Genomic DNA, 54,754 nt, shown 5'->3' with positions numbered 1-54,754 from the left:
GATCGACGAGGGCCGCTTCGAACGGGAGATCGTGCCGTTCGAGGGCGTCACCACCGACGAGGGGCCGCGCCGCGACACCAGCCCCGAGAAGATGGCGGGCCTGCGGACCCTCGTGGAGGGCGGCCGCCTCACCGCGGCGGTGGCCTCGCAGATCTCCGACGGCGCGGCGGCGCTGCTCATCGCCTCCGAGCGGGCCGTCCGCGACCACGGCCTGACGCCGCGCGCCCGCGTCCACCACCTGTCGGCGCGCGGCGAGGACCCGATCCGGATGCTGTCGGCCCCGATCCCGGCGACCGCGCACGCGCTGAAGAAGACCGGCATGCGCATCGACGACATGGACGCGATCGAGATCAACGAGGCGTTCGCGCCGGTCGTGCTGGCCTGGCTGAAGGAGACCGGCGCCGACCCGGCCCGCACCAACCCGAACGGCGGCGCGATCGCCCTCGGCCACCCGCTCGGCGCGACCGGCGCGCGGCTGATGACGACGCTGCTGCACGAGCTGGAGCGCGCCGGCGGCCGGTACGGATTGCAGACGATGTGCGAGGGCGGCGGCCAGGCCAACGTGACCGTCATCGAACGCCTCTGACCACGTTGCCGCAGGTCCGCGGCGCACGCCCGGAGCGGCCGTCCCCGTCCCCCGCCCACCCCCTCCCGGCCGGTACCCGCCGCCCTCTGACCGCGGCGCGGTGAACGTCCGGCATACTCGGGCGAAATCGCCGACAACGGGATGGTCGATGCTCGAAGGACTGCGGATCGTCGAGATCTCCAGTTTCGTCGCCGCGCCGCTGGGCGGCATGACCCTCGCCCAGCTGGGCGCGGAGGTGGTCCGCGTCGATCCGGTCGGCGGGGCCGCCGACCTCGGCCGGTGGCCCCTGGCGCCGTCCGGCGCGAGCCTGCTGTGGACCGGCATGAACAAGGGCAAGAAGTCGGTCACCGTCGACTTCCGGTCGCCGGAGGGCCGCGAGGTGGTGACGCGCCTGGCCGCCGACGCCGGGATCGTCCTCACCAACGCCGTCGGCCGCGACTGGCTCACCCACGAGGCGCTCTCGGCGGTCCGCCCCGACCTGATCCACCTCCAGATCGAGGGCCGCCACGACGGGACGCCCGCCGTCGACTACACCGTCAACGCCGAGCTCGGCTTCCCCCTGGTCACCGGCCCCGCCGACCACGCCGCCCCCGTCAACCACGTCCTGCCCGCCTGGGACGTGGCCTGCGGCCTGTACGCGGCGGTGGGCCTGCTGGCCGCCGAACGCCGCCGGTCCCGCACCGGCGAGGGCGCCCGCATCCGCCTGCCGCTCCACGACGTCGCCCTGGCCACCGCCGGCAACCTCGGCTTCCTCGCCGAGGCCCAGCTCGGCGGGCGGCGCCCCCGCATCGGCAACCACCTGTACGGCGGCTTCGCCCGCGACTTCACGCTCGCCGACGACACGCGGATCATGGTCGTCGCCCTCACCGGACGCCACTTCGCCGACCTGTGCCGGGTCACCGGCCACACCGGGACCGTGGCCGAGCTGGCCCGCCTCCTCAACGCCGACTTCGCCGCCGACGGCGACCGCTACCGCCACCGCGAGGCGCTCGCCGCGCTGTTCGCGCCGTGGTTCGCCGGCCGCGCGCTGCCCGACGTGGAGCGGGAGTTCACCGGAACCTCGGTCCTGTGGGCCCCCTACCGGCGCTTCCACGAGATCGACCTGACCGGCAACCCGATGCTGGGGGAGATCGACCAGCCCGGCGTCGGCCGGCTGCGCGCCCCCGCCAGCCCCCTGGACACCGGGGACCGCGCGGCACGGCGAGCGCCCGTGCCCGCGCCCCGGCTCGGCGAGCACACCGACGCCGTTCTGACCCGACTCGGCCTTGACGCCGGGTCCCTGCGCGCGAAGGGAGTCGTGGCGTGATCGATATCGAGGGGTGGAGCCCCGCGCCGCACGAGACCACCGAGACCATCGACGCGGCCCCCGCCGCGGCCCTGGCCGGGCTGCTCGACACCGACCCGCCCGGGCCCGAACTGCCGCCGCTGTGGCAGTGGCTCCACTTCCTGGACCGCCCGCCGCAGCGCGACCTCGGCCCCGACGGGCACCCGCTGGCCGGGCGCCACCTGCCGCCGATCCCCGACCGCCGCCGCATGTTCGCCGGGGGCCGCCTCATCGTCCGCGAGCCGCTGCGGATCGGCGACACCGTCACCCGCCGCGCCGAACTGGTCTCCACCGCCGTCAAGGAGGGCCGCACCGGTGAGCTGCTGTTCGTCACCGTCCGGCACACGTTCCTGCGCGACGGCACGAAGATCGCGGTGGAGGAGCAGGATCTGGTCTACCGCTGCGGCGACCAGGTCGGCCGCCCGGCGCGGCCGTCGTTCAAGACCCCCGAGACGGACGCGCCCTGGACGCTGCGCATGACCGCCGACCCGGTGCTGCTGTTCCGCTTCAGCGCCCTGACCTACAACGCCCACCGCATCCACTACGACGAGACCTACGCGACGCAGGTGGAGGGGCACCCGGGCCTGGTCGTCCACGGCCCGCTGCTGGCGATCCTGTGCCTGGAGCTGCCGCGCCGCGAGGGCCACAAGGTGACGGAGCTGTCGTTCCGCTCCCGCCGCCCGGTCTACGCCGACCAGCCGTTCGCGGTGACGGGCTCGCCGGACGGGGAGCTGGCGGTGGTGGCCCCGGGCGGGGTGACGGCGATGACGGCCACGTTCTCCTGAGACCCCTAGCCTGTACGGCGATGATCGACTACATCGATGTTCCCGACGCGTTCGCCGCCTCCTACGGCACGCAGGGCGCCGGCGCGCGCGCCTGGCTCGCCGGACTGCCCCGCCTGGCCGGTGACATGCTGGACCGGTGGGGGCTGCGGCCCGACGGCCCGGCCACCCACGGCATGGCCTCGCTGGTCCTGCCGGTGCTCCGGGAGGACGGGACCCCGGCCGTCCTCCGGCTCCAGGAGGTCCGCGAGGAGTCCGCCGGCGTCGTCCCCGGCCTGCGGGCGTGGCGGGGCGAGGGTGTCGTGCGGCTGCTGGACCACGACGAGGAGGGCGGCGCGCAGCTCCTGGAGCGGCTGGACGCGGCCCGGCCCCTGTCCACGGTCGCCGACGACGACACGGCCATGGGGATCCTGGCCGGGATCATGGCCCGCCTGACCTCGGTGCCCGCCCCCGGGGGAGTGCGGAGACTGGCCGACATCGCCGCCGCCATGCTCGACCAGGTCCCGGCGGCGCTCCCGGCCCTGCGCGACCCCGACGAGCAGCGGCTGGTGCGCACCTGCGCGTCGGCCGTGGCCGAGCTGGCCGGCGAGCCCGGCGACCGCCTGCTGCACTGGGACCTGCACTACGGCAACGTCCTGGCCGGGGAGCGGGAACCCTGGCTGGCCATCGATCCCGAGCCGCTGGCGGGCGACCCCGCGTTCGAGCTGTGGCCCGCGCTGGACAGCGGGTGGGACCGGGTGGAGGCCACCGGCGACGTGGCCCGCGCGGTGCTGCGCCGCTTCGACCTGCTGACCGAGGCCCTCGGCCTCGACCGCGGGCGGGCGGTCGGCTGGACCCTCGGCCGCGTGCTCCAGAACGCGCTGTGGGACGTCGAGGACGGCGGGGCGGCGCTGGAGCCCGCCCAGGTCGCCCTCGCCACGGTCCTGCTGCGCCACCGGGGATAGCGGGCCGTAGGGTGGCCGCAGGGTTGTAAGCGGGCACTTGCCCCGTGCGCGGAGGTGGTCGATGAGCAGGCTGCAGCAGACCTACGGGCTCAGCGAGGAACAGCGGGAGATCGTCGCGACGGTGCGGGCGTTCGTGGACAGGGAGATCCTCCCCGTCGCCACCGAGCTGGAGCACGCCGACGAGTACCCGCAGGCCATCGTGGACGGGATGCGGGACCTCGGGCTGTTCGGGCTGATGATCGGCACCGAGTACGGCGGGCTGGGGGAGTCGCTGCTGACCTACGCGCTGGCGGTGGAGGAGCTGTCGCGCGGCTGGATGAGCGTGTCGGGGATCGTCAACACGCACTTCATCGTCGCCTGGATGCTCACCCACCACGGGACCGAGGAGCAGCGGGCCCGCTACCTGCCGAGGATGGCCGCCGGGGAGATCCGGGGCGCGTTCTCCATGTCGGAGCCGGGGTGCGGGTCGGACGTGGCGGCGATCCGGACGCGGGCCGTGCGCGACGGCGACGACTATGTGATCGACGGCCAGAAGATGTGGCTGACCAACGGCGGCACCGCGCACCTGGTCGCCACGCTGGTGAAGACCGACCCGGGCGCCGGGCACCGGGGGATGACGACGTTCCTGGTGGACAAGACGCCCGGGTTCGGGGAGGTCGCGCCGGGCCTGACCGTCCCCGGGAAGATCGACAAGATGGGGTACAAGGGCGTCGACACCACCGAGCTGGTCTTCGACGGGTACCGGATCCCCGCCGCCCAGATCCTCGGCGGCGCGCCGGGCCGGGGCTTCTACCAGATGATGGACGGCATCGAGGTCGGGCGCGTCAACGTCGCCGCGCGCGGCTGCGGGGTCGCGCGCCGCGCCTACGAGCTGGCGGTGGGGTACGCGAGGCGGCGGGAGACGTTCGGCAGGCCGATCGCCGAGCACCAGGCCGTGCTGTTCCGGCTGGCGGAGATGGCCACCAAGGTCGAGGCCGCGCACCAGATGATGGTGATGGCCGCGCGCCGCAAGGACGGCGGCGACCGCAACGACCTGGAGGCGGGGATGGCCAAGTACCTGGCCAGCGAGTACTGCAAGGAGGTCGTGGAGGACTCCTTCCGCATCCACGGCGGCTACGGCTACTCGAAGGAGTACGAGATCGAGCGGCTGTACCGGGAGGCCCCGATGCTGCTGATCGGCGAGGGCACCGCCGACATCCAGAAGATGGTCATCGGGCGGCGGCTGCTGGAGGGGTGAGCCGCCGCCCGACGCTCACAGCGACGCGACCGCGATGTGCGGGCGCCCGGTGAGGGGGTGCTCGCCGACGTGGGCGCGCACCCCGAACACCTCGGCGATGAACGCCGGGGTCAGCACCTCCAGCGGCGGCCCGGCGGCGCGGACCCGGCCGCGTTCCAGCACCACCACCTCGTCGCAGTAGGCCGCCGCGTGGTCCAGGTCGTGCAGCGCGGCCAGCAGCGTCAGGCCGAGCGAACGCACCAGGTCCAGCAGGTCGAGCTGGGCGCGCACGTCCAGGTGGTTGGTGGGCTCGTCCAGGACCAGCAGCGGGGCCCGCTGCGCCAGGGCGCGGGCGACCAGCGCCCGCTGGCGCTCCCCGCCCGACAGCGTGCCGAACAGCCGGTCGGCCGCCCACGCCAGGTCCACGCGCTCCAGCGCCTCGGCGACGGCGGCCCGGTCGGCGGCGCTCTCCCGGTCCAGCGGCCCCTGGTGCGGGGCGCGGCCCATCGCGACGACCTCCCGGACGGAGAACTCGCCGCCGACGTCGCCGTGCTGGGTCACCACCGCCCGGCGCCGCGCCGCCCGCCGGGGCGGCATCCGCCACAGGTCCTCGCCGTCCAGCGACACCACGCCCGCCGAGGGCCGCAGCGAACGGTAGACGGTGCGCAGCAGCGTCGACTTGCCGCTGCCGTTGGGCCCGATCAGCCCGACGAACCGGCCCGGGGCCGCGGCCAGGTCCACCCCGTGCAGGATCGGCGTCCCGTCGATGGCGGCGCGGACCCCCGCCAGGTCCAGCCGCATCAGCGCGCACCTCCCCGCCGCCGCAGCAGCCACAGGAAGAACGGCACCCCGAGCGCGGTGGTGAACACCCCGACCGGCAGCTCGTTGGGCCGGTCCACCGTGCGGGTCGCCACATCCACCACGACCAGGAACACCGCGCCCATCAGCAGCGCCACCGGCAGCACCCGGCGGTGGTCGGAGCCGACCAGGAACCGCGCCGCGTGCGGCACCATCAGCCCCACGAACCCGATGCCGCCGACCACGCTGACCGCCGTCGCCGTCAGCAGCGACCCGGCCAGCAGCAGCCAGATCCGCAGCGCCGCGACCGAGGTGCCGAGGCCCGCCGCCGCGTCCTCCCCGGCCAGCAGCGCGTTCATGTCCCGGCCCCGCAGCAGCAGGAACGCCGTGCACACCGCGATCACCGCGGCGGGCAGCCCCAGGTCGTCCCAGGTCGCGCCCGCGATGCTGCCCATCAGCCAGAACATCAGCCCGTGCAGCTGGGAGGCGTCGATCTGCAACTGCACGTAGCTGGTCGCCGCCGACGCCAGGTAGCCGACCGCGACGCCCGACAGCACCAGCCGCGAGTCCAGCAGCCGCCCGCCGCGCTGCGCCAGCGCGTACACCGCCAGCACCGTCGCGGTCGCGGTCGCGAACGCCGCGCCCGCCACCCCGAGCCCGCCGAACGCCGTCGCGCCGACCGCCACGACCAGGACCGCGCCCAGCGACGCCCCGGCCGACACGCCCAGCACGTAGGGGTCGGCGAGCGGGTTGCGCACCAGCGCCTGGAACGCCACCCCCGCCACGCTCAGCCCGGCCCCGACCAGCGCCGCCACCAGCACGCGCGGGGTGCGGATCTCCCACACCACCTGGTCGCGCAGCGGATCGGGGCTGTCGGCGCCGGTCAGGTGCGCGGCGACGACCCGCCAGACGGTGCCGACCGGCAGGGTCACCGACCCGATCGAGATCGCCAGCACCGACGCCCCGACCAGCGCCACCGCCAGTCCCGCCAGCAGCACCGCGGTCATCGGGCCCGACACCAGGTGCGGGCCCCTGTTCCGGTCACGCATCGGGGTGCACCGCCCTGGCGATCCTCTCGACGGCCCAGGCGTTCACCGGCCCGACGAACGCCCCGTCGGCGACCGTCACGTACGTGCGCGTCCGCGACGCCTCCCACTGCGGGAACTTCGCGAACAGGTCGCGCGCCATCGCCTCGGCGTTCTCGTCCGGCCGGAACAGCCCGACCGCGACGACGTCCACCCGCGCGGTGGCGAGCTGCTCGCGGTTGAGGGTGGCGGTCACGTCGCGGGAGCGCCCGGCGAACGCGTTCACCCCGCCCGCCGCGCGGACCACCTCGTCGGTGATGCGCCCGGTCATCACCGCGGGCAGGCCGTTGGCGTTCATCATCGCCATGCCCGGATACACGACCAGGACCCGCTTGGCGGGGCGGCCCGCCACCCGGGCGCGGACGGCGTCCACCCGCCGCCGCAGCTCCCGGCCGACCTCGGCGGCCCGGTGCTGGGCGTCGAAGATCCGGCCGAGCAGCGTCAGGAACTCGTGCGAGGACTCGATCGACAGCTTCTCGTGGGCGCGCCTCTCGGCGTCGGTGGCGGCGGGCTTGCCGAACGCGCAGTTGACGGGGTTGACCAGGGTGTTGATCCCGGCGGCGGCGAGCTGCTCGCGGGTGGCCAGGCCCCGCTTGGCGTCGAACCCGCCCGACCAGTGCGAGACGACCAGGTCGGGCCTGGCGGCCAGCACCTGTTCCGCGGGCACCTCGAAGTTCTTGTTGGTGGTCAGCCCGCCGGTCGGCAGCGACCGGATGCCGTCGACCATCGACGGGTGGTCGGAGACGCCGTAGCTCTGGGCGTTGGCGAGGATGTGGCGTTGCAGGCCGAGCAGCACGAAGCTCTCGACCTCGGCGACGGAGGTGCCGTTCAGGATCAGCACCCGGCGCGGCGGCTGCCTGAACGTCACCTTCTGCCCGCAGTTGTCCAGGGTCAGCGGGTAGGAGGTGCGGGCGGGCGGGGCGGCCGGGTCGTGCCCGGCGACGGGCGCCGGGGAGGAGGCGCAGCCGGTCAGGACGGCGGCGAGGCACGCGGACGGCGCGGCTCGCCGCACGAGGCGGTCGAACATGGAGGGTTTCCCTTGTGCGTTCCGGTTCCGGGCGGGCGAGGGCACGCCGCACCGGCCCACCGGTCACCGGGGCGGGCTCAGCGGGCGTGCGTCGGAACCACGGGAGGACCGCGCCGCCGCACCGCGCGGGCGAGCAGCACGCCGCGCCGGGGCGTGCGGTCGGCGGACAGCACCACCGTCCACGGCGCCGGAGGGGACGCGGCCGGGCGGGGCGTCAGCCAGGGGAGCACGACCGCGAGCACCACGCCGCACAGCCACCACAGCGCGGCGTCGGCCCGTGCCAGCACCGCCGCCGCGACGAGGGCCGCCACCGCGTGCCCGGCGATCATGTCCGGACCGAATCCCGCCGGGGCGGCGCCGACCGGCGGCGCGTGGTGGGCGGGACCGGCGGCGGCCACGGAGAACGCGAGGTGGAAGGCGAGCTGGGACCAGCCCACGACGGTCAGCGTCCGGCCGAACGTCAGCGCCCGCCGCGCCAGCGCCGTGCTCAGCGTCCCCACCACGCCCCCGGTGAGCAGCACGGCGGGCAGCGGCGGCACGCAGCAGCCGCCCTCACCGCCCAGCACGTGCCCGACGAGCGCGATCAACGTGCACACGGCGGCGAGGAACGCGCCCCGCGCGCACCGCGGCACCGCCGCCCCCGGATCGCTCACGCCCGACAGCCTAGGGGACGCCCCGCGGGGACCCCCATCGGCCTCTTCGTCCCGGGGCCACCCGGAAACGATCGATATCGTGGGGGGCATGGCCAGCGTGAGTTCTCCCCGTCCCGACCGCCGCCGCGAAGAGCTGCGCGAGTTCCTGCGCACCCGCCGGGCCCGGCTCGCCCCCGCCGACGTGGGGATGCCCGACGTCGGGCGGCGGCGCACCCCGGGGCTGCGCCGCGAGGAGGTCGCCGTGCTGGCCGGGGTCGGGGTGTCCTGGTACACCTGGCTGGAGCAGGGACGCGACATCAAGGTCTCCGGCGACGTGCTCGACGCGATCAGCCGGGCGCTGCGGCTCGGCGAGGCCGAACGCGCCCACCTGTACCTGCTGGCCGGGCTGAACCCGCCGGTCGCCGAGGCCGCCCCCGCCATCCCCGTCACCCCCGGGCTCCAGCGGATCCTGGAGGCCTGGTCGCCCCGGCCCGGCTACGTCCGCGACCGCTACTGGAACTTCCTCGCCATCAACGACTCCGCCCGCGAGGTCTTCGGCTACGGCGACACCGACCACAACTGCCTGGTCAGCTTCTTCACCAACGTCCGCTACCGGGCGCTGCACGCCGAGTGGGCCGCGGCGGCGCCCGGCGTGGTCGGCCGGTTCCGCGCCGACGCCGCCCGCTACCCCGACGACCCCGGGTTCGACCGGCTGATCGGGGACCTGCTGGCGGCCAGCCCCGAGTTCGCCGAGCTGTGGGCGCGGCACGAGGTCGGCGGCGAGAGCCAGGTCCGCAAGGCGATCCGCCACCCCGAGGCCGGGGACCTGGTCTTCGAGTCGACGCTGCTGCCGCTGCCCGACCGGCCCGGCCACAACCTGATCCTGCACAACCCGCTGCCGGGCACCCTGGAACGCCTCGAACGGCACATGGCCAGCATCAGCCTGTCCCGGGCGAGCTGACCCCCGGGGCCGCCGAGGGTGGTGGTGGCACACCCAGGATGAACCGACACTGTCGGCGGGCCCGCCCGGTCGGCAGGATCATGGTCATGAACCGATTCGCCGACAGAGTCGCCCTGGTGACCGGCGGGGGCAGCGGGATGGGCCTGGCCACCGCGCGCCGCCTGCTGGCCGAGGGCGCACACGTGATCATCACGGGGCGGGACGCGGCCCGCCTGGACGCCGCCGCCAAGGACCTCGACGGCGGCGACCGCGTCCTGGCCGTCCCCGGCGACGTGTCCTCCCCGGCCGACCTCGACGCGCTGATGGCCGCGGTCGGCGACCGGCACGGCAGGCTGGACGTGGTGTTCGCCAACGCGGGCGTCGGGACGTTCAAGCCCACCGCCGACCTCACCGAGGCCGACGTCGACCACACCGTCGGCGTCAACTTCAAGGGCGTGTTCTTCACGGTCCAGAAGGCCGTCCCGCTGATGCCGCGCGGCGGCGCGATCGTGATCAACGCCTCGTGGACCATGAACCGCGGCCTGGCGCTCGCCTCGGTCTACGCGGCGACCAAGGCCGCCGCGCACAACCTGGCGCGCACCTTCGCCGCCGACCTCGCGCCCCGGGGCATCCGCGTCAACTCCGTCAGCCCCGGCTACATCGACACCCCCATGTACCCGGAGGCGGCGCTCCCGGCGGAGGAGGCCGCGCGGCTGCGCGCGCAGGTCGCCGCCGGGCGCTTCGGGCGCCCCGAGGAGGTCGCCGCCGCGGTCGCCTTCCTGGCCTCGGGCGACGCCTCCTACGTCAACGCCCAGGACCTCGTCATCGACGGCGGCCTCGTCGGCGCCGTCCCCGCCTGACCGATCCGCCCGACCGAAAGGACCCTCTCCAATGCGCACTCGTGACTTCCACGGCACCCCCGTCGGCGCGGTCGGCCTCGGCTGCATGGGCATGAGCTGGGCCTACAGCCCCGCCGAACGCGACGACGACGCGTCGATCGCGCTGATCCGCGAGGCTCTCGACCTCGGCGTGACGTTCCTGGACACCGCCCAGGTGTACGGCGACGGCCACAACGAGACCCTCGTCGGCCGCGCCCTGAAGGACCGCCGCGGCCAGGCGGTCGTGGCCACCAAGACCGGGCTGGTCGTCGACGACGCCGCCACCCACGCCATGCACCGCGACGCCTCGCCCGAGCACGTCCGCCGGTCCGCCGAGGAGAGCCTGCGCCGCCTCGACACCGACGTCATCGACCTGTTCTACCTGCACCGGATCGACCCGCAGGTGCCGCTCGCCGAGTCCTGGGGCGCGATGGCCGAGCTGGTCGAGCAGGGCAAGGTCCGCCGCCTCGCGCTGTCGGAGGTGACCGTCGCGCAGGCCGAGGAGGCCCACCGCATCCACCCGGTCGCGGCGATCCAGTCGGAGCTGTCGCTGTGGACGCGCGACGCGCTGGGCGTGCCCGGCGGCATGGCGGGCGGCGGCAGCGACTCCGGCGCCACCGCCGCCAGCGAGGGCGTCGGCGACGTGGTCGGCTGGTGCCGCGACAACGGCGCGGCGTTCGTGCCGTTCTCCCCGCTGGGCCGCGGCTTCCTCACCGGAACGGTCACCAGCACCGACTTCGGCGACGGCGACTACCGCTCCGGCAACCCGCGCTTCCAGGAGGAGGCGCTGAAGGCCAACCTGCGGATCGTGGACGTCGTCAAGGCGGTCGCCGAACGGCACGGCGCGACGCCCGCGCAGGTCGCCATCGCCTGGACGCTCGCCCAGGGCGACCACGTCATCCCGATCCCCGGCACCAAGAAGTCCCGCTACCTGCGCGACAACGCGGGCGCGGCCGGCCTGGACCTGACGGCGGAGGACCTCGCCGAACTCGACGCGATCCCCGCCCCCGAGGGAAGCCGGTACTGATGCGCGCCGTCACCGTCCCCGCGTTCGGCGACGCCGGCGTCCTGGCCGTCGCCGACGTGAAGGCCCCCGAGCCCGGCCCCGGCCAGGTGTCGGTCGACGTGGCCTACGCGGGCGCGAACTTCGCCGAGGTCCTCTACCGGCGGGGGCCGGCGGAGGTGCCGCTGCCGTTCGTCCCCGGCATCGAGGTGTCCGGGCGGATCCGCGCCGTCGGCCCCGACGTGGAGGGCCTGCGGCCCGGACAGCCGGTCGCGGCGCTGACGATCGTGGACGGTGGCGGCTACGCCGAGGTGGCGGTCACCTCCGCCGACCTGGTCGCGCCGCTGGACGGCCTTCCGCTGGACGTCGCGGCGGGCGTGCCGTCCAACGGCACCACCGCGTTCCTGGTCCTGGACCGGGTCGCGCGGATCGAGCCGGGCGAGAGCGTCCTGGTGCACGCCGCCGCCGGGGGAGCGGGCAGCCAGCTCGGCCAGGCCGCCCGCCTGCTCGGCGCGGGCCGCGTCGTCGGCACGGTCGGAAGCCCGGCGAAGGTGGAGGTGGCGCGGGCGTTCGGCTACGACGAGGTGGTGCTGCGCGACCGGGGCCCGGACGGGCGGTTCGACATCGTCGTGGACCCGGTCGGCGGCCCGTCCCGCCGCGCGAGCCTGGACCTGCTGGCCCCGATGGGCCGCCTGGTCGTGATGGGCAACGCCTCGGCCGCCGCCGACGTGGGCCTGCCCGCCAACGAGCTGTGGCTCACGAACAGGACGGTGTCGGGCTTCAACCTGGCGGCGTTCTCGGCGGCGTTCCCCGGGGACGCGGGCCGCGCCCTGCGCCGCGCGGTCGCGGCGGCCGGGTCCGGTGACCTGCGCCTCCAGGTGGAGACGCTGCCGCTGGCGGAGGCCGCCGAGGCCCACCGCCGCATCGAGTCCGGCGCGACGACCGGCAAGCTCGTCCTCGCCGTCGATCCGTGACCCGGTCCCGCCGGGCGCCTTCCTCAGGGAACGCGCCCGGCGGTGCCCCGTCCGAGCGCGTCGCGTCCGGCACGGGCGGCCAGGGACAGCAGCTCGTCGACCGTCCACTGGTCACCGGCGTGCTCGCCGTACCTGGCGGCGACGACCCGGCCGTCGGGGGCGATGAGGAAGTCGCCGGGCAGCCCCAGGCGCCCGCCGTGCGGGCTGCGGGCGGGCGGCCGTTCGCGGCGGAGCAGGATGCGCCAGGTGCCGACCAGCACGGCGCGCGCGACCACCGGCCAGGCGCGCGGGTCGCGCAGGGCGCGCGGCGAGGACTCCACGCCGAACTCCCGGTACAGCCGCCGGCCGGGGTCGGCGACGGCGGGGAACGGCAGGCCGGCGGCGTGCTCGCGCAGCTCCCCGGCGGGGGAGTGGAACACCACCACCTCGGCGACCCCGGCCGCCTCGATCTCGGCGTGCCGGGCCGCCACCGACCGCAGGTGCAGGTTGCACACCGGGCACCCGGCGAAGCGGCGGAACTGCAGGTGGACGAGGCGGCCGGGGTCGGGGAGCGGAACGGGCGGACCGTTGACCGGCTCCAGCTCGCGGGCGGGAACGGGATCGCCGGGACGCAGGCGCATGGGGACCTCCTGTAGGTGTACGTCGTACGCCAACCAGCGTAGGCGTATGCCGTACGCTGTCAAGGCCATGCCACGACCCCGTTCGCTCACCACCGGGCAGATCGCCGCCGCCGCCCTCGCCGTCGCCGACCGCGACGGCCTGGCGGGCATGACCATGCGCGCCGTCGCCAGGGAGCTCGGCATGAGCACCATGGCGCTCTACCGGTACGTCGCCGACCGCGAGGAGCTGGAGGGCCACGTCCTGGAACTGGTGCTCGGCGCGGTCGACACCGCCCCGCCGCCCGGCGCCCACTGGCGGGAGCGCCTGGTCGTCCTGGCCGAGCGCATGCGCGCCGCCGTCGCCGGGCATCCGCGCGTCCTGCCGCTGACGGTGACCCACCGCCACCACGCGCCCGGCGTGCTGCGCTGGGGCGAGGCCGTGCTCGCCGTGCTGACCGAGGCGGGCGTCACCGGCACCGCGCGCGCCGTCGCGCTGCGCGCCCTGACCGCCTACGTGATCGGCGCGACCCAGCAGGAGCACCTGGGACCGCTGTCGGGCGCGGGCACCGAGGCCATCGCCGCCCTGACGGCCGCCGACTTCCCGCTCATGGCCGCGACCGCCCGCGACGCGCGCGGGCTCGCCGTCGAGCGGGAGTTCCGGCGCGGCCTGGAACTCCTGCTCGACGGGATCGGCGGTTCGCTGGGAGAACGGCCCTCCACCGGGGCAGAATGATCTTCGGTTCCCCCGCCGCGGCCCGTCATCCGAAGGAGCGGACGTTGATCCCCGACGAGAAGGCGCCCCCCGGCGTCGACCCGACCGTCCCGAGCGTCGCCCGCATGTACGACTACTACCTGGGCGGCAAGGACAACTTCGCCGCCGACCGGGAGGCCGCCGAGAAGGTCATCGCCATCAGCGTCGAGGTCGGCAACGACATCCGGGTGGCCGCCCGCCGCAACCGGGAGTTCCTCGGCCGCGCGGTGCGGATGCTCGCCGAGTCGGGGATCCGCCAGTTCGTCGACGTGGGCGCGGGGCTGCCCACGCAGGAGAACGTCCACGAGGTCGTGCTGCGGACCGCCCCCGACGCGCGCGTGGTCTACGTCGACAACGACCCGATCGTGCTCGTCCACGCGCGGGCCCTGCTGGCGGACAGCCCGCGGACCAGCGTGGTCGAGGGCGACCTGCGCGACCCCGAGGGGGTGCTGTCCCACCCCGAGATCGTCAAGCGGATCGACTTCGGGCGGCCGGTGGCGCTGATCCTGTGCGCGATCCTGCAGTTCGTGCCCGACGACGCCACGGCGGTGGACCTGGTCGGGCGGTTCCTGCGGCGGCTGCCCTCCGGCAGCCATGTGGTGATCTCGCACCCGTTCCCGGGCGAGCGCCCCGACGACGTGCTGGACGAGGTGGACGGCATCTACAGCAGGACGCGGTCGGGCTCGTTCACCATGCGGAGCCGCGAGCAGATCGCGGCGCTGCTGGCGGGCGCCGAGCCCGTCCCGCCCGGCGTGGCCCCGGTGGAGGAGTGGCGGCCCGGCCCCGGCCTGGAACCGGACTTCACCACCCCCTCCTACCTGGGCGTCGTCGGCCGCGTGCCGTGACGGTCAGGCCAGCAGGCCCTGCTGGGCGGCGATGCGCTCGGCGGCCTGCCGCACGATCCCCCCGATCAGCTCCGCGCAGCTCGGCAGGTCGTCGATCACCGCCACGGCCTGCCCGGACGCCATCACGCCGAGGTCGGGGCGGCCGTCCACCATCGCGGCCTTCAGCAGCATGGGCGTGTTGGCGGCCATGAGGACCTGCGACCAGGACAGCTCCCTGCCGTGCCGCAGGGCCCGCCCGTCGGCGATCATCGCCCGCCATGACAGGCCGGAGATCCTCCGGAACGCGGCGGCGTTGCGCAGCGCCCGCGCCAGGCCGGTGACGCGGCCGGAGCGTTCGAGCGCGTCCACCAGCCCGCTGCGCAGCACCCGGTGCGGCATCCCGTCGACCTGCCGCGTCACCACCGTCTCGGCCGTGCGCAGGTAGACCTTCTTCACCTCGTCGGGCACCGGGCTGTCGGAGGTGAGCAGGAACCGGGTGCCCATCGCCACGCCCGCCGCGCCGTAGGCCAGCGCGGCGGCCAGGCCCCGCCCGTCGAAGAAGCCGCCCGCCGCGATCACCGGGATGTCCACGGCGTCCACGACCTGGGGCAGCAGCAGCGTCGTGGCGACCGGCCCGGTGTGGCCGCCGCCCTCGCCGCCCTGCACCAGCACCGCGTCCGCGCCCCACGCCGCGACCTTCTCGGCGTGGCGGCGCGCGCCCACCGACGGGATCACGACGACCCCGGCGTCCTTCAGCCGGGCGATCAGCTCCGGCTTCGGGACCAGCGCGAACGAGGCGACCCGCACCCCCTCCCGGACGAGCAGGTCGATGCGGTCGCCCGCGTCGGAGGCGTCGGCGCGCAGGTTCACGCCGAACGGCGCGTCGGTGCGGTCCCTCACCTCGCGGATCGCGTGGGCGAGCCGGTCGAGGGTCATCGTCGCCGACGCCAGGATCCCGAGGCCGCCCGCCTCGGCGACCGCCGTGACCAGCCGCGGCCCGGCGACCCACCCCATGCCGGTCTGCACGACCGGATGCCGGACGCCGACCAGCCGCGTCAGCGGCGTGTCCAGGATCTGCGCGGTCACGAGGGCACCTCGCGTTCCCGCAGGCCCCTGGGGTCGAGGACCTCGCGCATGATCCGCAGCTCCTCGCCGGTCGGCGTCCGGGTGAGGGGGACCTCGCCGGGGATCGCCAGGTCGAAGCCGGTGGCCGCGACGACCTCGTCGAGGGTGACGCCGGGGTGCAGCGACCGCAGCCGCATCCGCCGGTCGGGCGTGGCGAAGTCCAGCACCGCCAGGTTCGTCACGACCGCGCGCAGCTCGTGCGCGCCCCGGTCGGTGCCGACGCCGCTGACGAAGTCGACCTGCTCGGTGAACACGCGGGGCGAGTGCCGGGGCACCCAGAAGCTCGTGGTGTTGAGCCGGGTGTTGCCGGGGGCGCCGCGCACGCCGAGCAGCTGCCGCGACGGGCGCTCCCAGTCGCCGATGCAGGAGATGTTCATGTTCCCGAACCGGTCGACCTGGCTCGGCCCCATGACCACGTGCCGCCGCCCGTTCAGCACCAGCCACAGGTGGTCGCGGAACGGCAGCCACCCCTCCACCCCGCCCTCGCCGGAGCCCGCCCGCGCGCCGAGCGGCACCGGCTCGGCGGTCAGCGCCGGGCCGCCGTCGGTGGTCAGCAGGCCGGGCTCGAACGTCGCCCGCGCCAGCCGCGCCCCCAGCATCGGCACGAACCCGGCGACCGCCGCCGCCACGATCTCCCCGTCGCCCCGGAACAGCTCGGCGCACGCCACCGCGCACACCTCGGCCCGCGTCGCGGCGCTCATCGCCCCGCCTCCTCTCGCCACGCCCGGACGGCGTCCTGGTAGGCGGCCTCGTCGCCGGACAGGAAGCGCTCCCGGAACGCCTCCCACTCCCGCGGGTCGGCCGCCGCCGCGGCGTACAGCCGCTGGAACGCCTCGTCCCGCTCGTGGTCGGGCTCGCAGGCGGTGAAGTGCGCGCCGTTCGGGGTCTCCACCACGCCGGTCACGTGCGCCCGGCTGATCAGCAGCGACTGCGGCGGGCCCTCCTTCAGCAGGTCGGCGGTGTCGACCAGGCGCTCGCACGACACGTAGGCCCGGTCGGCGGCCTTGGCGAACAGATCGTCCATGTACGGGTCCGGGCCGAGGTACTGGGCGTTGCCGCGCGCGTCGGCGCGGTTGAGGTGGACCAGCGCCACGTCCATGCGCAGCGCCGGGACCGCGACCAGCTCCTCGCCGTCGCCGTAGGGGGAGCGCACCGTCCGCAGCCCGGGGTCGACCCTCAGCACGTCCGAGCCGAGCCCGGCGGGCGTGGGCAGGAACGGCAGCCGGTGCGCCGCCGCGTACAGCCCGAACATGAACATGCCCTCGTCGTACTCGGTCAGCTCGATCCCGGCCTCCTGCCGGGCCCGCCGGAAGTGCGGCTCCAGCGGGATCGAGTCGAGCGTGACGAACGCGGTCACCAGCCGCCGCACCTTGCCCGCCGCGCACAGCAGCCCCACGTCCGGGCCGCCGTAGGAGACGATCGTGAGGTCGGTCAGGCCGGAGGCGCAGATCGCGCGGACCAGCGCCATCGGCTTGCGCCGCGACCCCCAGCCGCCGATCCCGACCGTCATGCCGCTGTCCAGCGACGCGACGACCTGCTCGATGGTCATGGTCTTGCCGCTCATCCGGCCGTCCCCCTGCGCACGAACGCCTCGCGGTGCGCGTCGCCCGCGCCGACCAGGTTCAGCTCGAACGTGAAGCCCTGCTCGTACCGGTAGCTGCGGCGCACGTCGACCGGGTCGATGCCGTTCAGCGACTCCTTGGCCCGCCGGATCACGTACCGGTCCTTGGCCGCGATCGACCCGGCGACCTCCAGCGCCGCGTCCCGCAGCGCCTCGGCGGGCACGACCTCCAGCACCGAGCCGTGCTGGTGGAGCTCGGCGGCGGTGACGTTGCGGCACGTGTAGACCATGGCGCGCATCAGGTGCTGCGGGACCAGCCGCGCCAGGTGCGTGGCCGCGCCGAGCGCGCCCCGGTCCACCTCCGGCAGCCCGAAGTAGGCGTCCGGCGAGGCCACGACGACGTCGGCGTTGCCGACCAGCCCGACGCCGCCGCCCAGGCAGAACCCGTGCACCGCCGCCACCACCGGCACCTCGCACTCGTAGACGGCGGCGAACGCGGCGAAGCAGCCCCGGTTGGCCCCCACCAGCGCGGCGTGCCCCTCGGTCTCCTGCATCTCCTTGATGTCGACGCCCGCGTTGAACCCGCGCCCCTCGGCGCGCAGCACGACGGCGCCCACCGCGGGGTCGCGCCCGGCCGCCAGCACGGCGTCGGCCAGCTCGAACCAGCCCGCCACGGTCAGCGCGTTGACCGGGGGCGCGTTCACGACGATCTCGGCGACCCCGCCGGGGTGGGTCGTGGTGGAGATTCCCATGCGCTACCTTTCCACCAAACATTTGTTAGAACGGACGGTAGCAGCAGCGACCGGGAAGGAGAACCGTGCTGGCACTGGATCTGAGCGGCAAGACGGCCGTCGTCACCGGAGGCGTGCGCGGCGTCGGGCTCGGCATCAGCCGGGCGTTCCTGGAGGCCGGGGCCGAGGTGGTCGCGGTCGCGCGCCGCGCGCCCGACCGGCTCCCCGAGGCGGGCGGCCGCACCGCGCGGTTCGTCCCGCTGGACGTGCGCGACGCGGCCGCCGCCGAGGCGTTCTTCGCCTCGCTGGGCCGGGTGGACGTGCTGGTCAACAACGCGGGCGGCACCCCGTTCCTGCCGGTCGCCGAGGGCGAGGCCCGCACCCACGCCCGGATCATCGAGCTGAACCTGACGTCCGCGCTGGTCATGTCCCGCGCCGCGCACGCCGTGATGACCGGTGCCGGCGGCGCGGGCGGCTCGATCATCAACATCGGCAGCGTCAGCGGCGCCCGGCCCTCGCCCGGCACCGCCGCCTACGGCGCGGCCAAGGCGGGCCTGGACAGCCTCACCGCGTCCCTGGCCGTCGAGTGGGCCCCCGCGATCAGGGTCAACGCGGTCACCCTCGGCATGGTCCGCACCGAGCGGTCCCACCTGCACTACGGCGACGAGGACGGCGTCGCCGCCGTCGCCCGCACCGTCCCCCTCGGCCGCCTGGCCGACCCCGCCGACGCCGGCGCGGCCTGCGTGTTCCTGGCCTCCGACCTGGCCGCCTACGTCAGCGGCTCCAGCCTGCTGCTGCACGGCGGGGGAGAGCGGCCCGCCTTCCTCGACGCCGCCACCGCCAACCGGGAGACCGGCCGGGAGACCGGCCACAAGGCGCCGACCGAAAGGACCGAACGACCATGATCTGCAAGGACCGCGTGGTCATCGTCACCGGGGCCGGCCGCGGCCTCGGCCGCGCCCACGCCCTGGAGTTCGCCCGGCAGGGCGCGAAAGTCGTCGTCAACGACCTCGGCGTGGAGCGCGACGGCGGTGGCGCGGCCTCCTCGGCCCCCGCCCGGCGGGTGGTGGAGGAGATCCGCGCGCTCGGCGGCCAGGCCGTGGCCAGCCCGCACGACGTCGCCGACGGCGCCGGCGCGATGGCGCTGGTCGCCACCGCCATCGAGCACTTCGGCCGGCTGGACGCGCTGGTCAACAACGCGGGCTTCCTGCGCGACCGGATGCTGGTCAACCTCGCCGAGGACGAGTGGGACGCGGTGATGCGCGTCCACCTCAGGGGCCACTTCCTGCCGCTGAAGCACGCCGGGGCCTACTGGCGCGCCGAGGCCAAGGCGGGCCGCCCGGTGGACGCCCGCGTGATCAACACCTCCTCCGGCGCGGGCCTGCTCGGCAGCGTCGGCCAGGGCAACTACTCGGCCGCCAAGGCCGGGATCGTCGGCCTCACCCTGGTCGCCGCCGCCGAACTGGGCCGCTACGGCGTGACCGTCAACGCGATCGCGCCCGCCGCCCGCACCCGCATGACCGAGCAGGTCTTCGCCGGGACGATGGCCAGGCCCGCCGAGGGCGGGTTCGACGCCATGGCCCCCGAGAACGTCTCACCCCTGGTCGTCTGGCTCGGCTCGGCCGAGTCCGCCGGGATCACCGGCCGGATCTTCGAGGCCGAGGGCGGGCGGATCTGCGTGATGGACGCGTTCCGCCACGGCCCCGCCGCCGACAAGGGCGCCCGCTGGGACCCCGCCGAGCTGGGCCCGGTCGTCAAGGACCTGCTCGACCGGGCCCCCGCCCCCGAGCCCGTCTACGGCGCGGGCTGAGCGCAGCACCTCGCTCGGCGCGACGCCCCGCACCCGCTTGAAGGCGTTGCTGAAGGCGAACCCGTCGGAGTAGCCGACCTTCCGCGCCACCGCCGCGACGCTCGCGCCCGGCGCGCGCAGCAGGTCGGCCGCCAGGACCATCCGCCACTCGGTCAGGTACGCCAGCGGCGGCCGGCCCACCAGCGCGGTGAACCGCCGGGCGAACGCCGCGCGCGACAGGCCCGCCTCGGCCGCCAGCGACGCCACCGTCCACGGCCGGGCGGGCCGCTCGTGCAGCGCCCGCAGCGCCCGCCCGATCCGGGGGTCGTCCAGCGCCCGGTACCCGGCGGGCGGCTCGGCCTCGGCCCGGGCGAACCACGACCGCAGCGCCCGCACCAGCAGCAGGTCCAGCATCCGGTCCAGCACCACCTGCCGTCCCGGCTCCGAGCCGGCGGTCTCGGCCGCCATCAGCGCCAGCAGCGGCTCGAACTCCGGCTCGCGCGGCACCACCGCCAGCTCCGGCAGAGCCTCCAGCAGGCATTCGCACACGTCCCCGCGCATCGCGTACTCGGCGCTGACGAACGTGCCCGCCCCGGCCCCCGGAAGATCACCGGCGATGATCGGCCCCTCGCCCCGGAACAGCGCGATGTCGCCCGGCCCCACCTCCACCGGCGGGCCGCCGCCGCGCGTCACCCAGCCGCGGCCCTCCAGCATGGCGCCCAGCACCAGCGGCGCGCCGGTGTGGCAGGCCATCGTCCACGGCGGCTCGGTCTCGGACCGGCAGAACGCCGCGCCCCGCGCCCGCACCCGGTCCAGCATGTCGTCCAGCAGATCCACGCTGAGACGATCTCACATGTGATCGCGTTCTGGAGCCATGAGGCGTCTCGCTCCTCAAGGCGACCGTTTCCGGACGTGCGGATGCCCCTCCTTTGCCCGGGGGAGGTCGCGGGACCGGGAGGCGCCGTGCGAACGTAGATGTCACCGAACCGACCAGGACGTCAACGCGTCGTAATGGCCGAGGTTTCGCCGTAGCCGATTCCGAAAGGCCGGTGCAGATGGTTCCCGACCGTCGGCCCGAACACCTGGAACGCCGGGCAGGGCCGGAACACGAGCTGACGACGGGGTTCGGGGTGGGCGTCGGAGGCGTTCCCATCCCCGCCCCGGGGGTGGTCCCCGGGCAGGCGCCCCGCTCCCCGCGGTCGCGGCGGCCGGGCACCTGGACCCTGCTGTACGGCGCGGCCATGGTGGCGGCGGGCATGGCGCTCGGGATCGCCATCTCGTTCGGCTGGGTCGGTCCGGCGGCGCGCTGGGCCGGCTGGTTCCTCGACTTCTACGCGGGCGTGTTCGCGCTGGTCGCGCTGTCGCTCGCCGTCATGATCGGGCTGCTGGCCACCGACCGGACGCTCCTGCGGCCCCGGCACCGCGTCCACGCCCAGGCCGTGCACCGGGCATTCGCGTTCGTCGCGGTGGCGATGCTGCTGGTGCACGTGGCGGCCAAGCTGCTGCGCGACCGGGTGGGGCCGCTGGAGACGCTCGTGCCGTTCGCCGGAGACCACCTGACCACCTACGGCGCGGGCACCGCCGCGTGCTACCTGATGATCGTCGCGGTGGGCGCCGGGATCGCGCGCGGCCGGTTCGCGCTCACCGCGCACCCCCGGATGTGGCGGATCCTGCACCTGAGCGCCTACGCCGCCTGGCCGCTCGGCGTCGCGCACGGCCTGACCTCCGGCCGCACCCCCGCCGCCTGGGTGACCACCGGCTATCTGACCTGCCTGATCGGCGTGGCGCTGGCCCTGGCCGCCCGGCCGTTCCTGACCCGCCGGGCGAGGCGGGAACCGTGATCTCGATCGACGTCCGCCCGGTCGGCCCGCCCCGGCTCACCGCGGGCCTGGAACGCGGCGACCGGCTCGACTGGGGCGCGCACCGCCGCCTGCACCCCGACCCCCGCCCCCTCACCGCCGAGCAGCTCATCGCGCTGGCCACCGAGGGGCGGCTGCACGGCCGGGGCGGCGCGGCGTTCCCGTTCGCCCGCAAGGCCCGCGCCGTCGTCGACAGCGCCGTCAAGCGCCGCAAACGCACCGTCGTGGTCGTCAACGGCACCGAGGGCGAGCCCGGCAGCCTCAAGGACAAGGTGCTGCTGTGCCACGCCCCGCACCTGATCCTGGACGGCGCGGTGCTGGCCGCGACCGCGCTGGGCGCCCGCGAGATCGTCGTCGCCGTCACCGACGCCACCGCCGCCGCCTCGGTGCGCCTGGCGATCACCGAACGCGACCTGGACTCCCGCGCCCGCGTCGTCGTGCTGGCCGAGCGGTTCATCACCGGCGAGGGCGGCGCGCTGGTGCGCGGCATCAACGGCCGCCGCCCCATCCCGCCCGGCCGCAAGGTCCGCGCCGCCACCCGGGGCGTCGACGGCCTGCCGACGCTGCTGTCCAACGCCGAGACGTTCGCGCAGCTGGCGGTGCTGGCGGGGCGGGGCCCGCGCGACTACGGCCGGATCGGCACCCCCGACGAGCCCGGCACGGTCCTGCTGACCATCACCGGGTCGGCCCGCTTCCCCGCCGTCGTCGAGACCCCCGCCGGGGCCCCGCTGGCGCACCTGCTGGACCTGTGCGGCGCCCGCGCGGGCGAGGGCGTGCTGGTCGGCGGCTACCACGGGGCCTGGCTGAGCGGCGAGACCGCCACCCGCACCCGGATGTCGCGGGCCGGGCTGGCCGAGAGCGGCGGCACCCTCGGCGCGGGCATCGTCATGCCGCTCGGCCGGGGCACCTGCCCGCTGGGGGAGTGCGCCCGCGTCGCCCGCTACCTGGCCGCCGAGTCGGCCGGGCAGTGCGGGCCCTGCCGCCTCGGCCTGCCCGACGTGGCCGGGGCGTTCGCCGCGCTGGCCGCCGGACGCGACGGCGCCGCCGCCCAGGACGCGATCCGCCGCGCGGTGCGGATGGCCGTGGGCCGGGGCGCGTGCGGGCACCCCGACGGCACCGCCCGGTTCGTGCTGTCGGCGCTGGAGGTGTTCGCCGACGACGTCGCCGCGCACGTCGCGCGCGGCGGCTGCGGCCGCCCCGTGCTGGGCGTGCTGCCCGCCGAGACCGAGGCGCAGCTGCGGCTGGAGGTCGACTGGAGCCGCTGCGACGGGCACGGACTGTGCGCCGGCATCCTGCGCGGCACCGTCCGCATGGACGAGTACAACTACCCGGTCATCCCCGACGAGCCGATCCCGGCCCGGCTGGAGGCCGACGCCCGCCGCGCCGTCGCCATGTGCCCGGAGCTGGCGCTGCGGCTGGTCCCGCGCACCCCGCACGAGGCGAGACGCCGTCAGTCGGGCCGATAGTCGGCGATATAACGCCGCACCTTCCCGGTGTACGGCCGGACCCGTTCGGGCACGCCCCGGGCCTTGACGACCGCCTCGGCGGAGGAGCGGTAGGTGGCCGCCAGGTTCAGCGCCGGGTCGCCGGGCACGCCCGCCACCTCCCTGCCCCAGTGGCACAGGAAACGGCCCATGGCCGGGATCGACAGGTCCGGGGTGATGTCGGCGGGGTGCGGCTCGGGGTTGTCCAGCCCGCCCGGCTGCCAGTGCGCCAGCACGCCGGGCTTCCAGCGGGCGATGCCGTACTCGCCCCTGGCGGGGTCCGACAGGTTCGGGTCGAAGCCGCTCTCGGCCTTCAGCATCGCCGCGACCAGCGCCGGGCTGAGGCCCCGCAGCTCGCACCACGTGCCCGCCCGCACGATCAGCCGGCGGTACTGCACTGGGATGTCGCGGTCGGTGCGCAGCCACCGGCCGTGCGGGTCGCCGGGGCCCGAGTCGTCGCCGCGGTGCTCGCCGGGCCCGCGCGGGGGCCGGACCTCGTTCCCGGACGAGGTGTCGAGCCGGTCGTCCTGGGCGGTCAGCACCGCCACCCCCGTCCCGAACGCCACCGCGGCGGCCGCCCCGATGATCAGCACGGTCCGGCGGCGGGGCCGCCGGACCCGGCCGCGCCGGTCCCGGTGGCCTCGGCCGTCGGGCAGCGGGTCGGTGTCGATCCTGCTCAGGGTGCGCGACAGCGCCTGCTCGAACGCCTCCGCCGACGGCCAGCGCCGCTCCCGGTCGGACTCCAGGGCGCGCAGCACCACCTGGTCGACCGCGGGCGGCACGCCGGGGCGCAGCGTCGACGGCGGCGGCGGGTGCTCGCGGGGCGGCTCCCCGGTGAGCAGGTGGTAGGTCAGCGCGCCCAGCCCGTAGACGTCGGCGCGGTGGTCGGGCGCGCCGTCCACCAGCGCCTGCTCGGGGGCCATGTAGCCGGGCGACCCGGCGGGCAGGGTGAGGCTGGACAGCCGGTCGCCGGTGCGCGCGATCCCCAGGTCGGAGATCATGACGCGCTCCTCCTCGCCCTCGGCGCCCGAGCGGATCAGCACGTTGGACGGCTTGAGGTCGCGGTGCACGATCCCCCGGGCGTGCAGGTCCCGCAGGCCGTGGGCGATCTCGCGGGCCAGCCACAGCGCCCGGTTCAGCGGCGGCGGCCCGGCGGCCAGCAGGTCCTCCAGGCTGCCGCCGTCGGCGAAGGTCATCACGAAGTAGGGGCGCCCGTCGGGCAGCTCGCCGACGTCGAACACCTGGACGAGCCAGTGCGAGTCGACCCGGCGCAGCATGCGGGCCTCCTGCGTGAACCGCTCGCGCACGTCCTCGCGGGGCACCCAGTGCTCGGCCAGGATCTTGATCGCGACGGGAGAGGCCAGTTCCTCGTCATGGCCGAGCCAGACGGCGGCGAAGGCACCAGTGCCCAGGAGCCGGTCGATCCGGTAGCGCCCGGCGGCGATCGGGATCTCCATCCCCTCCATCATGGTCGATCCGGCGCCCGCGCGGGAGGGTCTTGGCAGTGATTGGCCGCTGTCCCGACCGGCGGAATGCCGGACCGCTGCACACCGTTGAACGATCAAGGCCCCCTGGTCGGCCCGCCGGAAAACGGTTCGCGCCGCCCCGGCCGGGCGGCTACCGTGCCGTGGGGTCGCGGGACCGGCCGTCCGGCCGGGGACGGCCCGGCGCGCCGCCGCGGCCGGGAAACTATCCTGTTCGATGGTTATGAGGACGCCTGTGACTTCGCCGCTCGCCGATCTGCGCGCGCGCCTTCCCGAGCTGACGACGCTGGACCGGCACCGGCTGCGCCGCCGTATCGACGGCGTGGCCAAGATGCGCGACGCGTCCCGCCGCGACCGGGTCGCCGCCCAGATCGCCGCCGACGTGGAGGCCGCCGAGCGCCGCGTCGCCCGCCGCCGCGCGGCGGTGCCCGCGATCACCTACCCCGCCGAGCTGCCGGTCAGCCAGAAGCGGGACGACATCCTCGCGGCCGTCCGCGACCACCAGGTCGTGATCGTCGCGGGGGAGACCGGGTCCGGCAAGACCACCCAGCTTCCCAAGGTATGCCTGGAGCTGGGCCGGGGCGTGCTCGGCACCATCGGGCACACCCAGCCGCGCCGCCTGGCGGCCCGCACCGTCGCCGACCGCATCGCCGAGGAGCTCGGCACCGACCTCGGCGACGTCGTCGGCTACAAGGTCCGCTTCACCGACAAGTCGGGCGACGACACGCTGGTGAAGCTGATGACCGACGGCATCCTGCTGGCGGAGATCCAGAACGACCGGCTGCTGCGCCGCTACGACACGCTGATCATCGACGAGGCGCACGAGCGCAGCCTCAACATCGACTTCCTGCTGGGGTACCTGCGGGAGATCCTGCCGCGCCGCCCCGACCTCAAGGTGATCATCACCTCGGCGACCATCGACCCCGAGCGGTTCTCCCGGCACTTCGACGACGCCCCGATCGTGGAGGTGTCCGGCCGCACCTACCCGGTCGAGGTGCGCTACCGCCCGATCGCCGACGAGTCCGACGGCGACGCCGACCGCGACCAGGTCCAGGCGATCATCGACGCGGTCGACGAGCTGGCCCTGGAGGCCCCCGGCGACGTCCTGGTGTTCCTCAGCGGCGAACGCGAGATCCGCGACACCGCCGACGCCCTGGACAAGCACCTGCGGGGCGGCCGCGGGCCCCAGACCGAGGTGCTGCCGCTGTACGCGCGGCTGTCGGCCGCCGAGCAGCACCGGGTGTTCCAACCGCACCGGGGCCGCCGGATCGTGCTGGCCACCAACGTCGCCGAGACCTCGCTGACCGTCCCCGGCATCAAGTACGTGATCGACCCGGGCACCGCCCGCGTCTCCCGCTACAGCCACCGGCTGAAGGTGCAGCGCCTGCCGATCGAGCCGATCTCGCAGGCGTCGGCCAACCAGCGCAAGGGCCGCTGCGGCCGCGTGTCGGAGGGCATCTGCGTCCGGCTGTACTCGGAGGAGGACTTCGAGTCCCGCCCCGAGTTCACCGACCCCGAGATCCTGCGCACCAACCTCGCCTCGGTCATCCTGCAGATGACCGCCCTCGGGCTGGGCGACATCGCGGCGTTCCCGTTCGTGGAGCCGCCGGACCGCCGCAACGTCAAGGCGGGCGTGGACCTGCTGCACGAGCTCGGCGCGATCGACCCCCAGGAGAAGGACCCCCGCAAGCGCCTGACCGAACTGGGCCGCCGCCTGGCGCAGCTGCCGATCGACCCCCGGCTGGCCCGCATGGTGCTGGAGGCCGACGGGAACAGCTGCGTCCGCGAGGTGCTGGTCATCGCGTCGGCGCTGTCCATCCAGGACCCCCGCGAACGCCCCGCCGAGCACCAGCAGGCCGCCGACGAGCGCCACCGCCGCTTCGCCGACCCGACCTCGGACTTCCTGTCCTACCTCAACCTGTGGAACTACCTGCGCGAACAGCAGAAGGAGCTGTCGGGAGGCCAGTTCCGCCGGATGTGCAAGAACGAGTTCCTGCACTACCTGCGCGTCCGCGAGTGGCAGGATCTGCACGGCCAGCTCAAGCAGGTCGCCAAGACCCTGGGCGTCACCCTCAACACCACCGACGCCGAGCCCGACCGGATCCACCAGTCGCTGCTGGCGGGCCTGCTGTCGCACGTCGGCCTGATGGACGCCGAGAAGAAGGACCGCAAGGACGAGGCCAACCCGCGCCGCCGGGGCACCGAGTACCTGGGCGCGCGCGGGGCGAAGTTCGCGGTGTTCCCCGGATCGGCGCTGTTCAAGAAGCCACCGCGCTGGATCATGTCGGCCGAGCTGGTCGAGACGTCCCGGCTGTGGGCGCGCACCAACGCCAGGATCGAGCCGGAGTGGATCGAGCCGCTCGCCGAGCACCTGGTCAAACGCGCCTACAGCGAGCCGCACTGGTCCAAGAAGCAGGCCGCGGTCATGGCCTACGAGAAGGTCACCCTCTACGGGGTCCCGATCGTGGCGCAGCGCCGCGTCAACTACGGCCGCATCGACCCCGAGCTGTCGCGCGAGCTGTTCGTCCGGCACGCCCTGGTCGAGGGTGACTGGGAGACCCACCACCGGTTCTTCCACGAGAACCGCGCCCTGCTGGAGGAGGTCGAGGAGCTGGAGCACCGCGCCCGGCGCCGCGACATCCTTGTCGACGACCAGACCCTGTTCGACTTCTACGACGAGCGCGTCCCCGAGGACGTGGTGTCGGGCCGCCACTTCGACGCCTGGTGGAAGAAGGCGCGGCGCGACGAGCCCGACCTGCTCAACTTCGAGAAGTCGATGCTCATCAACCAGGGCGCCGACGACGTCCGCGAGGACGACTACCCCGACGTGTGGCAGCAGGGGCCGCTGCGGCTGAGGCTCACCTACCAGTTCGAGCCGGGCGCCGACGCCGACGGCGTGACCGTGCACGTCCCCGTCCAGATCCTCAACCAGGTGAAGGGCGCCGGGTTCGAGTGGCAGGTGCCGGGGCTGCGCGCGGAGCTGGTCACCGAGCTGATCCGCTCGCTGCCCAAGCAGCTGCGCGTCAACTTCGTGCCCGCCCCCGACTACGCCCGCCGCGTGCTGGAACGCGTCTCGCCGCGCACCGAGCCGCTGCTGGACGCCGTCGAGCGCGAGCTGACCCAGCTGACCGGCGTGCCCGTCGCCCGCGAGGCGTGGGACCTGTCGCGGCTGCCCTCGCACCTGCGGATCACCTTCCGGGTGGTGGACGAGCGGAAGCGGACCATCGCCGAGGACACCGACCTCGACGCCCTCAAGCGCAAGCTGGCGGGCGAGATGCGCGGCACCCTGTCGCGGGCCGCCTCCGCCGAGGGCGTCGAGCGCGAGGGCCTGCGCGAGTGGGACTTCGGGGAGCTGCCGCGCACCTACGAGCGCCGCCAGGCCGGATACGAGGTCAGGGCGTTCCCGGCGCTCACCGACGAGGGCGAGAGCGTCGCGGTCCGCATGTACGAGACCGAGGCCGAGCAGCGGCGCGCCATGTGGCGGGGCACCCGCCGCCTGATCCTGCTCAACGCCCCCTCCCCGGTGAAGCTCATCCAGAAGAACCTCACCAACCAGGGCAAGCTGGCGCTCAGCCACAACCCGCACGGCTCGGTGCCGGCGCTGTTCGAGGACTGCGTCACCGCCGCCGCCGACCGGCTGATCGCCGAGGCCGGGGGACCGGCCTGGGACCAGGCGGGCTTCCAGCGGCTGTACGACCGGGTCCGCGCCGACCTGTACGACGCCACCGCGCAGATCGTCGCGCACGTGGAACGCGTCCTGGCCACCGCCCACGAGGTGGACCGGCGGGTGCGCGGGACCGCCAGCCTCACGCTGGTCCCCGCCCTCACCGACATCCGGAACCACCTGGGAACCCTGGTCCACCAGGGGTTCGTCACCGAGACCGGCTGGCAGCGCCTGCCGGACCTGCTGCGCTACCTCAAGGCCCTGCTGGTCCGCCTGGACAAGCTGCCGGAGAACCCGAACCGCGACCGGCTGCTGGCCGGCCAGGTCCAGGTCCTCCAGAACGAGTACGAGCAGGTCCTGCGCCGGCTGCCCCCGGTGCGCCGCGACGACGAGCCCGCCCGGCAGGTCCGCTGGATGCTGGAGGAGCTGCGGGTCAGCCTGTTCGCCCAGCAGCTCGGCACCCGTTTCCCCGTGTCGGACAAGCGCGTCCGCAAGGCGATGAACCAGCTCACTTCTTGATCGTTCTCGGGTATCAAGGGGGGATGGAACAGCACACGCTCTATCCCCCCGCCGAGCCCTACGACCACGGCCTGCTGGACGTCGGCGACGGCTCGGAGATCTACTGGGAGACCTGCGGGAACCCCGACGGCCGGCCGGCGCTGTTCGTGCACGGGGGACCCGGCGGCGGAGTGCTGCCGGACTTCCGCCGCTTCTTCGATCCCGAGGCGTACCGGATCGTGCTGTTCGACCAGCGCAACTGCGGGCGGAGCCGCCCCGGCGCCGCCGACCCCGGCGTCTCGCTGAAGACCAACACCACCTGGCACCTGGTCGCCGACATGGAACGGCTCCGCGAGCACCTGGACGTCGACCGCTGGCTGGTGTTCGGCGGATCCTGGGGCAGCACCCTCAGCCTCGCCTACGCCGAGACCCACCCGGAACGGGTGAGCGCGCTGGTGCTGCGCGGGATCTGGCTGATCCGGCCCGCCGACCTCACCTGGACGTTCACCGGGGGCGGCGCGGCGCGGCTCTTCCCGGAGGAGTGGGCGGCGTTCCGCGACTTCCTTCCCGAGCCCGAACGCGACGACCCGTTCGCCGCCTACGGCCGCCGCCTGTTCGACCCCGACCCGGCGGTGCACGTCCCGGCGGCACGGGCCTGGGCCGGGTGGGAGCTGTCGGCCAACACGCTGCTGCCCGTTCCCCCGCCCGCGGTGGACGACCGCTTCCTGCTGACCTACGGCCGCCTGCTGCACCACTACATCAGCCACGGGGGTTTCCTGGAGGCGGACCAGCTGCTGCGCGACGTGGACCGCGTCCGCCACATCCCCGCCGTGATCGTGAACGGCCGCTACGACATGAAGACGCCCCCGGACGCCGCCTGGGACCTGCACCGGGCGTGGCCGGAGGCCGCGTTCCACATCGTGGAGGGCGCCGGGCACGGTGGCTCCGAGCCCGGCACCCTCTCCCTGCTGGTCGGGGCGACCGACCGGTTCAGGTCATGAGGTGGTGATGTCGCGGCGGCGGAACCCCGCCAGCCCGGCGGCGACCAGCACCGCCACGACCGCCGTCATCACCACCAGCGGGGTGGCGGTCAGCTCCGCGCCGGGCAGCTTGGGCGTGTGCGTGAACGGCGACACGTCCAGGACCGCCTGGTGCAGGTTCAGCGCCGGACCGAGGAGGCCCAGCAGCAGGAACGCCCCGACCACGCCCCACGCAGCGTAGGACAGGCGCGGCAGCAGACCGAACAGCGCCACCGCCACGGCCGTGGTCACCCACGCGGCGGGCGCCTGCACCAGCACCGCGCCGAGCGCGTCGCCGAGCCTGCCGGGCACGTCACCGGCGGTCAGCCCGTGGACGACCCCGATCGCCAGCCCGGTCGTCAGCAGGATCACCGCGACCCCGGCCAGCGCGATCAGCAGGTGCCCGGCCGCCCAGCGGACCCGGCCGAGCGACAGCGCCAGCAGCGGTTCCAGCCGCTGCGCGCCCTCCTCGCCGCGCAGCCGCAGCGCGGCCTGCACCCCGTAGACGGCGGCGAACGCGCCCAGCATCCCCGCGGCGGTCGACAGGAACGCGTCGGTCAGGCCCTGCTGCCCGCCCATCCGCTGGATGATCTCCCTGGTCTCCGGGCTGTCGCCGACCAGGTCGTCCACTCCTTCGAGGACCCCGCCCATGATGACCCCGTAGAGGGTCAGCCCGACGGCCCACGCCAGCAGCATGCCGCGCTGGAGCCGCCAGGCCAGGCCGAGCGCGCCGCGCAGCCCGCGTCCGGCCGACGCCGGGCCGAGCCGGGGGGCCAGCATGCCCGCGCCCAGGTCGCGCCGCCCGGTCAGCGCGTAGCCCACGCCGACCAGCGGCACCACCAGCGCCGCCGACAGCGCCAGCACCCACAGCCGGTCCTCGTCGAAGGGCCGCAACTGCTGGTTCCAGCCGATCGGCGACAGCCAGGACAGCCAGCGGGCGCTCTCGGAGGCGTCGGCGACCGTCCGGACCAGGAACGCCGCGCCCAGCACGGCGAACCCGAGCAGGCGCGCGGTGCGGGCGCTCTCGCTGAGCTGGACGCAGACCGCGGCGACGGCGGCGAACACCGCGCCCAGGGCGAACCAGCCCAGCGCGAACGCCAGCGCCCCCGCCACGCCCTGCCCGGCCAGCGCGACGAACCCCAGCAGCGCCACCAGCGCGTCGGCGACCAGCGCCGCCAGCAGCGCGGCGGTGAGCGGCGCGCGGCGGCCCACGACCCCGGCCCCGACCAGTTCGAGGCGTCCGTCCTCCTCCTCGGCGCGGCTGTGCCGGACCACCAGCAGCACCGTCATCACCGCGACCATGGCCGCCAGCGCGGTCCCGAGCCGCCAGGCCGACAGCGCGCCGACCGAGGCGCCGTGCACCGGGCCGTAGAAGGCCAGGGTGCTGGTGTTGGCGTTGATGCCCCTGATGAACGACAGGCGCTCGGCCTCGGTGTCGTACAGGCCCGCGTAGCTGGAGACGGTCGACAGCGCCAGCGACCACAGCACCAGCGCCCAGACCGGGATCATGATCCGGTCGCGGCGCAGCGCCAGCCGCAGCAGCGCGCCGGTTCCGGTGAAGGCGTTCACCGCGCCACCTGCTCCCGGCCGTTGCCGTTGGCGGCCAGGTCGTCCTGGTAGTGCCGCAGGAACAGCTCCTCCAGCGTGGGCGGCTGGCTGGTGAGCGAGCGCACGCCGACCTCGGTGAGCCGCCGCAGCACCGCGTCCAGCCGGGGCGTGTCCACCTCGAACCTGACGCGGACGCCGTCGGCCTCCAGGTCGTGCACGCCCGGCAGGCCGGCGATGCCGTCGGCGGGGGCGGCCAGCTCGGCGTGGATGGAGGTGCGGGTCAGGTGCCGCAGCTCGTCCAGGGTCCCCGACTCGACGGTGCGGCCCTTACGGATGATCGTCACCCGGTCGCACAGGGCCTCGACCTCGCTGAGGATGTGGCTGGACAGCAGGATGGTGCGCCCGCCGCGCTTCTCCTCCAGCACGCACTCCTGGAAGACCTCCTCCATCAGCGGGTCCAGCCCGGAGGTCGGCTCGTCCAGGATGAGCAGCTCGGCGTCGGAGGCGAGCGCCGCGACGAGCGCGACCTTCTGCCGGTTGCCCTTGGAGTAGGCGCGTCCCTTCTTGCGCGGGTCCAGCTCGAAACGTTCCAACAGCTCCCGGCGGCGGCGCGGGTTCAGCCCGCCGCGCAGCCGGCCGAGCAGGTCGATGACCTCGCCGCCGGACAGGTTGGGCCACAGCGTCACGTCGCCGGGGACGTAGGCCAGCCGCCGGTGCAGCCCGGTGGCGTCGCGCCAGGGGTCGCCTCCCAGCAGCTCGGCGGTGCCGCCGTCGGCGCGCAGCAGTCCGAGCAGGACGCGGATGGTGGTGGACTTGCCCGCCCCGTTGGGGCCGAGGAAGCCGTGGACCTCGCCGGTCTGGACGACCAGGTCGAGTCCGTCGAGGGCGCGGGTCCGGCCGAAGGTCTTCACCAGACCGGACACGGAGAGAGCCGTTGTCATAGTTCAGAACATACTCTGTTTTCATGAATCTGTGAACTCTCTGAATCAAATGAAGTTCATATACACTGTCGGAACCGACCGGACCTGGGGAGATGATGCGCGTGACGGACCTGACCGCTCCCGAGCGGGACCAGGAGGAAGTGCTGAGGTTCATCGAGCGGTTCGCGGTGCAGATGACGGACGCGGGCTGGCAGCGGATGCCGGCGCGGGTGTTCGCCGCTCTGCTGGCGTCCGACGACGGTGCCCTCACGGCCGCCGAACTGGCCGAGCAGTTGCAGGTCAGCCCGGCGGCGATCTCGGGCGCGGTACGGCACCTCACCGGCATCCACATGGCCGTCCGGGAACGCGACCCCGGCTCGCGCCGCGACGTCTACCGCGTGCGCGACGACGTGTGGCAGGACGCGCTCCTCGGGCGCAACCGCGTGCTCGACATGTGGGAGGAGAGCCTGATGGACGGGGCGCGGGCGGCCGGGCCCAACAGTCCCGCGGGGCGGCGGCTCGTCGAGTGCGCCGAGTTCTTCACCTTCATGCAGAACGAGCTGGAGGACCTGATGGCGCGCTGGCGCGAGCATCGCGACAAGCTGCGGGCGTCCTACGACGCAAAGTGACGGCGGCGGGTGGGGTGCGCCTCACCGCCCCGCAAGTCACTGCGGCCCCACGCGTGAGGCCGTAAGGTGCATTGCATGCCTAACAGCGAAGAGCGCGACAATACCGGCCTCGGGGAGGAGGCCGTCTCCTCCGCGGCCGACCCGTCCGACGGTCCGGCGACTCCCGCCGAGCGTCCCCCCTCCATGGGGGTGACGCGCGTCCCCGGCGGGGGCGGCGGCGGGGAGGTGGCGCGCGTGGGCGACCCGGTGACGGTCTGGCCGTGCGCCAACTGCGGCCGTCCCGTTCCGCAGCCGGTGGGGGCGGTCCGTGCGATCCGCTACTGCCAGGACAACGACGGCGCGTGCGCCCGCGAGGCGCGCGACCGCCGCGACCGCGGCCGCGAGGCCCCCGGCCTGACCGGGCAGGTGGCCTCCACCTGGGAGATGGTGGAACGGCTGGAGAAGGCCGCCGACCTGCTGGCCGACTCGCTGACGGCCGAGCTGAGCGTGGCCGGGGTGGAGCGGCGCGTCGCCGAGGTCCGCGCCGAGGCCGCCCGGGAGCTGGCCGTCGCCCAGTCCGAACGCGAGGCGTCGCTGCGGCAGGCCGAGGAGGCGCGCCAGGAGGCCGGCGCCGCCCGCCAGCGCGCCGACGCGGCCGAGAACGACGCCACCCGCGCCCGCGAGGAGGCCAAGGCCGCCCTCGCCAAGCGGGACGCCGCCCAGCAGGCCTGGGAGGAGGCCCACCAGATCGCCCAGCAGGCGGTGTCGGCCAAGCTCGCCGCCGAGAGCGAGCGGGACCGGATCGCCGCCCGGGAGACCGAGCTGCTGGCCGCGCTGGAGGCCGCCCGCGCCGAGGTCGTCACCCTGCACGCCAAGGTCGCCGAGACCGAGAGCGCCGCCGAGACGCAGCGCGTGGAGGCCGCCGTCGCCAAGCAGGGCGCCGAGGACCTGCGCAACGCCATGCGCGACGCCGAGGCGTCCCGGCAGCGGGCCATGCAGTCGGCCAGCAAGGCCGAGGCCGAGCGCGCCGCCGCCGTGCGGGCCCGCTCCGAGGCCGAGGCGGAGGTGGTGCGCGCCAACGCCCGCGCCGACGAGGCCGTCAAGGAGCGCGACGCCGCGCTGGGTCAGGCCCGGTCCGCCGCCATCGAGCGCGACGAGGTCGCCACCAAGATCGGTGAGCTGGAGACGCAGGTGCGGGGCCTGTCGCAGACCGTCGCCGAGCAGCAGGCGGCGCTGGCGGCGCTGGCCGAGGAGCGCGACGCCGCGCGCGCCGAGGCCGACCGCGCCCGCCGCCAGGTCGACCAGTTCACGCAGAACACGCTGTCGTCCAACATGCCGCCGGTCGGGCGGCCCCCGGCCGCGGGCGGCGTGCTGCCGATGTCCCCGCTGCCCGGCGGGCCCCTGTCCACCGGACCGCTGCCGAGCGGCCCCCTGTCGACCGGACCGCTCCCCGGCGACCCGTCCCCGGCCCCCGGCGGCGGCATCATGGGCGCGCCCGAGCCGACCGGCGGGCACCCGCTGCCGGGCGGCCCGATGGGGGCGCCGGGCGGCCCCATGCTCGGCGGCAACCCGGTGAACCCCCCGGTCGGCACCCCCTCGGGTGGCCCGGTCGGTGGCCCCGTCAACGGCCCGACGGGCACCGGTCCGGTGAACGGCCCGGTGAACGGCCGGGTCAACGGTTCCGGTGACGGGCCCGACCGGGACGACCCCCTGTTCAGGGGGCCGTGACCCGGCGTCCGGGACACCGCGCGCGGATCGTCACCGGTTTCTGGCGATCATGAAGATGACGAACAGCGAACCGGTGACGATCAGGACCGCGTGGAACCGTTCCCGCATGGCCGTCTGCCGCAGGTTCTGCACCCGCTTGCGGCTGACCCGGACATCGAAGATGGCCCGGCGGGCACGCTCCCAGGACATGCCCATGTAGGCGGCGAGTGCCGCGATGGCGATGATGAGGAGTCCGCTGCCGTTCATCTGGCCCGACCTCCGGTTGGTGCGGAGACTCAGATTGAACGCGACCATACCCATACATTCCGTGTCCGGTGACACATTCAGCGTTACCGGCTGGTGGCGCCGGGGGAAGGGCGGGCGAACCCCGTGGCGGGCCTGGTCAGCCGCCGAACAGCCGGGGGTCGACCTCGATCCAGATCTGCTCGGACCGGCCCAGCAGCCGCCCGTCGGCCCCGTACATGGCGGTGGCGGCGTGCATCTTGCGGCCCTCGCGGGTGCGGGCCAGCCCCATCACCACGCACGGCTCGCCCGCCTCCGGGACGTCCACGACCTGCGCGGTCATGGTGCCGAGCACCGAGGGACGGCCGACGATGTCGAACGACCAGCCGCCCGGGCAGTCCAGCGCCGCCCACATGACCGCGGGGGAGGGGACCTCGGCGGGCGTCCACGGCGCGGCGACGGTGTCCTCGCCGACCCGGCCCGGCTCCAGCCGCAGCCCGTCGCCGGGCTCCCGGTCCGGGCCGCACACGAAGCAGCCGGGGAACGGGTGGTGCTCGTGGGCCCGGAACTTCTCGGCCGCCTCGGTCGCGACCTCCAGCGGCACCGGGGGCACCGGCGGCACCACGATCGCCCCGGCCAGGGCCTCGGCGACCAGCACGTCGTCATGCCACAGCCACACCCCCAGGCCGTGGTCGTCGGCGGGGGAGACCCGCAGCCCGGTGTCCAGCGGCGGCGGCTTGCGCAGCGTCACCGTCACCGTGTCGGCCGTCAGGTGCGCCGCCAGCAGCCCGGCCGTGTAACCGCCGTTGCCCGAGCCCTCCGGGCCGTGAAACCGCGTCTCAATGATCACTTGTACCCCCCGGAGGCCGTCGTGTCCCGAACCGGAGGAATCATAATGTTGGTGACCGACGTTTCAGGTGGCCCGGATGGCGATTCCGGTCACAGTGGAATCGGCCGCGCCCGCGCTCCGGCGCGGCGGAAGCCGGGCGGCGCGGCCCTCAGACGGCGCGCGAGGGCTGGGGGCGTCCCGGCCGGGTGGTGAAGAACACCGACAGCGACCCCCGCAGGCGCGCGCGGACCACGTCCTCCCCGACGGGACCGTCGGCGGGGACCGGGGTGCGCTCCAGCGCCCGGACGATGATCTGCTCCATGTTGCGGTCGGCGACCAGCACCGAGCAGGTGTCGCAGGCGTACCAGGGATAGAGCATGTTCAGCACGGCCGTCGCCGTGTCGTCGTCCGACAGGTGGGTGGTGTCCAGCTCGACCTCGAACACGTCGGTGTCCTCGGGGTCCAGCGTGGGGTAGTAGAGCCAGCCCGGCGCGGCCTCGCCGCAGAAGTCGCAGTCCGGCGTGCCGGGGTCGGGGGCGCCGACCGCGAGCTCCAGCTCGTGGTCCCACGGCTCGACCCGCCGGTTGTGGCGGTAGCCGACCGCGTCGAGCTCCCCCTCGCGGTTGTGCGTCACGTCGTGCACCTCGCCGCCGCAGCGGGCGCACATGAAGCCGAGGTCCTCCATGTCCCTCCCCTGATCGCTGAGGCACCGATCCCACCGTATCCGCCCGCGCGCCGTTCGCGCGCCCCCGTTTCGACTCCGCCGCCGTGACGTTTCGGTGCACCCGATAACGTGCCGGAGGACCCGGGAGGTGGAATCCGTGACCGACACGCGCGCCGAGGTGGTGCTGAACGCCGACAAGATCGACCTGGTCCGGGAGCGCAGGACGCTGCTGGACCGGGTGTCGCTGACCGTCCTCGCCGGCGAGCACTGGGCGCTGATCGGCCCGAACGGCGCGGGCAAGTCGACGCTGCTCGGCATCCTGGGCGCCTACACCCACCCCACCCGGGGGACCGCCGAGATCCTCGGCCACCGGCTCGGCCGCGTCAACGTGCACGACCTGCGCGCTCATCGGCCAGGTGAACCCGCGCCACCCGCTGGAGTCGGCGCGCACCGTCCGGGAGATCGTGCTGACCGGCGCGACCGGCACCATCGAACTGGTGCCGCGCTGGACGCCGGGCCCCGACGAGCTGCGCCGCGCCGACGAGCTGATCGCGTTGATGGGGCTGACCGCGCGGGCCGGGGCGCGCTGGCCGCACCTGTCGCAGGGCGAACGCGGCCGCGCGCTGATCGCCCGCGCGCTGATGCCGGACCCGCGCCTGCTGCTGCTCGACGAGCCCGCCACCGGCCTGGACCTGGCCGCCCGCGAACGCCTGCTGGCGGCCCTGGACGAACTGCGCCGCAACCGCCCCGGCCTGACGTCGGTGCTGGTCACCCACCATCTGGAGGAGCTGCCGACCAGCACCAGCCACGCGCTGCTGCTGCGCGAGGGCCGGGTGCTGGCCGCCGGACCGGCCGACGAGGTGATCACCACCGAGCTCGTCAGCGCCTGCTTCGACCACCCGGTCTCCATCTCCCGCGCCAACGGCCGCTGGACCGCGACGGCGGGCTGACCCTCAGGCCGGCACCCGGTGCCGGGCCAGGTGCGCCAGGACCGCCTGGTTGGCCTCCCACCCGTCGGGGAACTTCACCGGGACGCCCAGGTGCACCGGCTCGGTCGACGGGTGCGCGTCCAGCAGCTCGGGGATCCCGGCGCGCGCGACCACGACGCACGCGTGCCGGTGCCGCGACGTCAGCACGCACAGCCGCCCCGACTCCAGATGGAACGCGGTGGCGTCGCGGCGCCCCGACAACGGGTGCAGCACCACCGTCACGTCGTACTCGCGGCCCTGCAGCCGGTTGGCGGTGTCGACGGTGATGCCCTCGCCGTGCGGGCCGAGCGCCGCGCGGATCGCGGTGACCTGGTCGCGGTGCGCCGCGCCGATCGCGACCCGGTCGGCGGTCACCGGCTTGCTTCCCTGCTCGGAGTGCGCGACGGGACCGCGTTGCAGCAGCCGCACCGCGAGCGCCGCGGTGGCGCGGACCGCCTCGGCGTCGGTGCGCAGCGTGTGCCGGGCGGGCAGCTCGTACAGCGCCCACCCGGACGCGGCCGCCTCGTCCAGCGCCCGGTCGTAGGTGGTGCCCATGCCGCGCGCCCCGTACTCCAGCAGCCGGTCGCCCGGACCCGTCCCGGACCGGAACCCGGTGAACGGGTAGAACGCCTCCGACACCACCGGCGCGGCCGAGGCGGGCAGCCGCCACGACACCGGCAGCCGGTGCACCGGGAGGTCGGGGTTGTGGGCCAGCAGCACCGACACGGCGCTGCGCATCGGGTCCCACGCCAGGCCCGCCCAGCGTTCCACCTCCACGGTGGAGAACGGGTCGAGCTGCCCGGGGTCGCCCACGAACAGCGCCTTCTCGAACCGGCCGGCGATCCGCAGCAGCATGTCCGAGCGCATCTGGTACGCCTCGTCCACGATCGCCCACGACCACGACCCGTCCGACAGCGTCGCCCACTTCGCGGCCGTCGCGATCACCACGGCGCGGTCGGCGAGGTCGTCGGCCTTCTGCGCGACCCGCACCGAGGCGTGGCCGGTCACCCGGTCGCCGGGCACGTAGCCCGCCGCCGACAGCCGCCCCACGGCGATGTGCGGATGCCGGGTGGCGATCCGGTCGATCAGGTCGTCGACCTGCTCGTTGGTCTGCGCCACGATCATCATGCGCTCGCCGGTCTCGGCCAGGTGCGCGGTGGCCCGCACCACCAGGGTGGACTTGCCCGCGCCGGGCGGGGAGTCCACGATCACGCCGCGGTGCCCGCCGTCCAGGTCGGCCAGCACCGCCGCGACGACCCGGTCGGCCGCCGCGCCCGGATCGGCGATGTCGGTCATGACCAGTCCTCCGCCGCGTCGTCGTCGGTCGGTTCGTAGTCGGCGGGCGGCCCGCCGTGCGTCCAGGGCGTGTTCTCCTTGTCGGGGAACCGGCTCGGCCCGAACGAGCCCAGCGTCAGCGACGTGAACACCACCCGGTCGCCCACCTGCGGCACCGTTCCCGGCTCGGGGGTCAGCTTGCGGCCCATCCCGCCGGTCAGCTCCACCAGGACCGCCCCGTCCGGGCCGATCTCCACGACCGTGCCCTTGATCTTCGGGTTGGCGGCGCTGCACACCGTCGTCCCCGGATCCAGCCGGACCGGGTCCGCCGTGCGGACCCACACGTGCGGGCGGAGCTTGGGGCGCTTGCCGGACTCGTCCTTGCGGGTCGGGTCGCAGCCGGTGACCTCGCCGCCGAACGCCAGCCCGTTCAGCCGGTGCTCGGCCATCACCAGCGGGTCGTCGAACGCGCGCTGCGCGTCGTAGGCGTCCTGGGCGCGTTCCATGTCGTGCAGCCGCTTGGCCGCCCGCACCGGGGAGTCCCGGCGCGCCTGCGGGTACGCCTCGCCGAACGTCTGGTGGAAGTAGGTGAACGAGTCGCGGTCGCGTTCCCACCGCTGCGGCACGCTCGCGCCCTCCGGCAGCCCGCGCAGCAGCCCCACCGCCCGCCACATCAGCTCCCACGTCGGGGCGAGCTGGGTCTCCAGGACCGCGCGGACGCGCTCCTCGGCGCGGTCGCGGGCCGGGCCGCGCGCGGCGTCGTAGGCGGCGACGGCCGGGGCCAGGACCTCGTTGTCGAAACCGGGGTCGGTGGTGGGCCCGGCGGGCGGCGTGGCGAGCGGGTCCTCGGCCACCGCCGCCGCCTGCGGCCCGGTCAGGCCCTGCGGCGGGTCGATCCAGCCGACCAGCGCGGCCAGGTTCCCGTCCTCCAGCGCCGACTGCCCGGTCGCCCAGTGCAGCCGCAGCGTCTCGGTCATCGTCAGCAGCAGGCACGACCCGGGATGGTCGTACCGGTCGGTGAACCACGTCAGCCAGCGGCCCAGCACCGGCACCGACGGCTCCACCGCGTACGGCCCGTCGGTGCGGCGGAACCGCGTCGACCGCCCCAGCATCCGCAGGAACGCCACCCCGCCCCGGTTCGGCACCAGCAACTGCGGGGCGTCGCTGTAGCGGATGCGCTCCTCGCCCTCCTTGCCCGGCGGCAGCTCCTCGACCTGGCCCCGGCTGGACTCGATGTACTTGAGCGCGACCCGCGCCAGGTCGGCGGCGAACGCGAACCGCTGGTCCCGGTTGCGCGGCTGCGGAACCACCAGCAGCGTCGGACTCCCCGGATCGGACCCGAGCATCACCGCCAGCGGCGCGGCGGCCTCACCGGCGAGCTTGAGCGGCACCATGACCAGCGGCGCCTCGGCCAGATGGCAGTGCCGCACGGTCGCGAGCGGCTGCGCGACCCCGGAGGCGACCGCCTGGAGCTGCGCGAGAGAGGTCAACGTACTCACCCAACGCCCCCGCCCACCCACGGACCACCCAGAAGGCGCCGTCGCCCCCGGCCGCTCCGCGCTCGCGAGCCGACCCAGCCGACGCCGCGCCCCTCCAGCGTGCTCACGCTGTGTTCCCCGCACGCTTGCGGGGCGCCGAGGGGGCGCCGTCTTCCCTCGTCACTCTGGTCGCTTCGCTCCCGTCGTTCCTCAGTCCAGACGGCGCCGCGCCCCTCCAGCGTGCTCACGCCACCCCCGCCAGAGCCTCGCGGCGGAGGCGGGCGGCCAGGCGGAGCTGCCCGGCGGTCTCGGCGAGGTCCTCCGACGGCTCCAGGACGCCCTCGGCCAGGGCGAGGGCGGTCTCGACCGAGTCCACGCCGCCCAGGTCGTCGCGGACCGACCGGCCCAGCGCGCCGGTCGCGCCGCAGGCGCGGGCCTCGGCGCGGCAGAAGAACGCCATCTCGCAGCTCGACATGCACTCGGGCGCGTACCGGGCCTCCACGGTGCGCACCGCCTCCTCCAGGGCCTCGCCCAGATCGAAGGTGATCTCCTCGGGGAGCTGCGCCACGATCGTGTCGACGCGGGTGAGGCGGGCGAGCTGCCGCTCCAGCACCGCCAGCTGCGGGCGGATGTCGACCGGGGTGGCGGTGGGCCGGTTGGAGAAGTTCTCCGGGCACACCAGGAACACCTCGTGCGCCACCTTCTCGACCGGGTCGTGGCCCAGCTCGGCGACCAGCCGCCGCAGCGCCAGCACGTACACCGCCGACTGCCGCGCGGCCGCGGCCACCTGGTCCGCCTCGGCCTGCCCGTCGATCACCGCGAACGACTTGACCTCCACGATGTGGAACCGCCCGCCGAGCTGGAACGCGATCACGTCGGGCTCCAGGTAGGCGGGGCGCCCGGCGATGTCCAGCCGCAGCAGCGGATGGTCGAACAGCGTGCCCTCGCCGGTCTCCAGCGCGCGCTGGACCAGCTTGCGGGTGCGGGCGTGCCGCACCTCGCGGCCCTCGTTGTCGCCGACCGCCCCGAGGTCGTCGTAGGCGACCTCGGGCACCTCGAGGCCGAGCCGGTCGCGCAGCAGGGTCAGCAGCTCGGCGCACCCGTCGGCCTTGACCTGCGCCTCGAACGTGTTCCCCCGGGTGATCGCGAACTGCGACTGGCCGAACGGCACGCCGAAGCCCAGATGGCGGGCGACGGCGTCCTTGTCGACCCCGGCGGCGTCCATCACGCCCCGCCGGGCGCAGCCCGGATTGGCGGTCAGCGCGGAGATGGTGCGGGCGTCGTGGTTGCGCGGGGCGGCCACCCCGCGCAGCCGGTCCAGGTCCGGCGCGGTCATGCTCATCGGTCGTCTTCTCCGTCGGTGGTGCCGGTGGCGCTGCGCATGGCGCGCAGCCGGGCGCCGAACAGCCGCCCGGCGTCGTCGAGCTGCGCGCGGGCGCGGTCGGCGGCGCGTCTGCGCTGCCGCCGGTCGGTCTCGGCGTGCACGTCGAGTTCCGCGCGGGCGGCCGCGATGAGCGCCCCCGGCTCGACTGTACCGACCGCACCGGTGGCAGCACCGGGAATGTTGGCCGCGAAACGCCACAAGAGTCGCTGAACGTCCGGAGAGTCGGGACGGCGCCCGGCGTGCTCGGCGATCCGGATCGCGGCGGTGAGGAAGTCGGTGCGGGCGCTGAGCGGCCCGGAGATCCGCTGCTCCAGCGGCCAGGTGCTCACGGTGAGCAGCCCGCGGGCCGGTGCCAGCAGGTCGGCGGTGAGTGCCGCGCACAGGTAGTAGGGGCGGGCGTAGGGGGCGCTGCGGAACGAGCGTTCCTCGTCGCGGCGCAGGCTCGTCAGCCGCGCGGCGGGGAGCTGCCCCGGCAGGAACGCCGCGTACACCGACGCGATCAGCTTGGGCGCCGCGGGCGCGCCGATCAGCGTCAACGCCTGGTGGACCCGCTCGCGCACCGGCACCAGCCCGCGCGGCACGGCGGCGCGCGCCGGGGGAGGGGGCGCGGAGCGCCCGCCGGAAGGCGTGTCGCCCGCGGTCCCGTCGGGCGCCGGTTCGCTGAGCGCGGTGTCGCCGAGCACGGCCTCGTCCCAGGCCCCCTCGGCGGCGCGCAGCTCGGCGCGGTGCGCGCGGGCGGCCTGCCGGTCCCCGGCCGCCATCGCCCGGCGCACGGCGGTGCGCAGCGCGGCGATGCGCGCCTCGAGCTCCTCCGGGGAGGGGGCTCCGGGTGACGAAGGCATGACGGAGAGGGTACCGCAGCTTCCTGAAACTTCCAGCTTTTTCCAGTTTTAGTGCGGGGATGGCGTCGGGTTTGCCCGCCGTTGCGCCGCCCGGGGCATGGGTGGGATTGCGACGCGATCCGGGGGAGGAGCAGCATTGGCCACCGCACGCGACATCATGACCTCCGGCGTCCAGGGCGTCGGCGCCGACGACACACTGTCCGCCGCCGCGCGGAAGATGCGCGACCTGGACGTGGGAGCGCTGCCGGTCCTGGATCCGGACGGGCGGCTGCGCGGCGTCGTCACCGACCGCGACATCGTGCTCCGGGCCGTCGCCGAGGGCCGCGACGCCGAGCGGACGACGGCCGGGGAGGTGGCCGGGTCCGAGCTGCACACCGTCGCCGCCGAGGACGACGCCGAGACCGTGGTGCGCACCATGGGCGAGCACCAGGTCCGGCGCGTCCCGGTGCTGGACGGCGACCGCCTCGTCGGCATGATCAGCGAGGCCGACCTGGCGCGGCACCTGCCCGACGAGCTGATCGCCCGGTTCGTCGAGCGGGTCTACGCCCCGTAACGGCCGGTCAGGAACGCGGGTCGCGGCGCAGCACGTGGTCGTCCGGGACCTCCACCAGGACGATCCGGACACCGTCGGGATCCTCGATCCACATCTCGACCAGTCCCCACGGCTCCGGCCGCGGCTCGCGGGTGACCCTCACCCCGGCCGCGGCGAGCCTCCGGTGCTCGGCCCGCACGTCGCGCACCTGCAACCAGAGCATCGGCGACGACCCGGCGCGCCCCGCGCCGTGCCCCGACACCTCCAGGAACCCCGGACCGAGGAAGAACACCAGCCCCGGATCGTCCGGCGGGCCGAACTCCCGGTACACCGCCAGCCCCAGCACGTCGCGGTAGAAGCGGCGGCTGCGCTCCGGGTCGGCCGGGCGCAGCAGGATCCGGCTGCTCAGCACTTCCATCGGTGTCCCTCCGTGACTCGTGTCCCACCCTCTTCCTGTCCGGGACCCCGCTCTTCCGAACGTTCCGTCCGCGTGCCAGCCTGGGGACGTGATCGAGATGACGGGTGCGCGGGTCTGGATGATCCGGCACGGCCAGAGCGAGTCGAACGCCGGACTGCCCACCAACGGCCCCGGGGCCGCGCCGCTCACCGCGCGCGGCCGGGCCGAGGCCGCCCGGGTCGCCGCCGCCCTCACCGGCCCGCCGGCGCTGGTCGTCGCCTCGCCGTTCGTGCGGGCCCGGCAGACCGCGCTGCCCACGCGCGAGCGGTTCCCCGACGTCCCCTACGAGGAGTGGCCCGTCCAGGAGTTCACCTACCTGGGGCGGCTGCACGGCCCGCAGACCACCAACGCGCAGCGGCGGCCGTTCGCCGAGGCGTACTGGGACCGCGCCGACCCCCGCCACGTCGAGGGCGGGGACGGCGAGTCGTTCCAGGGCCTCATCGACCGGGCGCGGGCGTTCCTGGACCGCGCGGCCGGGCTGCCCGGGCCGGTCGCGGTGTTCACGCACGGGCTGTTCATGAAGGCCGTGACCTGGACGCTCACGACGGGGATCACCGAACCGGACGCGGCGGCGATGCGGGCGTTCCGCCGCCACATCGACGTCACCGTGGTCCCCAACGGCTCGGCGATCGAGCTGCGGCCGCACGGCCCGGACACGTTCGGCCCGGTGGCCGGCGCGACCGGGCACCTGGGGGCGGCCGAGCCGGAGCAGGACCCGGGCCGCCCGGTGTTCGCGGACTGACGCCTCAGGACTCGAAGCTGGCGAAGTAGCTGGCGGCCATGTCCTCCTCGCCGTGGCCGCCCTCGACGGCGCGCCGCAGCCGCTCGCCGGTCGCCTCGTTCAGGTCCGCCCGGACCCCCGCCGCCGCGGCGGCCTCGCCGATGAGGCGGGTGTCCTTGCGGGCGTTGCGGGCGGTGAAGCTCGGCGTGAAGTCGCCGTCGGCGATCGCCTCCATCTTCGCCTGGAGGTACGGGCTGTCCAGGGGGCCGCCGGTGACGACCTCGGCGAACAGCGCCGGATCGACGCCGAGCCCCTTGGCCAGCCCCAGCGTCTCGCCGACGAGCCCGGTCATCGAGATCGCGTAACTGACGGCGACCAGTTTGAGCCGCTGCGCCGCCCCGCCCGCGCCGTCGGTGTCCAGCCACAGCGTCCGGCGCCCGACCGCCCCGAACACCGGCTCCAGGGGCGCGCGCACGCTCTCCGGACCGGCCGCGAGCACGACCAGCTGCCCCTGCTCGGCGGGCTGCCGGGTGCCCTGCACGGGCGCGTCCACGAACGTGACGCCGTGCTCGGCGGCGAGCTTGGCCATGGGCTCGACGGCCTCCAGCCCGACCGTGCTCATCTGCGCCCAGACCTGCCCGGACCGCAGCGCGGAGGCGGCGTCGTCCATGACGGCGAGCACGGTGTCGCCGTCGTCGAGCATGGTGATGACGACGTCGGCGTCCGCGACCGCCTCGGCGGGCGCCGCGGCGACGGTCGCGCCGTCGGCGGCCAGCGGCTCGGCGCGTTCCCGGGTGCGGTTCCACACGGTGACGCCGAGCCCGGCCCGCAGGAGGTTGCGGGCCATGGCGGCTCCCATGATGCCGGTGCCCAACAGTGCGACGGAGGTCATCGTCGGCTCCAATTCTTGACTATTCGTTACAGATAACGGCACGGGGTCAGGCCGGGGGCGCGTCCAGGACGCGCAGCGCGGTGTCCACCACGGTGGTCAGGCGCCGCCGGTCGGCGCCGGCCTTGCCCTGCACGCGCAGCCCCTGGACGGTCGTCACCAGGAAGTCGGCCAGCGCGGCCACGTCGGCGTCGGGCGGCAGCTCGCCGCGGGCGCGGCCGCGGCGCAGCGCCGCGGTCACCGCGTCGGTGAGACGGTCGAGCGCGCCGCCGACGACGCGTCCCGCCGCCGGGTCGCGGGGAAGCCGCTCCACGGCGGTGTTGGTGATGAGGCAGCCGCGCCGCGCCGGATCGGTGACGGTCTCCTCGACCATGCCCACCAGCAGGTTCCGCAGGACGGCGCGGACCGGCCCGTCGCGGTCCAGCCGCTCGGCGGCCCCGCCGACCGAGCGTTCCGCGTACCGGGCGAGGGCGGCCTCGTACAGGCCGTCCTTGCTGCCGAACGCCGCGTACAGCGAGCCGCGCCCGATGCCGGTCGCCTCGACCAGGTCCTGGATCGAGGTGGCCTCGTAGCCGCGGCTCCAGAACACCTGCATCGCGGCCTCGACCGCCGCGTCGGTGTCGAACTCCCGGGTGCGTGCCATGGCTCGACCCTAGGTTATCTGTAACGATCGGTCAAGATTGGTCAGCCGTAGGCGGGGCTGTCCTCGGCCGGGGCCGCGTACGGGGCCGGGAAGACCTCCAGGGTGCGGTCCAGGTTCGCCGACCACCAGGCCACCAGCCCGGCCGCCCCGGCGGAGCCGCGGTCGCCGCCCGCCCCGCCCGCCGGGTCGTCGCCGAGGTAGCGGTGCCGCAGCGGGCGGACGTCGCACAGCCGCTCCCACCACTCGCGGTGGACCGCCCCCTGGATCTGCCCGGCGTCCAGGGGGAACGCGGCGCGGTGACCGCGCACGAAGGACTGCACCCGGTCCAGGTCCAGGCCCCGGTCGTCCTCGAACGTGAACAGCGCGACCGCCGCGCGCACCAGCTCCCCGGCGACCGGGCCGGTCGTCAGGGAGTCCCAGCCCAGCACGGCGGTGACGTTGCCGGAGCCGCCGTAGCGCAGGCAGCCCGGACCGAACGAGCCGTGCAGGTGCCCGACCGTGCTGACATCCAGCTCCGGGGGACGGAAGTCGGCGTACTCGTCCAGCAGCGCGCGCCGCTCCCGCAGGCGCCGCCCGGTGAGCGCGGCGAAGTCGGTCCCGTCGTCGGGCACCGAGTCCAGCAGCGCGTCGACCGCCTCGGCCGCGTCGGCCGCGCGCGGCGTCGGCACCAGCATGCTCTGCTGCACCGGGGGAGTGCAGGCGTCCAGTCCGGCGTGGAGACGGCCGAGCAGCTCGCCGAGCGCCTCGCACTGCCCGTACGTCAGCTCCAGGCCGCCGCGCCGCCGCCCCGACACCCACGGGTACAGGACGAACCCGTGGCCGCCGGCGGTGACCAGGGTCCTGCCGGTGCGCGCCGGAACCGGCGCCAGCACCGGCAGGCCCGCCGCGTCGAGCGCGGCGGTCACCTCGTGCTGGAACAGGAGCCGCCGCCGGTCCGGTCTCGGGTACTCCGCCAGAAGGAACGGGCCGTCGCCGGAGTCCACCCGCCAGCAACGGCGGTCACGGCCCTCCGCCACCGGCCCGGACACCCGGGCCTCGGCCAGGTCCCACCGCCGGGGCAGCCGGGACGGTGTCGGGTCGGTGTCGCAAGCGCTCTGGGACGTCGGCACCTCAGCACCTCGGGGCCTCGACGGACAGTGGTCGAACGGATGTTCTCACACGACGCTACCGCCCGAGGCGGGTCCGATGGAAGGAACCGCCGCGCCCGCCGGTCACATCTCGCGCAACAGGTCGCGCATGAAGTCCACGGTCAGGTCGGGCCGGGAGGCGGTGACGCACAGGTTGTTCATCGCCTGCATGTAGATGTCGACGTCGCTCGCCTTGTCCAGGTACAGCGCGCTGGTGAGCTGCTCCAGATAGACCACGTCAGAAAGGCCCGGCTCGGCGAACCGCAGGATCGTGAACGGCCCGCCCGCCGCCGCGTGGCCGCCCGCGCCGAACCGCACCACCTGCAACGTCACGTTCGTCAGCTCGGTCATCGCGATGAGGTGCTCCAGCTGGCGGCGCATCACCGCCGGGCCGCCGAGCGGACGGCGCAGCACGCCCTCGTCCACCACGGCCCACAGCGTCGGCGCGCCCCGCTGGGTGAACCGCTCCTGGCGCGTCATCCGGACCTGCACCCGCCGCTCGGTCTCCTCGTCCGTGGCGTCGGGGTAGCCCAGGCGCACCACGGCCTGCGCGTACTCCTCGGTCTGCAGCAGGCCCGGAACGAACTGCACCTCGTAGGCGCGCAGCAGCGACGCCGCCTCCTCCAGCCCGAGGTAGGTCTCGAACCAGCTCGGCAGCACGTCGCCGTACTGGTGCCACCAGCCGGGCGTGTTGGCCTCGCGCGCGAGTTCCAGCAGCGGCGCGCGTTCGGCCGGGTCGGTCACCCCGTACAGCGTCAGCAGGTCGGCGACGTCGCGTTCCTTGAACCCGACGCGGCCCAGCTCCATCCGGCTGATCTTGGAGTGCGAACCGCGGATCTCGTACCCGGCCTCCTCGGTGGAGATGCCGCGCGCCTCGCGCAGCCGCCGCAACTGCGACCCCAGCAGGATGCGCAGCACGGTGGGGCCGCCGCGCCGCGGATAGTCGATCACACGACCGACCTGGGGTCCGCCCTCGGGCGGCGGGGTCGGGGCAGCGGATTGACGGGACAAGCGGTCACCAGCCAGTCGACGGTTGGAAACGCGGGCGGAAGTGTTACCCGCCACATCGTAGAGGATCAGCATCCAGATTTGGGATGGGTGAAAATCCCCGCAGCAGGTCCGGGGGCGGGACGGTGACGAAGCTCTCGTCTGTCACGGTGAACCTTGGGAAAGCCGTGACGGTCCTTGTATAGGGGGACGGATGTGTCCTGCGACGGCACACCCCGTTCCCGGACCGAACATTCATCGCGTCTGTGGGGAACGCCATGAACTCGACCCGTCGTGAAGTGCCGGAAGTGCGATTCCTGACCTCGGGTGAGGTGACGGACACGGACCGGAACGAGGCCGAACGCGCCGTCCGCGCCGCCCTGTCCGACATTCCCGGTGACATCGACACCGTCCAGGTCACCCTGACCCTGCTGGCGGACCCGTCACTTCCGCGCCCGGCCCTGGCGCAGGCGCTCGTCGCCGTCGACGGCCACCGGCTCCGCGCCCAGGCGGCGGCCCCGGCCCTGCCCGAGGCCATCGACCTGCTGCGGAACCGCCTGTCCCTCCGCGTCTCTTACCTGCGGGCCAGCTAATCCTTTCCTCCCAGAGGGAAATTCCGCACCACAGGTCACAATGGTCCGGCGGCGCCGCGGCGCGCCGCCGGAAAACCGGTTGCCCGGCCGATCGGCGTTCGGCCACGGTGACCGGGATGGGAACGCACCAGATCCGCGCCCGGTACGACCGCGACTCCATCACCGTCTACCAGGCGTTCCGGCCGGAGATCGCCGACGCCGCCTGCGCGGCGGGACGTTTCGTGCCGCCTTTCTCACGGGAGCGGATGACCTGGATCAAACCGTCGTTCCTGTGGCTGATGGCCCGCAGCGACTGGGCCCGCAAACCCGGCCAGGAACGCGTCCTCGCGGTCCGCATCACCCGCGCCGGATGGGAGGAGGCCCTGAGCCTGGCCGTCCCGACCCATCCGGACCGGCGGGTGTTCCGCGACAGCGGCGAGTGGCGCCGGCGCTTCGCCGAGTCCGTCGTCCACGTCCAGTGGGACCCCGAACGCACCCTGCGCGGCGCGAAACTCGAAGACCGCAGCATCCAGATCGGCCTGAGCCGCCATGTCATCGACCGCTACGCGGACGAATGGACGTTGGAGATCGAGGACCGCACCCCGCTGGTCCGCAAGATCCATCGCCTCCTTCAAGAGGGCAGGACGCGCCAAGCCCGAGACCTCCTCCCCGAAGAACGCCTCTATCCCCTCCCCGGCCACCTGGCCGGCGGAATAGGCGCGGACTGACTCTCCCCACCCGCGGCCGACACGTTCAATGCTTCCCCATGGCGTTCGCCACCTGACCGAACGACCCTCTTCCGTCGCTGCCGGAAGCCCCCAGTTGAGATCGCAGCGGGCCGTTCAGCAGCACGACCCATCCGACGCTCCAAACGCGCACCGCCCAAGAACAGAACGCCACCAAACTCCTGTTCCCAAGCCCATTCGCGCAGGTGAGCGAAGAGCACCCCGGGTAGCGCGTCACCCGGACGAACGGTTTCCCGGATTCGAACGGACGACCACCGCCCACCCCCAAGGAGCCGCCCCATCAATGAGTCGGCTGTGGCGGACCCGGACAGCGGTGGCAATGCAACGAAGGCCGCGAAGCGCTCGGCTCAAAACCTCGGAACAGCGGCGCCCCTGAATCAGCCGTGCTATGACCAACGCTCCTCGGGCCATGACCAGAGCGACCGGTAACAGCACCTCGACCCAACGGTGGCCATCGGCCCGGACCTGCGAGTCCAGGCCGACTCCGGCATCCGGCTACGACACAACGGCCGGCCAGCCGAAGAGCATGACAACGCCACGCGGAGAGGGACACCCGCAGCCATGAGCACTTGTCATCCGGTGAATCATGGGCGCCTCACAGAGCCCGGAACCATCGATCGAGCGCTGCGAAGTCCTCGTCGGAGAGTCCCCGGGACGCCTCCACGCGATGGAGGAGAGCCCGGCCGCGATGGTGCGCGGACACCCAGTCCCGATCGGCGTCGGTGATCTCGTCGTCGACCCAGGCGAACGGACGTCCGGCCGCCCAGCTCACCAGGGTCCTGGTCTTCCAGTGGAGCCCGAACCACCGATCCTCGTGTTCATGCTCGTCGGATGGCTCCGGCCAGCTCACCACGGGCAACCATGGCAGCCCGATGAGGGCTGCCAGCTCGTCGTTGGCAGCGTCCTCCCAGGTGGTGGCCCAGACGAGTTCGCACGGCAACGCCGCCAGCCGACGGCCCACCTCGGGGACGAGCCGCGCCAGGTGGGAACCCACCGCGGTAGCCCGCGGCCCACGCCGCGGGTCCTCGCCGAACGGGAGCAGCGGCCCGTCGACGTCGAGGAAGAGTAGCGGGCGCTGCATGTGGCCGGTCATGCGGCGCTGACCTCGTCACGCGCGCCGAGCGCGCCGCGTCCGAAGCGGACTCCGGCACGCACCGACGCGACCATGTACGGGGCGTTGGCCCGGATGGACTCGATGAGCTTGAACGCCATGGCCAAGCCGGCGGTTCGTGAGCCGGGCCTCGTCGTGGCCCTGGTGCGATGCCGCACGCTGACGAAGGCCCGGCTCGACGGGGTCGGCCGTACGAGGGCGGACCCGGCGCTCGACGGGAGAACGGTCAAAGGCCGGCAGCCCGTCTCGAACACGGGCCACCGCGACCTCCGTGACCGCCTTCCACGCGTGGTCCTTGTCCCCTGCGTTCCAGAACCCCGCCGGCGCCTCGATGGCTAGATGCGTCGACTCGGACATACCCCCAGCACGATAGCGATTTCGTGAAAGCAGCGCCTCTGCTCGCGAGCCTGCGAGAACACCTCGCGCAGCGCATCCCAGAACCCACCGCGTCATCACCCACGGCGAAGACCGAGACGCGCACACGCCGCGCCGCCGGCATTCGCACAACAGGCTGGCCCCGGACTCGCCCGCTACTCGGCACCGCCGTCCAGCGCGACCAACCTCTCGCGGCCGCCGACCCACAGACGGACATGGCCCGCAGGGGGTGCCCCCACGTCTTTGGGCAAGTTGGTCGGATGTGGGTTCGGGGCGGCTGGAACGATGTGTTCGTGCATGCTGATGATCAAGTTGGCGAGGGTGTTCCCGCGGAGCTCGCAGCGGGGCTGCGGGACGCGGTCGACGGCCGCCCGGTGAGGATCGTTCCTTCCGTCTGTGAGGGGTGCGGCGGTCGTGTGTTCTTCGTGCTGGTCAACGCGTCCGGAGCGGAACGGGAGTGTTCGGGCTGCGGGCGCCGTGCGTTCATCGCGGACAGCGAGGAGTACTGGAACGAGGAGTCCTGGGAGGACGACGAGCCCGGCGCGGCCGGCTGCCCCTGCGGGAGTGAGGAGTTCGAGGCCGCGGTCGCGTTCTCGCTCGGCGCTGACGGATCGGTCCGCTGGGTGACCGTGGGCCTGCGATGCGCCATGGACGGGTTCTGCGGGGTCTACGCCGACTGGAAGATCGACTACGGTCCCACGGACCACCTCCTGACCATGGTCTAGACCTGCGGGGCGACTGCCCGAACGAGAACGTTCCGTCGCGCAGCACCGCGAACAGGACGTCGGCCCGGCGCCGAGCAAGGCGGAGCAGGGCCTGGGCGTGGTGCTCGCCCTGGGCGATCTTCTTGCCGTGGCAGGCCCGAGGTGCCGGATCGCCCAAGGCGGCGAACGCGGAGAGAAAGAAAGCCCGTTCGAGCTGCCTGTTCCCCCCGGGACGGTTGTTCGCCGCGGATCGATGAGCCCGAGATCCGGATCGTCGGGGCGAGTCCGGCATAGGCGGCCAGATGGCCGGCGGTCGGCGGCCGGAAAGGCGCTGCCGTCGCCGACCTCGATCAGGACGCGGGCTCCGGTCCTGACACCGACTCCCGGCATCGACGTCAGAACCTTCGAAGAAGGGTGGTCCTCCAGCGGTTCCCCGATCCGCCCGGCCGGTGGGTTCCGCTGGTCGAGTATGGCCGGCAGCGAAGCGACCCGACCAGGGAGGACCAGCGCGGCCGCCTTCCCTCCCAAGACCGCCACGATCTCCTCGTCCGACGCGGCGAAGACCTCCTCGTCCCGACGCTCGGCCATCCTTGGCGCCTTCGGCCGCGGCAGGGTGGCCGGTCGCCGCCGTCCGGCCTCGCGTCTCTGGGCCGGTGACCCGAACCGTTCCAGCGGCGTGAGGACGGCCGGGCGCCGCAACCGCGGCCCCAGGACTCGTTCCAGCGAGGGACGGATCTGGGCCAGCAGTCCGTACGGCCGCTTCGCGACCCGGACGGCCTCGCCAGGGGCACCGAGCCGCCACCTCCACGTCACGGAGAGATCTTCCGGCTCGGGTGAAGCCGGTGCTCAACCCCCTCATCAGCGGTCCGTCGATGCCCCACCCCCGTGGCACCACTCTCCCGGACCATGAACAACAAGGAGGGGAGGCCATGCCGGACCCGAAGGCCGGAGGCTCCATTGCGGAGCCACGAAAAAGATGATGGGGGCGCGCCGCGTGCGTCCAGCGCACGCGGCGCCTCCTCAAGCCGCGCCTCCTCAAGCCGCGCCTCCCCAAGCGGCGCGTTCTTACGGATCGCGTGCCCTTCGCGCAGGTCGCGCCGTCTCCCCGGGCTGCTGATGAGGGCTGTCCCTCGCATGCTGATCGCGTTGCGGGTGCGAGGTTCCGCGCAGGCATGCTGCGCCATTCGCACACTGAGCGTTGTTCATGCGAAACGCGTGGAACGCGCGGTCTGCGGAAGCTGTGATCCTCAGATGGGTCGCGTTGTTGGTATGGCGTGCGCTGTGTGTACGGGGCAAGTCGTTCATGAGTGCCTCCGGGAGCGTCGTCGGGGTCGCGGCTGATCTGGCAGTGACGGGGATTCTGCGCTGACGGGATCGTCGGGGGCTGGTTCGGCCGAGGGGAGTTGAGCTGCTCGTGTGCGGTGGACGCTTACGCGAGGCGCGCTGAGCAGGCGATCGAACGCTGATGTGATCGGTTTTGAGTGAGAGTGCCGGGGGCGGGCCTGGCCAGAGAGCTATTGGTGCTTCGGCTGACTCTTGCGTTGGGCTGCGCGTGTGCGTCGGATGTTTGTGGGATGCGGCGCGTATGTGGCTGGACTCAGATGTCTGGGCCAGGCTTGTTTCGTTCGGTGGATGCGCGTCTTGGTGTGTGCTTTGGGCTCGTTACGGGGTCTGGGCGGGGTGGGGCGGCGGCGTAGGGACTTGGAGGACTACGCGGGCTTGGAAGCCGCCGCGTTCGGATGCTTTGGCGGCGCGCAGGGCCTCCAGCTCCTCGGGGGTCAGGTCGTGCAGGGCGGCCAGGGCGTGGAGCACCTCAAGGATGTCGGCCAGTTCGGCGGGGTCGTTCTCCGCCGTGTACTCGGCGACTTCTTCGTGAAGCTTGGCCCGCAGCAATGTCGCGTACTCGTCTTCGGCCGCAACACGCGCGTCCGGGGTCGCGCCGCTCGCCCGGATGATCTCGGGAATGCGGTCGCGGACGAGTTTCTCGATGTGGCCGGTGGCGCTCATGGGGCATGACGTTAACGCTCCTTTCCGCCGGTCAGGCCGCGACCCGCTCCGGCGAGCAGGCGACCAGTTCGTGCAGGGCCGGCGGCAGCCCCTTCCCGAGCCACTCGTTGAGTGAGCCGGGGAAACGGGTCGGTGGGTCCACGCGCAGCAGGCGCGGATCGAGCGGGGTCAGGCGGATGGGGACCGGGTCGCCGTCCCAGGCCGGGTCCCGCACGCCCCAGTGGGCGGCGAGGTCGTTGCCGGTCAGCTCCAGCTGCTCGGGTAGGCGGTGGAGGCCGGGGCGGTTGCAGAGCGGGAGGAGTCGCTGGGCGGTGGTGCGCAGGAGGTTGAGAGAGGCCAGGCCGTGTGCGCAGCCGGCGCCGGCGAGCCGCAGTTCGGGCAGGCCGAACCGGCCCATGCCCCTGGTGGTCAGGGTGACGCAGGCGCAGCCGTCCGCCGTGCCCTCGGCGGTGGCGCACGCGCCGTCGGACGTGTCCTCGTGCTCGGGCGGCAGCCAGACGCCCAGCCAGTCGTCGGCCGGAACGAAGCTGGGGCGCTCGACCGGGCCGGGAAGCACCTGGCCGGTGTCGGCGTCGACCGGCACCCCGTGAACGGCGAGGGCGAGCGCGCGGGCCATGGCCCGCGCCACCCGCAGGCCGAACGGCCGGTCGGCGGCGGGCAGCACGGCGGTGACCCCGATGTGCCAGCGGGCGGCGTGGGCGCGGTCCGCCAGCCAGCCGGTCCGCGCGCCGGGCCGCAGATCCCAGGGGGACAGGGCCGCCGGATGGGTGGTGATGCCGAGGCGGGCGCTGCCGACCCGGCGCGCCGCCTCGTCGGTGAACGGCCCGGGCAGTGAGGGGAGGCCGCTCGGCCGCCGGTCGGCGGCGACGACGAACGTCGCCGTGGTGCGCTCGGGAACGGTGATGGTGACGCTGCCTGACATGGTCGCCTCCATGGGCCGGTGACGCTTTCCGTTGACGCACACCACGGTGCGTGACCGGACCAGGGCGACGGAAGACAGAATCCGATTCTGTGGATAACTCGGTTCTGGAGCCCGGAAAACGATCGGGGCCGGTCCCCGGGGTGTCCCCGGTGACCGGCCCCGAAAGGGCGGTGCGGTCAGCGCGTCAGCGCGCCGACGGGTCGATGTAGTGGCGCTCGCCCGGGCCGACGTAGACCTGCCGCGGGCGGCCGATCTTGGTGGCCGGGTCGTTCATCATCTCGCGCCACTGCGCGATCCAGCCGGGCAGGCGGCCCAGCGCGAACAGCACGGTGAACGCGTTGGTCGGGAAGCCGATCGCCCGGTAGATGATGCCGGTGTAGAAGTCGACGTTCGGGTACAGCTTGCGCTCGATGAAGTACTCGTCGTTGAGCGCGACCTCTTCCAGGCGCATCGCCAGGTCCAGCAGCGGGTCGGACTTGCCGAGCGCGTCCAGGACCTTGCTGGTGGCCTTCTTGACCACGGCGGCGCGCGGGTCGTAGTTGCGGTAGACGCGGTGACCGAAGCCCATCAGCTTGACGCCGGGCTCCTTGCGCTTGACCCGCTCGACGAACGAGTCCACGTTGTCGCCGTCGGAGTGGATGCGCTCCAGCATCTCCAGCACGGCCTGGTTGGCGCCGCCGTGCAGCGGGCCGAACAGCGCGTCCACGCCCGCCGACACCGAGGAGAACAGGTTGGCCTGGCTGGAGCCGACGAGGCGGACCGTGGAGGTGGAGCAGTTCTGCTCGTGGTCGGCGTGCAGGATGAACAGCATGTCCAGCACGCGCACGATCTCGGGGTCGACCTCGTACGGCTGGGTGGGCAGGCCGAAGGTCATCCGCAGGAAGTTCTCCACGTACCCCAGGGAGTTGTCGGGGTACA

Annotated in this window: 54 protein-coding genes and 3 pseudogenes (2 of these 57 only partly in view); 26 read left to right on the top strand and 31 right to left on the bottom strand. The window is 74.2% G+C overall.

Features of this window, described 5'->3' with window-relative positions; translation table 11 throughout:
* The 5 genes from HNR61_RS42870 to HNR61_RS42850 form a co-directional block, all read left to right on the top strand.
* Positions 1 to 586: the 3' portion of an acetyl-CoA C-acetyltransferase gene (locus HNR61_RS42870; protein WP_182848883.1), read on the top strand. Its footprint begins 569 nt before the window's first position; only the last 586 of its 1,155 coding nucleotides appear in the window; its start codon lies off the left edge, out of view; its stop codon occupies positions 584 to 586.
* 148 nt (positions 587 to 734) lie between these two features.
* A complete protein-coding gene (locus HNR61_RS42865; RefSeq protein ID WP_182848882.1) occupies positions 735 to 1,892 on the top strand; it encodes a CoA transferase in 1,158 nt (385 codons plus the stop codon).
* A complete protein-coding gene (locus tag HNR61_RS42860; protein WP_182848881.1) occupies positions 1,889 to 2,695 on the top strand; it encodes an HTD2 family dehydratase in 807 nt (268 codons plus the stop codon). The genes HNR61_RS42865 and HNR61_RS42860 overlap by 4 nt, the downstream gene beginning before the upstream one ends.
* 20 nt (positions 2,696 to 2,715) lie before the next feature.
* On the top strand, positions 2,716 to 3,636 hold the full coding sequence (locus HNR61_RS42855; RefSeq protein ID WP_182848880.1) for an aminoglycoside phosphotransferase family protein: 921 nt from the start codon (positions 2,716 to 2,718) through the stop codon (positions 3,634 to 3,636).
* Positions 3,637 to 3,697: 61 nt separating this feature from the next.
* Positions 3,698 to 4,873, top strand: coding sequence for an acyl-CoA dehydrogenase family protein (locus HNR61_RS42850; RefSeq protein WP_182848879.1), 1,176 nt, complete (start codon positions 3,698 to 3,700; stop codon positions 4,871 to 4,873).
* Positions 4,874 to 4,888: 15 nt separating this feature from the next.
* On the opposite strand, the gene HNR61_RS42845 is transcribed toward HNR61_RS42850, so the two are convergent.
* The 4 genes from HNR61_RS42845 to HNR61_RS42830 form a co-directional block, all read right to left on the bottom strand.
* Positions 4,889 to 5,653 carry an ABC transporter ATP-binding protein gene (locus HNR61_RS42845; RefSeq protein WP_182848878.1) on the bottom strand — a complete coding sequence of 255 codons (765 nt, stop codon included), beginning with the start codon at positions 5,651 to 5,653 and terminating at the stop codon, positions 4,889 to 4,891.
* Positions 5,653 to 6,699: a FecCD family ABC transporter permease gene (locus HNR61_RS42840; protein WP_182848877.1), complete on the bottom strand. Its 1,047-nt coding sequence runs from the start codon at positions 6,697 to 6,699 to the stop codon at positions 5,653 to 5,655. The genes HNR61_RS42845 and HNR61_RS42840 overlap by 1 nt, the downstream gene beginning before the upstream one ends.
* Positions 6,692 to 7,762 (bottom strand): ABC transporter substrate-binding protein, encoded by a 1,071-nt coding sequence (locus tag HNR61_RS42835; protein WP_182848876.1) that lies wholly within the window; start codon positions 7,760 to 7,762, stop codon positions 6,692 to 6,694. The genes HNR61_RS42840 and HNR61_RS42835 overlap by 8 nt, the downstream gene beginning before the upstream one ends.
* Before the next feature lie 77 nt (positions 7,763 to 7,839).
* Positions 7,840 to 8,415: a hypothetical protein gene (locus tag HNR61_RS42830; RefSeq protein ID WP_182848875.1), complete on the bottom strand. Its 576-nt coding sequence runs from the start codon at positions 8,413 to 8,415 to the stop codon at positions 7,840 to 7,842.
* An 88-nt stretch (positions 8,416 to 8,503) separates the two neighbouring features.
* Between HNR61_RS42830 and HNR61_RS42825 the strand changes: the two genes are divergently transcribed.
* The 4 genes from HNR61_RS42825 to HNR61_RS49690 all read left to right on the top strand — a co-directional run bounded on the left by HNR61_RS42825 (position 8,504) and on the right by HNR61_RS49690 (position 12,189).
* Entirely contained in the window at positions 8,504 to 9,355 is an 852-nt protein-coding gene (locus HNR61_RS42825) for a helix-turn-helix transcriptional regulator (protein WP_182848874.1), read from the top strand.
* An 86-nt stretch (positions 9,356 to 9,441) separates the two neighbouring features.
* The gene (locus HNR61_RS42820) at positions 9,442 to 10,194 is read left to right on the top strand and encodes an SDR family NAD(P)-dependent oxidoreductase (RefSeq protein WP_182848873.1); all 753 of its coding nucleotides are present in this window, start codon (positions 9,442 to 9,444) and stop codon (positions 10,192 to 10,194) included.
* 31 nt (positions 10,195 to 10,225) lie between these two features.
* A complete protein-coding gene (locus HNR61_RS42815; RefSeq protein ID WP_182848872.1) occupies positions 10,226 to 11,239 on the top strand; it encodes an aldo/keto reductase in 1,014 nt (337 codons plus the stop codon).
* Positions 11,239 to 12,189: a quinone oxidoreductase family protein gene (locus HNR61_RS49690; protein WP_182848871.1), complete on the top strand. Its 951-nt coding sequence runs from the start codon at positions 11,239 to 11,241 to the stop codon at positions 12,187 to 12,189. Before HNR61_RS42815 ends, HNR61_RS49690 begins: the two co-directional genes overlap by 1 nt.
* A gap of 23 nt (positions 12,190 to 12,212) precedes the next feature.
* On the opposite strand, the gene HNR61_RS42805 is transcribed toward HNR61_RS49690, so the two are convergent.
* Entirely contained in the window at positions 12,213 to 12,809 is a 597-nt protein-coding gene (locus HNR61_RS42805; RefSeq protein ID WP_182848870.1) for a peroxiredoxin-like family protein, read from the bottom strand.
* A 67-nt stretch (positions 12,810 to 12,876) separates the two neighbouring features.
* Between HNR61_RS42805 and HNR61_RS42800 the strand changes: the two genes are divergently transcribed.
* Positions 12,877 to 13,521: a TetR/AcrR family transcriptional regulator C-terminal domain-containing protein gene (locus tag HNR61_RS42800; protein ID WP_182848869.1), complete on the top strand. Its 645-nt coding sequence runs from the start codon at positions 12,877 to 12,879 to the stop codon at positions 13,519 to 13,521.
* 44 nt (positions 13,522 to 13,565) lie between these two features.
* Positions 13,566 to 14,384, top strand: a complete 819-nt coding sequence (locus tag HNR61_RS42795; RefSeq protein WP_246444932.1) for an SAM-dependent methyltransferase — start codon at positions 13,566 to 13,568, stop codon at positions 14,382 to 14,384.
* A 3-nt stretch (positions 14,385 to 14,387) separates the two neighbouring features.
* On the opposite strand, the gene HNR61_RS42790 is transcribed toward HNR61_RS42795, so the two are convergent.
* The 4 genes from HNR61_RS42790 to HNR61_RS42775 form a co-directional block, all read right to left on the bottom strand.
* Complete coding sequence (locus HNR61_RS42790) at positions 14,388 to 15,377, bottom strand: NAD(P)H-dependent flavin oxidoreductase (protein ID WP_376770306.1); 990 nt, start codon at positions 15,375 to 15,377, stop codon at positions 14,388 to 14,390.
* A gap of 68 nt (positions 15,378 to 15,445) precedes the next feature.
* Entirely contained in the window at positions 15,446 to 16,189 is a 744-nt protein-coding gene (locus HNR61_RS42785) for a CoA-transferase subunit beta (protein WP_182848867.1), read from the bottom strand.
* Positions 16,186 to 17,052: a CoA transferase subunit A gene (locus HNR61_RS42780; RefSeq protein WP_182848866.1), complete on the bottom strand. Its 867-nt coding sequence runs from the start codon at positions 17,050 to 17,052 to the stop codon at positions 16,186 to 16,188. Before HNR61_RS42780 ends, HNR61_RS42785 begins: the two co-directional genes overlap by 4 nt.
* Positions 17,049 to 17,801 carry an enoyl-CoA hydratase family protein gene (locus tag HNR61_RS42775; RefSeq protein ID WP_182848865.1) on the bottom strand — a complete coding sequence of 251 codons (753 nt, stop codon included), beginning with the start codon at positions 17,799 to 17,801 and terminating at the stop codon, positions 17,049 to 17,051. The genes HNR61_RS42780 and HNR61_RS42775 overlap by 4 nt, the downstream gene beginning before the upstream one ends.
* Before the next feature lie 65 nt (positions 17,802 to 17,866).
* On the opposite strand from HNR61_RS42775, the gene HNR61_RS42770 reads away from it, so the two are divergent.
* On the top strand, positions 17,867 to 18,685 hold the full coding sequence (locus tag HNR61_RS42770) for an SDR family oxidoreductase (protein ID WP_182848864.1): 819 nt from the start codon (positions 17,867 to 17,869) through the stop codon (positions 18,683 to 18,685).
* Positions 18,682 to 19,590, top strand: a complete 909-nt coding sequence (locus tag HNR61_RS42765; protein WP_182848863.1) for an SDR family oxidoreductase — start codon at positions 18,682 to 18,684, stop codon at positions 19,588 to 19,590. The genes HNR61_RS42770 and HNR61_RS42765 overlap by 4 nt, the downstream gene beginning before the upstream one ends.
* On the opposite strand, the pseudogene HNR61_RS42760 reads toward HNR61_RS42765, so the two are convergent.
* Positions 19,573 to 20,406 (bottom strand): annotated as a pseudogene (locus HNR61_RS42760) (AraC family transcriptional regulator); the annotation flags it as partial. The gene HNR61_RS42765 and the pseudogene HNR61_RS42760 sit on opposite strands and share 18 nt — an antisense overlap.
* Before the next feature lie 218 nt (positions 20,407 to 20,624).
* Between HNR61_RS42760 and HNR61_RS42755 the strand changes: the two are divergent.
* Together HNR61_RS42755 and HNR61_RS42750 are read left to right on the top strand one after the other, a co-directional pair.
* The gene (locus tag HNR61_RS42755) at positions 20,625 to 21,410 is read left to right on the top strand and encodes a ferric reductase-like transmembrane domain-containing protein (RefSeq protein WP_182848862.1); all 786 of its coding nucleotides are present in this window, start codon (positions 20,625 to 20,627) and stop codon (positions 21,408 to 21,410) included.
* Positions 21,407 to 22,894 carry an NADH-quinone oxidoreductase subunit NuoF family protein gene (locus HNR61_RS42750; RefSeq protein WP_182848861.1) on the top strand — a complete coding sequence of 496 codons (1,488 nt, stop codon included), beginning with the start codon at positions 21,407 to 21,409 and terminating at the stop codon, positions 22,892 to 22,894. Before HNR61_RS42755 ends, HNR61_RS42750 begins: the two co-directional genes overlap by 4 nt.
* On the opposite strand, the gene HNR61_RS42745 is transcribed toward HNR61_RS42750, so the two are convergent.
* Positions 22,879 to 24,369 (bottom strand): serine/threonine-protein kinase, encoded by a 1,491-nt coding sequence (locus HNR61_RS42745; protein WP_182848860.1) that lies wholly within the window; start codon positions 24,367 to 24,369, stop codon positions 22,879 to 22,881. The genes HNR61_RS42750 and HNR61_RS42745 overlap by 16 nt on opposite strands.
* A gap of 250 nt (positions 24,370 to 24,619) precedes the next feature.
* Here HNR61_RS42745 and hrpA point away from each other — a divergent pair, with 250 nt between their 5' ends.
* Both hrpA and pip read left to right on the top strand, forming a co-directional pair.
* Positions 24,620 to 28,579, top strand: coding sequence for an ATP-dependent RNA helicase HrpA (gene hrpA / locus HNR61_RS42740; RefSeq protein WP_182848859.1), 3,960 nt, complete (start codon positions 24,620 to 24,622; stop codon positions 28,577 to 28,579).
* A gap of 23 nt (positions 28,580 to 28,602) precedes the next feature.
* Positions 28,603 to 29,559: a prolyl aminopeptidase gene (gene pip / locus HNR61_RS42735; RefSeq protein ID WP_182848858.1), complete on the top strand. Its 957-nt coding sequence runs from the start codon at positions 28,603 to 28,605 to the stop codon at positions 29,557 to 29,559.
* On the opposite strand, the gene HNR61_RS42730 is transcribed toward pip, so the two are convergent.
* Both HNR61_RS42730 and HNR61_RS42725 read right to left on the bottom strand, forming a co-directional pair.
* Positions 29,554 to 31,146: an ABC transporter permease gene (locus tag HNR61_RS42730; protein WP_182848857.1), complete on the bottom strand. Its 1,593-nt coding sequence runs from the start codon at positions 31,144 to 31,146 to the stop codon at positions 29,554 to 29,556. The genes pip and HNR61_RS42730 overlap by 6 nt on opposite strands.
* The gene (locus tag HNR61_RS42725) at positions 31,143 to 32,066 is read right to left on the bottom strand and encodes an ABC transporter ATP-binding protein (RefSeq protein ID WP_182848856.1); all 924 of its coding nucleotides are present in this window, start codon (positions 32,064 to 32,066) and stop codon (positions 31,143 to 31,145) included. Before HNR61_RS42725 ends, HNR61_RS42730 begins: the two co-directional genes overlap by 4 nt.
* Positions 32,067 to 32,167: 101 nt before the next feature.
* On the opposite strand from HNR61_RS42725, the gene HNR61_RS42720 reads away from it, so the two are divergent.
* Together HNR61_RS42720 and HNR61_RS42715 are read left to right on the top strand one after the other, a co-directional pair.
* Positions 32,168 to 32,674 carry a GbsR/MarR family transcriptional regulator gene (locus HNR61_RS42720; protein ID WP_220510473.1) on the top strand — a complete coding sequence of 169 codons (507 nt, stop codon included), beginning with the start codon at positions 32,168 to 32,170 and terminating at the stop codon, positions 32,672 to 32,674.
* A gap of 75 nt (positions 32,675 to 32,749) precedes the next feature.
* The gene (locus tag HNR61_RS42715; protein WP_246444931.1) at positions 32,750 to 34,381 is read left to right on the top strand and encodes a coiled-coil domain-containing protein; all 1,632 of its coding nucleotides are present in this window, start codon (positions 32,750 to 32,752) and stop codon (positions 34,379 to 34,381) included.
* 30 nt (positions 34,382 to 34,411) lie between these two features.
* Here the strand turns inward: HNR61_RS42715 and HNR61_RS42710 are convergent, their stop codons facing one another.
* From HNR61_RS42710 to HNR61_RS42700, 3 genes are all read right to left on the bottom strand, one after another.
* A complete protein-coding gene (locus HNR61_RS42710; RefSeq protein WP_182848854.1) occupies positions 34,412 to 34,675 on the bottom strand; it encodes a hypothetical protein in 264 nt (87 codons plus the stop codon).
* An 88-nt stretch (positions 34,676 to 34,763) separates the two neighbouring features.
* Positions 34,764 to 35,453 carry a hypothetical protein gene (locus tag HNR61_RS42705; protein WP_182848853.1) on the bottom strand — a complete coding sequence of 230 codons (690 nt, stop codon included), beginning with the start codon at positions 35,451 to 35,453 and terminating at the stop codon, positions 34,764 to 34,766.
* Positions 35,454 to 35,601: 148 nt separating this feature from the next.
* Entirely contained in the window at positions 35,602 to 36,117 is a 516-nt protein-coding gene (locus HNR61_RS42700) for a hypothetical protein (RefSeq protein WP_067819271.1), read from the bottom strand.
* A 94-nt stretch (positions 36,118 to 36,211) separates the two neighbouring features.
* Between HNR61_RS42700 and HNR61_RS50745 the strand changes: the two are divergent.
* A pseudogene (locus HNR61_RS50745) lies at positions 36,212 to 36,439 on the top strand (ATP-binding cassette domain-containing protein); the annotation flags it as partial.
* 73 nt (positions 36,440 to 36,512) lie between these two features.
* Complete coding sequence (locus HNR61_RS42695; protein WP_425544506.1) at positions 36,513 to 37,046, top strand: ABC transporter ATP-binding protein; 534 nt, start codon at positions 36,513 to 36,515, stop codon at positions 37,044 to 37,046.
* 3 nt (positions 37,047 to 37,049) lie between these two features.
* Here HNR61_RS42695 and HNR61_RS42690 read toward each other — a convergent pair whose 3' ends face one another.
* The 4 genes from HNR61_RS42690 to HNR61_RS42675 form a co-directional block, all read right to left on the bottom strand.
* Positions 37,050 to 38,360 (bottom strand): AAA family ATPase, encoded by a 1,311-nt coding sequence (locus HNR61_RS42690; RefSeq protein ID WP_182848852.1) that lies wholly within the window; start codon positions 38,358 to 38,360, stop codon positions 37,050 to 37,052.
* Entirely contained in the window at positions 38,357 to 39,838 is a 1,482-nt protein-coding gene (locus HNR61_RS42685; RefSeq protein ID WP_182848851.1) for a hypothetical protein, read from the bottom strand. Before HNR61_RS42685 ends, HNR61_RS42690 begins: the two co-directional genes overlap by 4 nt.
* Positions 39,839 to 40,061: 223 nt before the next feature.
* Positions 40,062 to 41,159 (bottom strand): hypothetical protein, encoded by a 1,098-nt coding sequence (locus HNR61_RS42680; RefSeq protein WP_182848850.1) that lies wholly within the window; start codon positions 41,157 to 41,159, stop codon positions 40,062 to 40,064.
* The gene (locus HNR61_RS42675) at positions 41,156 to 42,043 is read right to left on the bottom strand and encodes a serine/threonine-protein kinase (RefSeq protein ID WP_182848849.1); all 888 of its coding nucleotides are present in this window, start codon (positions 42,041 to 42,043) and stop codon (positions 41,156 to 41,158) included. The genes HNR61_RS42680 and HNR61_RS42675 overlap by 4 nt, the downstream gene beginning before the upstream one ends.
* Positions 42,044 to 42,179: 136 nt before the next feature.
* Between HNR61_RS42675 and HNR61_RS42670 the strand changes: the two genes are divergently transcribed.
* A complete protein-coding gene (locus tag HNR61_RS42670; protein ID WP_182848848.1) occupies positions 42,180 to 42,596 on the top strand; it encodes a CBS domain-containing protein in 417 nt (138 codons plus the stop codon).
* 7 nt (positions 42,597 to 42,603) lie between these two features.
* On the opposite strand, the gene HNR61_RS42665 is transcribed toward HNR61_RS42670, so the two are convergent.
* On the bottom strand, positions 42,604 to 42,993 hold the full coding sequence (locus tag HNR61_RS42665; protein WP_182848847.1) for a VOC family protein: 390 nt from the start codon (positions 42,991 to 42,993) through the stop codon (positions 42,604 to 42,606).
* 97 nt (positions 42,994 to 43,090) lie between these two features.
* On the opposite strand from HNR61_RS42665, the gene HNR61_RS42660 reads away from it, so the two are divergent.
* Positions 43,091 to 43,774 (top strand): histidine phosphatase family protein, encoded by a 684-nt coding sequence (locus HNR61_RS42660; protein ID WP_182848917.1) that lies wholly within the window; start codon positions 43,091 to 43,093, stop codon positions 43,772 to 43,774.
* Between the two features lie 4 nt (positions 43,775 to 43,778).
* On the opposite strand, the gene HNR61_RS42655 is transcribed toward HNR61_RS42660, so the two are convergent.
* The 4 genes from HNR61_RS42655 to HNR61_RS42640 form a co-directional block, all read right to left on the bottom strand.
* Entirely contained in the window at positions 43,779 to 44,645 is an 867-nt protein-coding gene (locus HNR61_RS42655; protein ID WP_182848846.1) for an NAD(P)-dependent oxidoreductase, read from the bottom strand.
* Between the two features lie 46 nt (positions 44,646 to 44,691).
* On the bottom strand, positions 44,692 to 45,285 hold the full coding sequence (locus HNR61_RS42650) for a TetR/AcrR family transcriptional regulator (protein ID WP_182848845.1): 594 nt from the start codon (positions 45,283 to 45,285) through the stop codon (positions 44,692 to 44,694).
* A gap of 41 nt (positions 45,286 to 45,326) precedes the next feature.
* Positions 45,327 to 46,394 (bottom strand): phosphotransferase enzyme family protein, encoded by a 1,068-nt coding sequence (locus HNR61_RS42645; protein WP_182848844.1) that lies wholly within the window; start codon positions 46,392 to 46,394, stop codon positions 45,327 to 45,329.
* Positions 46,395 to 46,496: 102 nt separating this feature from the next.
* Positions 46,497 to 47,363 carry a Sco1979 family transcriptional regulator gene (locus tag HNR61_RS42640; RefSeq protein ID WP_067819300.1) on the bottom strand — a complete coding sequence of 289 codons (867 nt, stop codon included), beginning with the start codon at positions 47,361 to 47,363 and terminating at the stop codon, positions 46,497 to 46,499.
* A 368-nt stretch (positions 47,364 to 47,731) separates the two neighbouring features.
* Here HNR61_RS42640 and HNR61_RS42635 point away from each other — a divergent pair, with 368 nt between their 5' ends.
* Positions 47,732 to 47,992: a hypothetical protein gene (locus HNR61_RS42635; RefSeq protein ID WP_312898367.1), complete on the top strand. Its 261-nt coding sequence runs from the start codon at positions 47,732 to 47,734 to the stop codon at positions 47,990 to 47,992.
* Positions 47,993 to 48,108: 116 nt separating this feature from the next.
* Complete coding sequence (locus tag HNR61_RS42630) at positions 48,109 to 48,699, top strand: DUF4291 domain-containing protein (RefSeq protein WP_182848842.1); 591 nt, start codon at positions 48,109 to 48,111, stop codon at positions 48,697 to 48,699.
* A 613-nt stretch (positions 48,700 to 49,312) separates the two neighbouring features.
* On the opposite strand, the gene HNR61_RS42625 is transcribed toward HNR61_RS42630, so the two are convergent.
* Together HNR61_RS42625 and HNR61_RS49685 are read right to left on the bottom strand one after the other, a co-directional pair.
* Complete coding sequence (locus tag HNR61_RS42625) at positions 49,313 to 49,810, bottom strand: HAD domain-containing protein (protein ID WP_182848841.1); 498 nt, start codon at positions 49,808 to 49,810, stop codon at positions 49,313 to 49,315.
* Positions 49,807 to 49,929, bottom strand: coding sequence for a hypothetical protein (locus tag HNR61_RS49685; protein WP_281400727.1), 123 nt, complete (start codon positions 49,927 to 49,929; stop codon positions 49,807 to 49,809). Before HNR61_RS49685 ends, HNR61_RS42625 begins: the two co-directional genes overlap by 4 nt.
* A 690-nt stretch (positions 49,930 to 50,619) precedes the next feature.
* On the opposite strand from HNR61_RS49685, the gene HNR61_RS42620 reads away from it, so the two are divergent.
* Complete coding sequence (locus tag HNR61_RS42620; protein ID WP_220510471.1) at positions 50,620 to 50,928, top strand: hypothetical protein; 309 nt, start codon at positions 50,620 to 50,622, stop codon at positions 50,926 to 50,928.
* Here HNR61_RS42620 and HNR61_RS50610 read toward each other — a convergent pair.
* The 4 genes and pseudogenes from HNR61_RS50610 to HNR61_RS42600 form a co-directional block, all read right to left on the bottom strand.
* Positions 50,925 to 51,218, bottom strand: a pseudogene (locus tag HNR61_RS50610) (transposase); the annotation flags it as partial. The gene HNR61_RS42620 and the pseudogene HNR61_RS50610 sit on opposite strands and share 4 nt — an antisense overlap.
* A 1,351-nt stretch (positions 51,219 to 52,569) precedes the next feature.
* On the bottom strand, positions 52,570 to 52,914 hold the full coding sequence (locus tag HNR61_RS42610) for a nucleoside triphosphate pyrophosphohydrolase (protein WP_182848840.1): 345 nt from the start codon (positions 52,912 to 52,914) through the stop codon (positions 52,570 to 52,572).
* Positions 52,915 to 52,945: 31 nt separating this feature from the next.
* Positions 52,946 to 53,836 (bottom strand): hypothetical protein, encoded by an 891-nt coding sequence (locus HNR61_RS42605; protein ID WP_182848839.1) that lies wholly within the window; start codon positions 53,834 to 53,836, stop codon positions 52,946 to 52,948.
* A 184-nt stretch (positions 53,837 to 54,020) separates the two neighbouring features.
* Positions 54,021 to 54,754: the 3' portion of a citrate synthase gene (locus HNR61_RS42600; RefSeq protein ID WP_182848838.1), read on the bottom strand. The gene runs 553 nt beyond the window's last position; only the last 734 of its 1,287 coding nucleotides appear in the window; its start codon lies off the right edge, out of view; its stop codon occupies positions 54,021 to 54,023.

It is taken from the genome of Actinomadura kijaniata (assembly GCF_014138665.1).
GTDB classification, from domain to species: domain Bacteria; phylum Actinomycetota; class Actinomycetes; order Streptosporangiales; family Streptosporangiaceae; genus Spirillospora; species Spirillospora kijaniata.
This window is presented reverse-complemented; position numbering and strand designations above follow the sequence as displayed.

Excerpts from the sequence above, each read along its gene's own strand:
- HNR61_RS42865 (WP_182848882.1), top strand. The coding sequence starts at position 735 with ATGCTCGAAGGACTGCGGATCGTCGAGATCTCCAGTTTCGTCGCCGCG.
- HNR61_RS42855 (WP_182848880.1), top strand. The coding sequence starts at position 2,716 with ATGATCGACTACATCGATGTTCCCGACGCGTTCGCCGCCTCCTACGGC.
- HNR61_RS42850 (WP_182848879.1), top strand. The coding sequence starts at position 3,698 with ATGAGCAGGCTGCAGCAGACCTACGGGCTCAGCGAGGAACAGCGGGAG.
- HNR61_RS42845 (WP_182848878.1), bottom strand. The coding sequence starts at position 5,653 with ATGCGGCTGGACCTGGCGGGGGTCCGCGCCGCCATCGACGGGACGCCG.
- HNR61_RS42840 (WP_182848877.1), bottom strand. The coding sequence starts at position 6,699 with ATGCGTGACCGGAACAGGGGCCCGCACCTGGTGTCGGGCCCGATGACC.
- HNR61_RS42835 (WP_182848876.1), bottom strand. The coding sequence starts at position 7,762 with ATGTTCGACCGCCTCGTGCGGCGAGCCGCGCCGTCCGCGTGCCTCGCC.
- HNR61_RS42825 (WP_182848874.1), top strand. The coding sequence starts at position 8,504 with ATGGCCAGCGTGAGTTCTCCCCGTCCCGACCGCCGCCGCGAAGAGCTG.
- HNR61_RS42820 (WP_182848873.1), top strand. The coding sequence starts at position 9,442 with ATGAACCGATTCGCCGACAGAGTCGCCCTGGTGACCGGCGGGGGCAGC.
- HNR61_RS42815 (WP_182848872.1), top strand. The coding sequence starts at position 10,226 with ATGCGCACTCGTGACTTCCACGGCACCCCCGTCGGCGCGGTCGGCCTC.
- HNR61_RS49690 (WP_182848871.1), top strand. The coding sequence starts at position 11,239 with ATGCGCGCCGTCACCGTCCCCGCGTTCGGCGACGCCGGCGTCCTGGCC.
- HNR61_RS42805 (WP_182848870.1), bottom strand. The coding sequence starts at position 12,809 with ATGCGCCTGCGTCCCGGCGATCCCGTTCCCGCCCGCGAGCTGGAGCCG.
- HNR61_RS42800 (WP_182848869.1), top strand. The coding sequence starts at position 12,877 with ATGCCACGACCCCGTTCGCTCACCACCGGGCAGATCGCCGCCGCCGCC.
- HNR61_RS42790 (WP_376770306.1), bottom strand. The coding sequence starts at position 15,377 with ATGGGGTGGGTCGCCGGGCCGCGGCTGGTCACGGCGGTCGCCGAGGCG.
- HNR61_RS42785 (WP_182848867.1), bottom strand. The coding sequence starts at position 16,189 with ATGAGCGCCGCGACGCGGGCCGAGGTGTGCGCGGTGGCGTGCGCCGAG.
- HNR61_RS42780 (WP_182848866.1), bottom strand. The coding sequence starts at position 17,052 with ATGAGCGGCAAGACCATGACCATCGAGCAGGTCGTCGCGTCGCTGGAC.
- HNR61_RS42775 (WP_182848865.1), bottom strand. The coding sequence starts at position 17,801 with ATGGGAATCTCCACCACGACCCACCCCGGCGGGGTCGCCGAGATCGTC.
- HNR61_RS42765 (WP_182848863.1), top strand. The coding sequence starts at position 18,682 with ATGATCTGCAAGGACCGCGTGGTCATCGTCACCGGGGCCGGCCGCGGC.
- HNR61_RS42755 (WP_182848862.1), top strand. The coding sequence starts at position 20,625 with ATGGTTCCCGACCGTCGGCCCGAACACCTGGAACGCCGGGCAGGGCCG.
- HNR61_RS42745 (WP_182848860.1), bottom strand. The coding sequence starts at position 24,369 with ATGGAGATCCCGATCGCCGCCGGGCGCTACCGGATCGACCGGCTCCTG.
- hrpA (WP_182848859.1), top strand. The coding sequence starts at position 24,620 with ATGAGGACGCCTGTGACTTCGCCGCTCGCCGATCTGCGCGCGCGCCTT.
- pip (WP_182848858.1), top strand. The coding sequence starts at position 28,603 with ATGGAACAGCACACGCTCTATCCCCCCGCCGAGCCCTACGACCACGGC.
- HNR61_RS42725 (WP_182848856.1), bottom strand. The coding sequence starts at position 32,066 with ATGACAACGGCTCTCTCCGTGTCCGGTCTGGTGAAGACCTTCGGCCGG.
- HNR61_RS42715 (WP_246444931.1), top strand. The coding sequence starts at position 32,750 with ATGCCTAACAGCGAAGAGCGCGACAATACCGGCCTCGGGGAGGAGGCC.
- HNR61_RS42710 (WP_182848854.1), bottom strand. The coding sequence starts at position 34,675 with ATGGTCGCGTTCAATCTGAGTCTCCGCACCAACCGGAGGTCGGGCCAG.
- HNR61_RS42700 (WP_067819271.1), bottom strand. The coding sequence starts at position 36,117 with ATGGAGGACCTCGGCTTCATGTGCGCCCGCTGCGGCGGCGAGGTGCAC.
- HNR61_RS42690 (WP_182848852.1), bottom strand. The coding sequence starts at position 38,360 with ATGACCGACATCGCCGATCCGGGCGCGGCGGCCGACCGGGTCGTCGCG.
- HNR61_RS42680 (WP_182848850.1), bottom strand. The coding sequence starts at position 41,159 with ATGAGCATGACCGCGCCGGACCTGGACCGGCTGCGCGGGGTGGCCGCC.
- HNR61_RS42675 (WP_182848849.1), bottom strand. The coding sequence starts at position 42,043 with ATGCCTTCGTCACCCGGAGCCCCCTCCCCGGAGGAGCTCGAGGCGCGC.
- HNR61_RS42665 (WP_182848847.1), bottom strand. The coding sequence starts at position 42,993 with ATGGAAGTGCTGAGCAGCCGGATCCTGCTGCGCCCGGCCGACCCGGAG.
- HNR61_RS42660 (WP_182848917.1), top strand. The coding sequence starts at position 43,091 with ATGACGGGTGCGCGGGTCTGGATGATCCGGCACGGCCAGAGCGAGTCG.
- HNR61_RS42655 (WP_182848846.1), bottom strand. The coding sequence starts at position 44,645 with ATGACCTCCGTCGCACTGTTGGGCACCGGCATCATGGGAGCCGCCATG.
- HNR61_RS42650 (WP_182848845.1), bottom strand. The coding sequence starts at position 45,285 with ATGGCACGCACCCGGGAGTTCGACACCGACGCGGCGGTCGAGGCCGCG.
- HNR61_RS42630 (WP_182848842.1), top strand. The coding sequence starts at position 48,109 with ATGGGAACGCACCAGATCCGCGCCCGGTACGACCGCGACTCCATCACC.
- HNR61_RS42625 (WP_182848841.1), bottom strand. The coding sequence starts at position 49,810 with ATGACCGGCCACATGCAGCGCCCGCTACTCTTCCTCGACGTCGACGGG.
- HNR61_RS49685 (WP_281400727.1), bottom strand. The coding sequence starts at position 49,929 with ATGGCGTTCAAGCTCATCGAGTCCATCCGGGCCAACGCCCCGTACATG.
- HNR61_RS42610 (WP_182848840.1), bottom strand. The coding sequence starts at position 52,914 with ATGAGCGCCACCGGCCACATCGAGAAACTCGTCCGCGACCGCATTCCC.
- HNR61_RS42605 (WP_182848839.1), bottom strand. The coding sequence starts at position 53,836 with ATGTCAGGCAGCGTCACCATCACCGTTCCCGAGCGCACCACGGCGACG.